General features: G+C 74.0%; 53 protein-coding genes, 1 tRNA gene and 1 other RNA gene (1 of these 55 running past the window's edge). 33 read left to right on the top strand and 22 right to left on the bottom strand.

Going from position 1 to position 56,534, the window contains the following annotated elements; translation table 11 throughout:
• The 3 genes from prfB to ftsX form a co-directional block, all read left to right on the top strand.
• Positions 1–985, top strand: the 3' portion of a protein-coding gene (gene prfB / locus GCU67_RS09735) for a peptide chain release factor 2 (protein WP_163611025.1). Its footprint begins 140 nt before the window's first position; the window shows 985 of its 1,125 coding nt (coding positions 141–1,125); its start codon lies off the left edge, out of view; its stop codon occupies positions 983–985.
• Positions 986–1,078: 93 nt separating this feature from the next.
• Positions 1,079–1,768, top strand: coding sequence for a cell division ATP-binding protein FtsE (ftsE, locus tag GCU67_RS09730; RefSeq protein ID WP_163611024.1), 690 nt, complete (start codon positions 1,079–1,081; stop codon positions 1,766–1,768).
• A gap of 50 nt (positions 1,769–1,818) precedes the next feature.
• Positions 1,819–2,703: a permease-like cell division protein FtsX gene (gene ftsX, locus GCU67_RS09725; protein WP_163611023.1), complete on the top strand. Its 885-nt coding sequence runs from the start codon at positions 1,819–1,821 to the stop codon at positions 2,701–2,703.
• Positions 2,704–2,947: 244 nt separating this feature from the next.
• Here ftsX and GCU67_RS22795 read toward each other — a convergent pair whose 3' ends face one another.
• Positions 2,948–3,751 carry a DUF559 domain-containing protein gene (locus GCU67_RS22795; RefSeq protein ID WP_163611022.1) on the bottom strand — a complete coding sequence of 268 codons (804 nt, stop codon included), beginning with the start codon at positions 3,749–3,751 and terminating at the stop codon, positions 2,948–2,950.
• Between the two features lie 228 nt (positions 3,752–3,979).
• On the opposite strand from GCU67_RS22795, the gene smpB reads away from it, so the two are divergent.
• From smpB to GCU67_RS09700, 4 genes are read left to right on the top strand one after another with little or no spacing between them, the layout of a single operon-like run.
• Positions 3,980–4,456 (top strand): SsrA-binding protein SmpB, encoded by a 477-nt coding sequence (gene smpB, locus GCU67_RS09715; protein WP_163611021.1) that lies wholly within the window; start codon positions 3,980–3,982, stop codon positions 4,454–4,456.
• Between the two features lie 4 nt (positions 4,457–4,460).
• Positions 4,461–5,384 carry an NADP-dependent oxidoreductase gene (locus GCU67_RS09710; RefSeq protein WP_163611020.1) on the top strand — a complete coding sequence of 308 codons (924 nt, stop codon included), beginning with the start codon at positions 4,461–4,463 and terminating at the stop codon, positions 5,382–5,384.
• Positions 5,385–5,399: 15 nt separating this feature from the next.
• Complete coding sequence (locus tag GCU67_RS09705) at positions 5,400–5,777, top strand: VOC family protein (RefSeq protein WP_163611019.1); 378 nt, start codon at positions 5,400–5,402, stop codon at positions 5,775–5,777.
• A 21-nt stretch (positions 5,778–5,798) separates the two neighbouring features.
• Entirely contained in the window at positions 5,799–6,782 is a 984-nt protein-coding gene (locus GCU67_RS09700; protein ID WP_163611018.1) for a GNAT family N-acetyltransferase, read from the top strand.
• A gap of 60 nt (positions 6,783–6,842) precedes the next feature.
• On the opposite strand, the gene GCU67_RS09695 is transcribed toward GCU67_RS09700, so the two are convergent.
• A complete protein-coding gene (locus GCU67_RS09695; RefSeq protein ID WP_163611017.1) occupies positions 6,843–8,354 on the bottom strand; it encodes an MFS transporter in 1,512 nt (503 codons plus the stop codon).
• A gap of 113 nt (positions 8,355–8,467) precedes the next feature.
• Entirely contained in the window at positions 8,468–9,115 is a 648-nt protein-coding gene (locus GCU67_RS09690) for a TetR/AcrR family transcriptional regulator (protein ID WP_163611016.1), read from the bottom strand.
• Positions 9,116–9,463: 348 nt separating this feature from the next.
• Between GCU67_RS09690 and GCU67_RS09685 the strand changes: the two genes are divergently transcribed.
• The gene (locus GCU67_RS09685) at positions 9,464–10,615 is read left to right on the top strand and encodes a CorA family divalent cation transporter (protein ID WP_163611015.1); all 1,152 of its coding nucleotides are present in this window, start codon (positions 9,464–9,466) and stop codon (positions 10,613–10,615) included.
• A 132-nt stretch (positions 10,616–10,747) separates the two neighbouring features.
• Positions 10,748–11,125: a transfer-messenger RNA gene (gene ssrA, locus GCU67_RS09680) on the top strand.
• Positions 11,126–11,212: 87 nt separating this feature from the next.
• Here ssrA and GCU67_RS09675 read toward each other — a convergent pair.
• The 5 genes from GCU67_RS09675 to GCU67_RS09655 all read right to left on the bottom strand — a co-directional run bounded on the left by GCU67_RS09675 (position 11,213) and on the right by GCU67_RS09655 (position 16,795).
• Complete coding sequence (locus tag GCU67_RS09675) at positions 11,213–12,142, bottom strand: DUF808 domain-containing protein (protein WP_338104904.1); 930 nt, start codon at positions 12,140–12,142, stop codon at positions 11,213–11,215.
• 117 nt (positions 12,143–12,259) lie between these two features.
• Positions 12,260–13,294: a uroporphyrinogen decarboxylase family protein gene (locus GCU67_RS09670; RefSeq protein ID WP_163611013.1), complete on the bottom strand. Its 1,035-nt coding sequence runs from the start codon at positions 13,292–13,294 to the stop codon at positions 12,260–12,262.
• 34 nt (positions 13,295–13,328) lie between these two features.
• Positions 13,329–15,854 (bottom strand): FtsX-like permease family protein, encoded by a 2,526-nt coding sequence (locus tag GCU67_RS09665; RefSeq protein WP_163611012.1) that lies wholly within the window; start codon positions 15,852–15,854, stop codon positions 13,329–13,331.
• Between the two features lie 3 nt (positions 15,855–15,857).
• Positions 15,858–16,610: an ABC transporter ATP-binding protein gene (locus GCU67_RS09660; RefSeq protein WP_163611011.1), complete on the bottom strand. Its 753-nt coding sequence runs from the start codon at positions 16,608–16,610 to the stop codon at positions 15,858–15,860.
• Positions 16,607–16,795, bottom strand: a complete 189-nt coding sequence (locus GCU67_RS09655; protein WP_163611010.1) for a hypothetical protein — start codon at positions 16,793–16,795, stop codon at positions 16,607–16,609. Before GCU67_RS09655 ends, GCU67_RS09660 begins: the two co-directional genes overlap by 4 nt.
• A 159-nt stretch (positions 16,796–16,954) precedes the next feature.
• On the opposite strand from GCU67_RS09655, the gene GCU67_RS09650 reads away from it, so the two are divergent.
• Both GCU67_RS09650 and GCU67_RS09645 read left to right on the top strand, forming a co-directional pair.
• Positions 16,955–18,208 carry a sensor histidine kinase gene (locus tag GCU67_RS09650; RefSeq protein WP_211661096.1) on the top strand — a complete coding sequence of 418 codons (1,254 nt, stop codon included), beginning with the start codon at positions 16,955–16,957 and terminating at the stop codon, positions 18,206–18,208.
• Positions 18,196–18,855, top strand: a complete 660-nt coding sequence (locus GCU67_RS09645) for a response regulator (protein ID WP_163611009.1) — start codon at positions 18,196–18,198, stop codon at positions 18,853–18,855. The genes GCU67_RS09650 and GCU67_RS09645 overlap by 13 nt, the downstream gene beginning before the upstream one ends.
• A gap of 66 nt (positions 18,856–18,921) precedes the next feature.
• Here GCU67_RS09645 and GCU67_RS09640 read toward each other — a convergent pair whose 3' ends face one another.
• Positions 18,922–19,614 carry a fasciclin domain-containing protein gene (locus tag GCU67_RS09640; protein ID WP_338104903.1) on the bottom strand — a complete coding sequence of 231 codons (693 nt, stop codon included), beginning with the start codon at positions 19,612–19,614 and terminating at the stop codon, positions 18,922–18,924.
• Positions 19,615–19,790: 176 nt separating this feature from the next.
• Complete coding sequence (locus GCU67_RS22790) at positions 19,791–21,494, bottom strand: molybdopterin-dependent oxidoreductase (RefSeq protein ID WP_163611008.1); 1,704 nt, start codon at positions 21,492–21,494, stop codon at positions 19,791–19,793.
• A 123-nt stretch (positions 21,495–21,617) separates the two neighbouring features.
• Here GCU67_RS22790 and GCU67_RS09630 point away from each other — a divergent pair, with 123 nt between their 5' ends.
• Entirely contained in the window at positions 21,618–22,622 is a 1,005-nt protein-coding gene (locus GCU67_RS09630; RefSeq protein ID WP_163611007.1) for an aldo/keto reductase family protein, read from the top strand.
• 87 nt (positions 22,623–22,709) lie between these two features.
• On the opposite strand, the gene ggh is transcribed toward GCU67_RS09630, so the two are convergent.
• From ggh to GCU67_RS09615, 3 genes are all read right to left on the bottom strand, one after another.
• A complete protein-coding gene (gene ggh / locus GCU67_RS09625) occupies positions 22,710–24,203 on the bottom strand; it encodes a glucosylglycerate hydrolase (protein ID WP_163611006.1) in 1,494 nt (497 codons plus the stop codon).
• Positions 24,204–24,325: 122 nt separating this feature from the next.
• Positions 24,326–25,684 carry an amino acid permease gene (locus tag GCU67_RS09620; protein WP_163611005.1) on the bottom strand — a complete coding sequence of 453 codons (1,359 nt, stop codon included), beginning with the start codon at positions 25,682–25,684 and terminating at the stop codon, positions 24,326–24,328.
• 83 nt (positions 25,685–25,767) lie between these two features.
• Positions 25,768–26,796, bottom strand: a complete 1,029-nt coding sequence (locus tag GCU67_RS09615) for an NAD-binding protein (RefSeq protein ID WP_163611004.1) — start codon at positions 26,794–26,796, stop codon at positions 25,768–25,770.
• 138 nt (positions 26,797–26,934) lie between these two features.
• On the opposite strand from GCU67_RS09615, the gene GCU67_RS09610 reads away from it, so the two are divergent.
• Together GCU67_RS09610 and GCU67_RS09605 are read left to right on the top strand one after the other, a co-directional pair.
• Positions 26,935–27,786, top strand: a complete 852-nt coding sequence (locus GCU67_RS09610) for a patatin-like phospholipase family protein (protein ID WP_163611003.1) — start codon at positions 26,935–26,937, stop codon at positions 27,784–27,786.
• Between the two features lie 137 nt (positions 27,787–27,923).
• Entirely contained in the window at positions 27,924–29,069 is a 1,146-nt protein-coding gene (locus GCU67_RS09605; RefSeq protein ID WP_163611002.1) for a glycerophosphodiester phosphodiesterase, read from the top strand.
• A gap of 49 nt (positions 29,070–29,118) precedes the next feature.
• Here GCU67_RS09605 and GCU67_RS09600 read toward each other — a convergent pair whose 3' ends face one another.
• Entirely contained in the window at positions 29,119–29,628 is a 510-nt protein-coding gene (locus tag GCU67_RS09600; RefSeq protein WP_338104902.1) for a MarR family winged helix-turn-helix transcriptional regulator, read from the bottom strand.
• A gap of 88 nt (positions 29,629–29,716) precedes the next feature.
• Here GCU67_RS09600 and GCU67_RS09595 point away from each other — a divergent pair, with 88 nt between their 5' ends.
• From GCU67_RS09595 to GCU67_RS09575, 5 genes are all read left to right on the top strand, one after another.
• Positions 29,717–30,274 carry a YceI family protein gene (locus tag GCU67_RS09595; protein WP_163611001.1) on the top strand — a complete coding sequence of 186 codons (558 nt, stop codon included), beginning with the start codon at positions 29,717–29,719 and terminating at the stop codon, positions 30,272–30,274.
• Positions 30,275–30,434: 160 nt separating this feature from the next.
• The gene (locus tag GCU67_RS22400; protein WP_163611000.1) at positions 30,435–31,712 is read left to right on the top strand and encodes a DUF4232 domain-containing protein; all 1,278 of its coding nucleotides are present in this window, start codon (positions 30,435–30,437) and stop codon (positions 31,710–31,712) included.
• 26 nt (positions 31,713–31,738) lie between these two features.
• Complete coding sequence (locus tag GCU67_RS09585) at positions 31,739–32,077, top strand: hypothetical protein (RefSeq protein WP_163610999.1); 339 nt, start codon at positions 31,739–31,741, stop codon at positions 32,075–32,077.
• A 176-nt stretch (positions 32,078–32,253) separates the two neighbouring features.
• The gene (gene typA / locus GCU67_RS09580; RefSeq protein ID WP_163610998.1) at positions 32,254–34,143 is read left to right on the top strand and encodes a translational GTPase TypA; all 1,890 of its coding nucleotides are present in this window, start codon (positions 32,254–32,256) and stop codon (positions 34,141–34,143) included.
• 298 nt (positions 34,144–34,441) lie between these two features.
• Positions 34,442–34,930, top strand: a complete 489-nt coding sequence (locus tag GCU67_RS09575) for a DUF5994 family protein (protein WP_163610997.1) — start codon at positions 34,442–34,444, stop codon at positions 34,928–34,930.
• 85 nt (positions 34,931–35,015) lie between these two features.
• Here the strand turns inward: GCU67_RS09575 and GCU67_RS09570 are convergent, their stop codons facing one another.
• The 4 genes from GCU67_RS09570 to GCU67_RS09555 all read right to left on the bottom strand — a co-directional run bounded on the left by GCU67_RS09570 (position 35,016) and on the right by GCU67_RS09555 (position 39,648).
• Positions 35,016–35,657 carry a class I SAM-dependent methyltransferase gene (locus GCU67_RS09570; RefSeq protein ID WP_163610996.1) on the bottom strand — a complete coding sequence of 214 codons (642 nt, stop codon included), beginning with the start codon at positions 35,655–35,657 and terminating at the stop codon, positions 35,016–35,018.
• 10 nt (positions 35,658–35,667) lie between these two features.
• Positions 35,668–36,687: an NAD(P)/FAD-dependent oxidoreductase gene (locus GCU67_RS09565; RefSeq protein ID WP_163610995.1), complete on the bottom strand. Its 1,020-nt coding sequence runs from the start codon at positions 36,685–36,687 to the stop codon at positions 35,668–35,670.
• A 218-nt stretch (positions 36,688–36,905) separates the two neighbouring features.
• Positions 36,906–37,904, bottom strand: coding sequence for a TSUP family transporter (locus GCU67_RS09560; protein WP_163610994.1), 999 nt, complete (start codon positions 37,902–37,904; stop codon positions 36,906–36,908).
• Between the two features lie 313 nt (positions 37,905–38,217).
• Entirely contained in the window at positions 38,218–39,648 is a 1,431-nt protein-coding gene (locus GCU67_RS09555; RefSeq protein WP_338104901.1) for an MFS transporter, read from the bottom strand.
• 178 nt (positions 39,649–39,826) lie between these two features.
• Here GCU67_RS09555 and GCU67_RS09550 point away from each other — a divergent pair, with 178 nt between their 5' ends.
• From GCU67_RS09550 to GCU67_RS22785, 7 genes are all read left to right on the top strand, one after another.
• A complete protein-coding gene (locus GCU67_RS09550; RefSeq protein ID WP_163610993.1) occupies positions 39,827–41,656 on the top strand; it encodes a FixH family protein in 1,830 nt (609 codons plus the stop codon).
• A 22-nt stretch (positions 41,657–41,678) separates the two neighbouring features.
• Positions 41,679–42,395 carry a YcnI family copper-binding membrane protein gene (locus GCU67_RS09545; protein WP_246214885.1) on the top strand — a complete coding sequence of 239 codons (717 nt, stop codon included), beginning with the start codon at positions 41,679–41,681 and terminating at the stop codon, positions 42,393–42,395.
• Entirely contained in the window at positions 42,392–43,066 is a 675-nt protein-coding gene (locus tag GCU67_RS09540) for an SCO family protein (RefSeq protein ID WP_163610992.1), read from the top strand. The genes GCU67_RS09545 and GCU67_RS09540 overlap by 4 nt, the downstream gene beginning before the upstream one ends.
• Positions 43,063–43,371 (top strand): hypothetical protein, encoded by a 309-nt coding sequence (locus GCU67_RS21780; protein WP_246214884.1) that lies wholly within the window; start codon positions 43,063–43,065, stop codon positions 43,369–43,371. The genes GCU67_RS09540 and GCU67_RS21780 overlap by 4 nt, the downstream gene beginning before the upstream one ends.
• A gap of 86 nt (positions 43,372–43,457) precedes the next feature.
• Positions 43,458–43,997 carry a hypothetical protein gene (locus GCU67_RS21775; protein ID WP_246214883.1) on the top strand — a complete coding sequence of 180 codons (540 nt, stop codon included), beginning with the start codon at positions 43,458–43,460 and terminating at the stop codon, positions 43,995–43,997.
• A complete protein-coding gene (locus GCU67_RS21770) occupies positions 43,958–44,146 on the top strand; it encodes a hypothetical protein (RefSeq protein ID WP_246214882.1) in 189 nt (62 codons plus the stop codon). Before GCU67_RS21775 ends, GCU67_RS21770 begins: the two co-directional genes overlap by 40 nt.
• A 205-nt stretch (positions 44,147–44,351) precedes the next feature.
• The gene (locus GCU67_RS22785) at positions 44,352–45,155 is read left to right on the top strand and encodes a peptidoglycan DD-metalloendopeptidase family protein (RefSeq protein WP_163610991.1); all 804 of its coding nucleotides are present in this window, start codon (positions 44,352–44,354) and stop codon (positions 45,153–45,155) included.
• 75 nt (positions 45,156–45,230) lie between these two features.
• Here GCU67_RS22785 and GCU67_RS22780 read toward each other — a convergent pair whose 3' ends face one another.
• A complete protein-coding gene (locus tag GCU67_RS22780; protein WP_163610990.1) occupies positions 45,231–45,905 on the bottom strand; it encodes a response regulator in 675 nt (224 codons plus the stop codon).
• Positions 45,902–48,424: a sensor histidine kinase gene (locus GCU67_RS09520; protein WP_163610989.1), complete on the bottom strand. Its 2,523-nt coding sequence runs from the start codon at positions 48,422–48,424 to the stop codon at positions 45,902–45,904. The genes GCU67_RS22780 and GCU67_RS09520 overlap by 4 nt, the downstream gene beginning before the upstream one ends.
• A 405-nt stretch (positions 48,425–48,829) precedes the next feature.
• On the opposite strand from GCU67_RS09520, the gene GCU67_RS09515 reads away from it, so the two are divergent.
• Together GCU67_RS09515 and GCU67_RS09510 are read left to right on the top strand one after the other, a co-directional pair.
• Positions 48,830–49,261 carry a helix-turn-helix domain-containing protein gene (locus GCU67_RS09515; RefSeq protein ID WP_338104900.1) on the top strand — a complete coding sequence of 144 codons (432 nt, stop codon included), beginning with the start codon at positions 48,830–48,832 and terminating at the stop codon, positions 49,259–49,261.
• A 10-nt stretch (positions 49,262–49,271) separates the two neighbouring features.
• The gene (locus tag GCU67_RS09510; protein ID WP_163610988.1) at positions 49,272–49,694 is read left to right on the top strand and encodes a VOC family protein; all 423 of its coding nucleotides are present in this window, start codon (positions 49,272–49,274) and stop codon (positions 49,692–49,694) included.
• Between the two features lie 29 nt (positions 49,695–49,723).
• Here the strand turns inward: GCU67_RS09510 and GCU67_RS09505 are convergent, their stop codons facing one another.
• Positions 49,724–50,350, bottom strand: coding sequence for a DedA family protein (locus tag GCU67_RS09505; RefSeq protein ID WP_163610987.1), 627 nt, complete (start codon positions 50,348–50,350; stop codon positions 49,724–49,726).
• Between the two features lie 305 nt (positions 50,351–50,655).
• Between GCU67_RS09505 and kdpF the strand changes: the two genes are divergently transcribed.
• From kdpF to GCU67_RS09480, 5 genes are all read left to right on the top strand, one after another.
• Positions 50,656–50,736 carry a K(+)-transporting ATPase subunit F gene (gene kdpF / locus GCU67_RS23005; RefSeq protein ID WP_163611040.1) on the top strand — a complete coding sequence of 27 codons (81 nt, stop codon included), beginning with the start codon at positions 50,656–50,658 and terminating at the stop codon, positions 50,734–50,736.
• Complete coding sequence (gene kdpA / locus GCU67_RS09495; RefSeq protein WP_163610986.1) at positions 50,736–52,397, top strand: potassium-transporting ATPase subunit KdpA; 1,662 nt, start codon at positions 50,736–50,738, stop codon at positions 52,395–52,397. Before kdpF ends, kdpA begins: the two co-directional genes overlap by 1 nt.
• A gap of 31 nt (positions 52,398–52,428) precedes the next feature.
• Positions 52,429–54,459 carry a potassium-transporting ATPase subunit KdpB gene (gene kdpB, locus GCU67_RS09490; RefSeq protein ID WP_163610985.1) on the top strand — a complete coding sequence of 677 codons (2,031 nt, stop codon included), beginning with the start codon at positions 52,429–52,431 and terminating at the stop codon, positions 54,457–54,459.
• Positions 54,459–55,067, top strand: a complete 609-nt coding sequence (gene kdpC, locus GCU67_RS09485; RefSeq protein ID WP_163610984.1) for a potassium-transporting ATPase subunit KdpC — start codon at positions 54,459–54,461, stop codon at positions 55,065–55,067. The genes kdpB and kdpC overlap by 1 nt, the downstream gene beginning before the upstream one ends.
• A gap of 94 nt (positions 55,068–55,161) precedes the next feature.
• Positions 55,162–55,234 (top strand) — tRNA-Ala (locus tag GCU67_RS09480).
• A 77-nt stretch (positions 55,235–55,311) separates the two neighbouring features.
• Here the strand turns inward: GCU67_RS09480 and GCU67_RS09475 are convergent.
• Complete coding sequence (locus GCU67_RS09475) at positions 55,312–56,223, bottom strand: hypothetical protein (RefSeq protein ID WP_163610983.1); 912 nt, start codon at positions 56,221–56,223, stop codon at positions 55,312–55,314.
• Positions 56,224–56,534 lie beyond the last annotated feature (311 nt).

Below are 56,534 nucleotides of genomic sequence, written 5' to 3'. Positions count from 1 at the left end.
CGTGGAGGCCGCCCAGGCGCTCACCTCGCGGCTGTCCTACCTGCAGGGCGACCTGCGCCGGGTCGAGGAGCTGCGCAGCCGGATCGACGACGTCGGGCTGATGCACGAGATGGCCGCCGACGAGGGCGACGAGGCCACCCTGGCCGAGACCGAGCGCGAGCTGGTCGGCATCCGCACCGTGCTCGAGGAGCTCGAGGTGCGCACCCTGCTGTCGGGGGAGTACGACGCCCGCGAGGCGCTGGTGACCATCCGCTCGGAGGCCGGCGGCATCGACGCCGCCGACTTCGCCGAGATGCTCATGCGCATGTACCTGCGCTGGGCCGAGCGGCACAAGTACACGACCGAGGTCTACGACGTCTCCTACGCCGAGGAGGCCGGGATCAAGTCGGCCACCTTCGCCGTCAAGCACCCCTACGCCTACGGCACGCTGTCGGTCGAGCAGGGCACCCACCGGCTGGTGCGCATCTCGCCCTTCGACAACCAGGGACGCCGCCAGACCTCCTTCGCCGGGGTCGAGGTGCTGCCCGTGGTGGAGACCACCGACCACGTGGAGATCCCGGAGAACGAGATCCGGGTCGACGTCTTCCGCTCGTCGGGCCCCGGGGGGCAGAGCGTGAACACCACCGACTCCGCCGTCCGGATGACCCACATCCCGACCGGCATCGTCGTCTCCTGCCAGAACGAGAAGTCCCAGATCCAGAACCGCGCCGCAGCGCTGAAGGTGCTGCAGGCCCGCCTGCTGGTCGTCCGGCAGAAGGAGGAGCGCGCCGAGATGGACGCGCTCAAGGGGGAGGGCAGCAGCTGGGGCAACCAGATGCGCTCCTACGTGCTGCACCCGTACCAGATGGTCAAGGACCTGCGGACCGAGGTGGAGAGCGGCAACCCCTCCGACGTCCTCGACGGCGGCCTGGACAGCTTCATCGAGGCCGGCATCCGCTGGCGGCGTCAGCAGGAGCAGGAGCAGGCGGACGGCAACGCCCTCTGACGGCGGCACCCGCGTCGCGTCGTTGCACACAGATTCGGGGCGCGCCGGGCGAACCGGTCTTGATGCGGTCCGGGACAGGTACCGTCGTCCCTCGTGATCGAATTGCAACACGTCACCAAGATCTATCCGACCAGCCCCCGGCCGGCCCTGGATGACGTCTCCATGCAGATCGACAAGGGGGAGTTCGTCTTCCTCATCGGTTCCTCGGGCTCGGGCAAGTCGACCTTCCTCCGGATGCTGCTGAAGGAGGAGAACCCCACCACGGGTGTCATCAAGGTCAACGACAAGAACCTGGGCACGATGAGCAAGTGGCAGGTGCCGAAGCTGCGCCGCACCATGGGCTGTGTCTTCCAGGACTTCCGGCTGCTGCGCAACAAGACGGTCGCCGAGAACGTCGCCTTCGCCCTCGAGGTGATCAACAAGCCCTCGCGCACGATCAAGCGCGTCGTCCCCGAGGTGCTGGAGATGGTCGGCCTCGACGGCAAGGAGAACCGGCTGCCCGGCGAGCTCTCCGGTGGTGAGCAGCAGCGGGTCGCGATCGCCCGCGCGTTCGTCAACCGGCCGCTGGTGCTGCTGGCCGACGAGCCCACCGGCAACCTCGACCCCGAGACGAGCCAGGACATCATGCTGCTGCTGGAGCGGATCAACCGCACCGGCACCACCGTCGTCATGGCCACGCACGACTACCACATCGTCGACTCGATGCGGCGTCGCGTGATCGAGCTCAACGACGGGATCCTCAGCCGCGACCAGAGCCGCGGCGTCTACGGCCTCGGGCGCTGAGCGATGGCCGCTGAGACGACCCGCCTGCCGCACCAGATGACAGGGAACTGATGCGCGTCAACTTCGTCCTCTCCGAGGTGGCCGCCGGGCTGCGTCGGAACCTGACCATGACCGTGGCGATGATCCTGACCACCGGGATCTCGCTCGGGCTCATGGGCACGGGTCTGCTGATCGCCAACATGATCGGCGACATGCGGGAGATCTACTACGACAAGATCCAGGTCTCGATCTACCTCGCCGACGGGATCACCGATCCGCAGCGGGACTCGATCGCGGCCCAGCTGGACTCCTCGCCGGAGGTCAAGGACTACGTCTACGAGTCCAAGGCCGACGCCTACCAGCGGTTCACCCAGCAGTTCCAGGAGCAGCCGGCGCTGATCGCCAACACCCCGGAGGACGCGCTCCCGGAGAGCTTCCGGGTCGAGCTGGTCAACCCGCAGCGCTACCCGGTGATCGCCGAGCAGTTCCCGAACGGGCAGAACGGCGTGGACGAGGTCCGCGATGAGGGCGACTTCCTCGACCGGTTGTTCAGCCTGCTCAACGGCGCGCGCAACGGCACCATCGCGGTGGCCCTCGTGCAAGCACTGGCCGCGTTGCTGCTGATCTCGAACACGATCCAGCTCGCGGCCTTCAACAGACGCAACGAGACCAACATCATGAGACTCGTCGGCGCCTCCCGCTGGTACACCCAGCTGCCGTTCATCCTCGAGGCCGCGCTCGCCGGGCTCATCGGGGCGCTGCTGGCGATCGGTGGGCTGGTGCTGACCAAGGTCCTGTTCGTGGACAAGACGCTGGCCGGGCCGATCAAGGCGGGCATCATCCCGCCGGTCGACTGGTCGGCGATCATCGCGATCTCACCGGTGATCGCCGCTGCCGGCGTCGGGCTGGCCGCCGTCGCCGCCTACGTCACGCTGCGGCTCTACGTCCGCCTGTAGTCCGCTCCGACGACGGCCCCGCGACCACCGGTCGCGGGGCCGTCGTCGTCTGTGCCGGTGAGTTCTGCGAACTCGTTGCCTCCGGGGCCGGGAAGCCACGAGATCGCAGAACTCAGCGCGGGACGGCGATGCGCAGCCGCGTTTGCGCCGGACGCCGCTCGCGGGTCCTGTGACGCAGGCGGACGTACCGGTTGGTTCTGCGTTCTCGTGGCCTCCGGGGCCGGGTGACCCGAGAGCGCAGATGTCACCGGTGGAGGGCGCGGGCCACGGTCGTCACCACGTCCTGTGGGCGGCCGAGGACGTCGGCGGAGGTGAACCGCAGGACGGTCCAGCCCTCCAGCACCAGCCGGTTCTGCCGGCGGAGGTCGTTCACGAACACCCGGCGCTCCCGGTGGACCTCGCCGTCGAACTCCACGACCACCTTCTGGTCCGGCCAGGCCAGGTCGCCGACCCCGATGAGCCGCCCGCGGTCGTCGACGACCCGGTGCTGCAGCGCGGGACGGGGCAGCCGCGCCTCGTGCAGCAGCCACCGCAGCACCGACTCCATCGGGGAGCCGGCCTGCCGGTCCGCGACGCCCAGCACGTCGAGAGCCCGGGCGGCTCCCCGTCCCGTGGGCCGCGCGGCGAGGGCACGGGACAGGTCGTCGGGCGTGCACAGGACGTCGAGCAGCTGGTCGGTGACCGCCCGCAGCCCCGGCGGTGGCAGTACGGCGGCCAGGTCACGCCAGGTCCGCTCGGGTGTGGTGACTGGCAGCCACCAGCGCCGCGTCACGTCCTCGGGGAGCAACGGTGCCCGGTGCAGGCGCCGGTCCTGCCGGTTGCGAGCCCGGGAGCCGGCGGGGACGGTCAGGTCGACGGGCTGCCCGGCCGCGACGAGCGGCACCTCGACCTGCGTGCGCAGGTCGGCGGCGTCGCGGGGGAGGTACGTGTCCCGGGACAGCCGGACGACGTCCGGGTGGCGGAGCTGCCAGTCGCCGACGCCCGCCGTCCGCGCGAGGGCCCGGGTGCTCGGGCCGGTGAGCGCGGACGGCGAGGGACGGCGGGGCACCGGCAGAGCGTGGCGGCTGGGCCGCCGGTCGCGCTGGCGTCATCCACAGGCGGGTCTGAGGTCTGCGATCTCGTGGCTTCCCGGCCTCGATGGCCACGAGAGCGCAGATCTCGACCGGACGACGGCCGGGGTGACCACGAGAGCACACATCTCGGGGCGCCAGCGCCGCACCGGTGGGCTGTGTGGAACCCGGTCGGCGGGGTGGCGGCGGCTCCGTAGACTGGGGGGATGCCGCGGGAACAGGGGCGCAAGTTCATCGCCCAGAACAAGAAGGCGCGGCACGACTACTCGATCCTCGACACCTACGAGGTGGGCCTGGTGCTCACCGGCACCGAGGTCAAGAGCCTGCGGATGGGTCGTGCCTCGCTCGTCGACGGGTTCGCCACGGTCGACCAGGGCGAGGTGTGGCTGCAGCACGTCCACATCCCGGAGTACACCGAGGGCACGTGGACGAACCACACCCCGCGACGCAAGCGCAAAGTGCTGATGCACCGGTACGAGATCGAGAAGCTGATCGGCAAGACCAAGGAGGGCGGGTTCACGCTCGTCCCGCTCGACCTGTACTTCAAGGACGGCAAGGTCAAGGCCACGCTCGCGCTGGCCAAGGGCAAGAAGAGCTACGACAAGCGCCAGGACCTGGCCGAGCGCGACTCCCGCCGGGAGATGGAACGCGCCTTCGGCCGCTACGTGAAGGGACGGCGCTGACCTCATGCGCGGCATCGCCTACGACTCGTTCGGCGACGCGTCGGTGCTCCGGCTCCGCGACGACCTGCCCGAGCCGCCCGTCGGGCCGGACGTCGTGCTCGTGCGGGTGCACGCGGCCGGCGTCAACCCGGTCGACATCGGCATCCGCGAGGGCCACCTGGCCGGGGCCTTCCCGCACCACTTCCCGATCGTCCCGGGCTGGGACGTCTCCGGCACCGTCGAGCGGGTGGGCCCGGCGGTGGTCGACTTCGCCCCGGGCGACGAGGTGTTCGGCTACGTCCGCCGGGACGACGTCCAGCACGGGACGACGGCCGAGCTGGTCGCCGCCCCGCAGCGCTGCCTGGCCCGCAAGCCCGAGTCGCTGAACTTCGCCGAGGCTGCGGCGCTCCCGCTGGCCGGGCTGACCGCCTACCAGGCGCTCACCGAGGCGCTCGACGTCGGCGAGGGCGACCGCGTGCTGGTGCACCGGGCCGCCGGCGGCGTGGGGTTCTTCGCCGTGCAGATCGCCGCCGCCCTGGGCGCACACGTCATCGGCACCGCGAGCCCGCGCAACCACGGCTTCGTCACCAACGCCGGCGCGGCCGAGGTGCTCGACTACAACGCCGGCCCGATCAGCGAGCAGCTCACGAAGAAGGTCGACGCAGTGCTGGACCTGGTCGGCGGTGCCGCCCTGGGTGACGCCCCGGACCAGGTCGAGGACCCGTCCCGGATCGCCAGCATCGTCGACCCGGTGGTGCGCGACCTCGGCGGGCGGTACGTCTTCGTCCGGCCCGAGTGGCACGACCTGGAGGAGCTGGGCCGGATGTCCGACGCCGGGCAGCTCCGGGTGGCCATCGCCAAGGCGTTCCCGCTGGAGCAGACCGCGGCCGCCCAGGCACTGGTCGCGGAGGGCCACGTCCGCGGCAAGGTCGTCGTCACGCTCGTCTGAACCCGGAGGTCCGCCGTGCCCCGCGTCGTCCTCACCGCAACCGTCCTCGGGACGCCGGACCCGCGCGGGCTGGCGCGGTTCTACCAGCGGCTGCTGGGCTGGCCGCTGCGGGACGACGCGCCGGAGTGGGCGACGCTGCGCCCGACCGACGGCAGTACTGGGCTGTCCTTCCAGCTCGAGGCCGACCACGTGCCGCCGGTCTGGCCGCCGGCGCCGGGCGCCCAGCAGATGCAGCAGCACCTCGACCTCGAGGTCGACGACCTGGACGCCGCCTGCGCGCTGGCCGAGGAGGCCGGGGCCCGGCCGCTGGGCGGGCACGAGGAGGACGGCGAGGTCGTGCGGGTCTACGCCGACCCGGCCGGCCACCCGTTCTGCCTCTTCACCCGTGCCTGACCGCTCGCTACGGTGCCGACCGTGCCCGAACCCCTGCTGCCCGACGGCCTGACCAGCACCCCGATCACCGCCGCGGACCTGCCCGCCGTGGCCGCCCTGCTCGCGGCCGCCGAGGAGGTGGACCGCACCGGCGAGCACTACGGAGCCGACGACCTGGCCGAGGAGTGGGTCAACGAGCTGGTGGACCTGCCGCGGGACAGCCGGCTGCTGCGCGCCGGGGACGACGTCGTCGGCTTCGGCACCGTGGTCGCACCACCCACGTTCCGGGACGCGGTGTCGGTGTACCTCGACGGCCGGGTGCACCCGGGGTGGCGGGGCCGCGGCGTCGGCCGGGCGCTGCTGGCGTGGCAGCTCGAGCGCGGCGGGCAGGTGCACGCCGAACGTCATCCCGCGGCGCCGGCCCGGCTGACCGCCTCGGTGCCCATGACCATGCCCGACGCGGAGGCGCTGGTCCGCCGGGCCGGCCTGACCGCCACCCGGTGGTTCCACACCATGCACCGGCCGCTGACCGACCTGCCCACCCCGCGGACGGTCGCCGGTGTCGAGCTGGTCGCCTTCGACCCGGCCCGGGACGACGAGGTGCGTCGGGCCCACAACCGGGCCTTCACCGAGCACTACGGCTCCAGCGAACGCGACGAGACGTCCTGGCAGACGACGTTCACCGGGTCGGCGTCCTTCCGGCCGGACCTGTCGGTGCTGGCCCTGGTCGACGGCGCGGTGGCGGCCTACGCGTTGGCCTACGTCTGGGAGTCCGACACCGCCGCGACCGGCCGGCGGGAGGCCCACTACGGCCAGATCGGCGTGGTGCCCGAGCACCGCGGCCGGGGGCTGTCGAAGGCGGTGATCGCCGAGGCGCTGCACCGGGCGGCCGTGCGCGACTGCCGGCTGGCCGGTCTCGACGTCGACAGCGAGAACGGCAGCGGGGCGCTCGGGCTCTACGAGGGGCTGGGCTTCACGACGGTGCGCACCCGCACCTCCTGGGTGCGGGAGCTGCCCGGGTCCTGAACGCAGACCGCCCCGCCGCGACCAGGTCCCGGCGGGGCGGTGTGTGCGGTGCGGGTGCGGTCAGACCGCGAGGGCGCCCTCGGTGGGGAGGTCGTCCTTCTTGGCCGAGATGAACACCAGGGCCGCGACCAGGGCGATGCCCAGCAGCACGGCGCCACCGATGAAGGCGACGTGGTAGCCCTGCACGAACGCCGAGCCCTGCGAGGTGCCCGGGTTGTCGACCAGGTATCCGGTGACGGCCGAGGCGTAGAACGTGTTCAGCAGGGCCAGGCCCAGCGAGCCACCCACCTGCTGCGAGGTGTTCAGCACCGCCGAGGCGATGCCGGCGTCGTGCTCCTCCACGCCCACCAGCGCGGTGCTGGAGGTCGGGACGAACACCGCGGCCATGCCGACGCTGATCACGATCAGGGCGGGCAGCACCTCGGTGACGTAGGAGCTGGTCTCACCGATGCCGGTCAGCCACAGCATGCCGGCCACGGCCATGGCCAGGCCGACGATCATCAGCGGCTTCGGGCCGACGCGGGGGAGCAGCTGGGAGACGATCCCGGCACCCACGATGATCCCGCCGCTGAAGGGCAGGAACGCGAACCCGGACTCCAGCGGCGAGTACCCGAGGGTCTGCTGGAAGTAGAAGGTCAGGAACAGGAAGATCGCGAAGATCCCGGCGCCCACCAGCAGGAAGATCAGGTACGAGCCACCGCGGTTGCGGTCGAGGACCACGCGCAGCGGCAGCAGCGGGTGGCTGGCGCGGCGCTCGTAGAGCACGAACGACACGAGCAGGACGGCGGCGGCGGCGAGCAGGGTCAGGGTGACCGGGTCGGACCAGCCCACGCCCTCCTCGGCGGCCTTGCTGAAGCCGTAGACCAGGGCGACCAGGCCCAGGGCGGAGAGCAGGACGCCCGGGACGTCGTAACGGCGGTCACCGGTGGCCCGGCTCTCCTTCACCAGCGAGACGGCGAAGATCATCGTGACGATCGCGATCGGCACGTTGACGCCCAGCGTCCAGCGCCAGGAGGCGTACTCGGTGAGGACGCCACCGAGGATCAGGCCGATGGCAGCGCCACCGCCGGAGATGGCACCGAAGACACCGAAGGCCTTGGCGCGCTCCTTCGGGTCGGTGAACGTGACGGCCAGCAGCGACAGCGCGGCCGGGGCGAGCAGCGCGGCGAAGGCACCCTGCAGGCCGCGGGCGGCGAACAGCAGCTCCTGGTTGGGGGCGATGCCACCGAGCGCGGAGGCGAAGGCGAAGCCGGCCAGGCCGATGAGGAAGGCGCGCTTGCGGCCGATGAAGTCCGCGATGCGGCCGCCGAGCAGCAGCAGCCCGCCGAAGGCCAGCGTGTAGGCGGTGACGACCCACTGGATGTTCGCCTGGCTGATGCCCAGGTCGATGGCGGCCTCGGGGATCGCGATGTTCACGATGGAGGCGTCGAGCACGACCATCAGCTGGGCGATGGCGATGACCGCGAGGGCCAGCCAGCGCTTGGGGTCGGGTCCGTCGCCGGCCGGGTGGCCGGTGGTCGACGCCGCGGAGACCGGGGTCCCCGACGACGTGGTGAGACTGTCTGAGGCCATGACGAGGCCGTCCTTCCTGCGCCGGGCGCAGTGGTGAGGGGTGTGGGCGAGCGGGGACGCGCGACCGGCGGCGCTGCGCGGTCGAGCGGGGTGAGCGGGCCTGACGGGCGGTGTCAGGCGGTGGAGGAGGTGCGCTCCCAGGCGGCGAGACCGGTGCCGACCCGGTGCAGGCAGTCGCGGATGGAGTCCAGGAGGACGTCGAGGGGGTCGGTGGGGTCCCAGACCTCGAGGGCGGTGATGTAGCCGGCCATGGCCGTGTTGAGCACCAGGCTGGTCTGCAGGCGGTCGCCGCCGGGGGTGCGTCGGCTGATCCACCGGTACAGGTCGGGCGCGAAGCTGTCACAGGTGGCCCGTGCGGACTGGGTGAGCCCGGGGTGCTGCTGCAGCACCCGCTTCTGGACGGGCAGCCACTCCGCGATCACGGTGGCCATGTCGACGAACAGGTCGGTCAGCGCCGGCCACAGCGGCTGGTCGTCCGTGTCGTCGGCGACGCGGGTGCGCCACTCGGCCAGCGCCTGGGGGTCCAGGTCGAAGGCGACGGCTTCCTTGGTGGGGAAGTAGCTGAAGAACGTCGTCCGGGAGACACCGGCCTCAGCGGCGATGTCCTCCACGCTCACTGCGTCGAACCCGCGCTCGCTGATCAGGCGCAGCGCGGTCGAGCGGATGGTGCGCCAGGCCTCGAGCTTCTTGCGCTCGCGCAGGCCCATGACGGCGGAGATGGAGCAGCGCGGGGTGCCCGCTGTGTGCCCTGTCCTCGCCATGAGGGAGAAGGTAGACCCAAACCTGAACGCAGTACAACTTCTTACTGCGTTCGCCTTTCGGTGTTCACCTGGACGTGGCCCCCGGCACCGCCTCCGGCCCGGCTCACCGGCTGTCCACCCGCCGGAGCTGCCGATGTCCTGCCGGGCGTGTCACGATGGTCGACGGCCCGCGGAGTGCACGCCGGCCGTCGAGGACGTCGGGAGGTGACCGGGCAGGTGCGCACCGAACCCCCCAGTCACAGTCCCGAGGTCCCCACCAGCTGACGCGCCCGGTCGACGTTCGACCCGGGACGGCGCACGGTGGGGACCGACCCGGCGTCCCCACCCCCGCGTCCTCCGGAGCCCCCCGTGACCGAACGCCGTCCTGCGCGCATCGCCCCCCGCGCCGCCCTCTCCACCCTCACCCGCCGGCCACGGCCGGTCATCGACGCACCGCGCCAGCCGGAGAGCCCGGTGGTGCAGGCCCCGGCCACCCTGCAGTCGCGGATGGTCGACAACGGCGTCTACGCCGCCGGCCGCCGGATCGCCACGCCGGCCTCGGCGGCGGAGAGCCACGGGTGGCTGACCGACGGGTTCGGCGACCGGATGGTGTGGCTGGGGCTCTACCGCCCGGAGCCGGCGCAGCTCGGTGAGCTCGCCGAGCAGTACGGGCTGCCCGACCTGGCCGTGGAGGACGCCATCCAGGCCCACCAGCGGCCGAAGTTCGAGCGCTACGGCGACACGCTGTTCGTCGTCCTCAAGGCCGCCCGGTACCTCGACGCGACCGAGGAGGTGGAGTTCGGCGAGCTGCACCTGTTCCTCGGCAAGGACTTCGCCATCACCGTGCGGCACAGCGAGTCCCCGGACCTCTCCCGGGTTCGCCGCCGGCTGGAGAGCTCGCCGGACCTGCTGGCCCGGGGGAGCGAGGCGGTGCTCTACGCGATCTTGGACGCCGTCGTCGACGGGTACGTGCCGGTCGTCAACGGGCTCGAGAACGACATCGACGAGATCGAGGTGCAGGTCTTCCGCGGTGACCCGCACGTCTCCCGGCGCATCTACGAGCTGTCCCAGGAGGTCGTGGACTTCCAGCGGGCCGCGCAGCCGCTGAACGGCATCCTCGCTGCCATCACCGCCGGCTTCGAGAAGTACGGCGTCGACGAGGAGCTGCGCTCCTACCTGCGGGACGTCGCCGACCACGTCACCGGCATCACCGAGCGGGTGGAGGGGTTCCGGCTGCAGTTGCGCGAGATCCTCACCGTCAACGCCACGCTGGTCGCCCAGCGGCAGAACGACGAGATCCGCGAGCTGACCGAGACCAGCATCGCCCAGGGCGAGGAGGTCAAGAAGATCTCCGCCTGGGCCGCCATCCTCTTCGCCCCCTCGCTGGTGGGCGGGGTCTACGGGATGAACCTGCAGATGCCCGAGGAGGACTGGCACCTCGGCTACCCGTTCGCGCTCATGCTGATGGTGCTGGTCAGCGCCACGCTGTACGTCATCTTCAAGCGCCGCGACTGGATATAGCGGAAGGACCCCCTTGCCCCCCACGCCTCACAGGCTCGACGCGGGCCCCTGCAAGGGGGCCGACGAGCGTCCCGGGGTCCCGGGGGAACACGACGGGGGTGCGAGCCGTTAGTCTCAACGCATAACTGCACAGGGGGTGATTGGTCTCGACTTCGGTCGTGAGGCCAGGGGAAGCGAGCCGAGGAAGGCAACGATGAGCTCGTTAACCATGCGTTGCACAACACACAAGCGCCGACTCCAGTCAGCGCGACTTCGCTCTCGCTGCCTAACAGCAGCTAGGCGAGTCTGTCAGCCCGGGCTCTGCCATCGGTCCGGATCCTGGCATCAGCTAGATGGCTTCACCGTGCGGATCGGTCGCGGATCTGCACGGGACACCCCACAGCGACTGGGCTCGTCACACCGACTTGTCAGCGGGATCGGTGGAGCCAAGCAGAGACAGAGTTGACTGCGCTCGGAGAAGCCCTGGCGTTGCGTCGGAGGACGCGGGTTCGATTCCCGCCACCTCCACATCGGTGTCCCGCGAGAGCGGGGATCCGGCGTGACGGCACCCCGCACCACCACGAAGGGCCCGGTCTGGAGACCGGGCCCTTCGCGCGTTCAGTGTGCGGCGGCGTGGCCCTTGCGGCGGTGCACCGTCAGCGTCATGACGACGACGATGAGCCCGCCGACGACCAGGCCGATCAGGGCGCTGGCCAGCGTGTTCACCAGCCAACCGGCGACACCGCCGACGGCGCCGAGGGCGTCGTGCGCGCCCTCCTCGAGGTGGTGCACCAGCGCGTAGGGGCCGTGCCAGCCGAGCTCGTCGGTTCCCACCAGCAGGATGTGCCCACCGACCCACAGCATCGCGGCGGTGCCCACGACCGTGAGCACGGTGAGCAGCTTGGGCATCGCGGTCACCAGACCACGGCCGAGCTTGGCCACGGCGGCACCCGGCCGCTGGGCCAGCGCCAGACCGACGTCGTCCATCTTCACGATCACGCCGACGAACCCGTACACGACGACGGTGATCAGCACAGCGACCACGGCCAGGATGACGGCCCGGGCGACGAAGGCCTGGTCGATCACCTCGTTCAGCGAGATCACCATGATCTCCGCGGACAGGATGAAGTCCGTGCGGACGGCGCCGGAGACGATGGTGTCCTCGTCCGGGGGCTCCTCGGACTCGGTGCCGTGCCCGGCCGAGTGGCCGCTGATCCGCCCCCACACCTTCTCCGCGCCCTCGTAGGCCAGGTAGCACCCGCCGAGCATGAGGATCGGGGTGAGCAGGAAGTCGGCGAACTGGCTGAGCAGCAGCACCGCCGGCAGCAGGATCAGCAGCTTGTTGCGCAGCGACCCGATCGCGATGCGCCGGATGATCGGCAGCTCGCGCTTGGCGGCCAGGCCGCGGACGTACTGCGGCGTGACCGCGGCGTCGTCGACGACGACACCGGCGGCCTTGACGCTCGCCCGTCCGGCGGCGACGCCGATGTCGTCGACGGAGGCCGCGGCCGCGCGCGCGAGCACGGCCACGTCGTCGAGCAGGGCCACGAGTCCACCAGCCACGGGAGGGCCTCCGGTCGGTCGGCAGTCAGGACCGGTCGATCATCGCCTGCCACGCCGTTCCGCGCTGGGACGTTGCCCCACGCACCCGTTCCGGCAGGCCGGTCAGAGCTCGCTGCGCAGCACCACCGCCGCCTCGGCGAGCGCGCGCATCTTGCCCGCCGCGGACGCCCGGGACAGGTACTTCAGCCCGCAGTCGCTGGACAGCACGAGCTTCTCGACGTCGACGTGGTCCAGCGCCCGCCGCACCCGCTCGGCGATGACCTCCGGCGTCTCGACCTCCTCGGTCGACAGGTCCAGCACGCCGAGCGCGACGCCCTTGCCGCGCAGCGGCCGCAGGGTCGCCGGGTCCAGGTGCGACTGCGCCGTCTCCACCGAGATCGCGGCGGCCGGCACCTCGGCGAGCTCGGGCAGCACCGAGTAGCCCTCCGGGCGGTCGGCGACCATGGCCGCGTAGCCGAAGCAGACGTGCACGTGCACCGGCCCGGGGGCGCCGGCCAGCGCGGCCGTCAGCACCTCGACGCCGTAGCGCCGCGCCACCTCCGGCCGGGCCTGCAGCCACGGCTCGTCGAGCTGCACGATGTCGGCGCCGGCGGCGAACAGGTCGGCGATCTCGGCCCGGACGACCTCGGCGTAGGCCAGCGCCAGGGCCCGGTCGTCGTTGTAGTGGTCGTCCTGCGCCTGCTGCGCCATGGTGAACGGGCCCGGGACGGTCATCTTGACCGCGCGGTCGGTCGCCGCCCGCAGGAACCGCACGTCCTCGACCTGCACCGCCACGGGCCGCCGGATCTCCCCGACGACGCGGGGGGCCGGGATGTCGATGCCCGACCGGTTGCGCACGCTCCCGGGGTGGTCGAGGTCCAGCCCCTCCAGCGCGGTCGCGAAGTGGTTGGAGTAGGACTCCCGGCGGATCTCCCCGTCGCCGACGATGTCCAGCCCGGCCACCTCCTGCGCCCGGACGGTGGCCAGCGTGGCGTCGTCCTGCGCCTCCTGCAGCAGCTCCGGCGGGACCCGCCACAGCTCCCGCGCCCGGACCCGGGGCGGGAACTGGTGGCCGAGCCGGTCGCGGTCGATGAGCCAGTCGGGCTGCGGCAGGCTGCCGACGACGGTGGTGGGCAGCGGCGGGAGCGGGCGGGCCATCAGGTCCTCCTGGGGTGGGCGGGTGCCTGATCCTCTACCCCGCGTGCGACAGCGCCGACGCGGGCTCGGCCCTCAGCTCCCGCCGGGTGGGCAGCTCCGTGGTCAGGAACGCCACGGCCACCACGGTGAGCACCACCGCCGGCAGCAACCAGACCGGCCCGGCGGCCCACGGCCGGCCCAGGAAGCCCACGCCGAGGGCCACCAGCGGGACGACGGACAGCAGCAGACCGCTGCCCAGCGCCACGACCGCGACCACCGCCGCCTCGCGCCGCATCATCGACCGGACCTGCTGCGGCGTCGTCCCGGTCAGCCGGAGGACGGCGAGCTCACCGCGCCGCTGCGCCGTCCCGGCCACCAGCTCGTTGGTGATGCTGAGCAGCAGGTAGCCCAGCAGCACGGTGATCGTGGCCAGGTTCAGCCACACCTCGGCCGGGGCGTCGGCCAGCGTGGTGCCCGGGGGCGTGGCCGCGGTGAGCGCCAGCCCCGGCCGGTCGGCCACCAGCGCGGCCAGTGCGCCGTCGGCCGCGGGGCTGCCGTCGGTGCGCACCAGCAGCTGCTGGGCGAGGCCGGAGGTGGTGTGCCCGGCGGCCAGGTCGGCCGAGAGCACGACCGGGCCGAAGCCGAGGGCCCGGTCGTAGACGGCGACCACCCGCGCGCTCACCGGCGTCCCGTCGCCGAGCACGAGGTCGACGTTCCGGCCGACGTCGGCGTCCCGGGACCGGGCGACGTCGGCACCGACGGCCACGGTGGCGCCGGTCAGGTCGGCGAGGTCGCCGGCCCGCACACCGAGGTCCAGCACGCCGGCCGCGCTCGGGTCCAGCACCGTGGCGGTGGCGGACTCGACGGTCGGCTCGCCGAGCTCCGTGTACGGCCAGAGCACCGTCGTGCCGGCCGTCGGGGCCGCGGCCAGCACCCCCGGCACCGCCTGGACGTCGGCGCGGAGGTCCCCGGGCACGCCGCCCAGCGCCCCGGCGGTGACCCGGTGCTGTGCGAGCGTGCCGGCCTGCACGTCCCGGGAGCCGGCGGTCAGCAGGGTGGTGGTGCTCAGCGTGTAGGTCAGCGCGAACACCACGACCATGGCCAGGCTCGCGACGATCCCGGCCATCCGCAGCGTGGCGCCGCGCAGGTTGGCCACCGCCAGCCAGCTCGTCGGCGACAGTCGCGCCGGCAGCCGGTGGGCCAGGGCGTCCCCGGCCGTCTGCAACAGGGCCGGGGCGGCGAGGGCGAAGCCGATCGCGCCGAGCAGCCCGGCCAGCGGCACGACCCCCGCGCCCAGCTCGTTGCGCACCCACAGCGGCGTGACCGCCAGGACGGTGGCGGCGACGACCAGCAGGCCCCCGGCCGACGTCCGCAGCCGCGACGGCGTCCTCGGTTCGGTGCGCGACTCGGTCACCGCTTCGGTGGCCGGCAGCCGGGAGGTGCGCCAGGCGGCGGCGCGGGCCGACAGCGACACGACGGCGGCCATCAGCAGCACCGCGGCGAGGGCGGGCAGCGGGCTCACGCTCAGCGGCAGCGCCGCCGGGAGCATCCCGCCGTCGACCAGCAGCCGGCGCAGCCGCCCGGCGAGCAGGAGGCCCAGAGCCACCCCGGGCACGGTCGCGACCGCGGCGACCGCGAGGGCCTGGCGGTCGACCAGCCGGCGGACCTGGCGGGGCGTGGCGCCGACCGCGCGCAGCAGCGCGAGCTCGCGGCGCTGCCCGGCGATCGCGACGCCGAGCGCCCCGGCCACCGCGAAGCCGACGACCAGCAGCACGATCCCCGACAGCGACCCGGACAGCACCAGCAGCAGCGGCCGGGCCGCGGCGGCGCCCGGCTCCTCGACGTCCCCGCGGTCGTCCCCGGTGGCCACGGTGAGGCCGGTGGGCAGCAGGTCGCGGGCGGCGGTCGCGACGGCGTCGGCGATGCCGGACTCGGTGCGCAGGCCGATCAGGTCGACGGTCCCGGCACCCGCGCCACCGGCGACCGCAGCCAGCCCGGCGGCGGTGCTGTCGACGAAGTACAGACCGGGGGCGTCGACCACGGCCGCGACCCGGTAGGTCGCCGCCTGCCCCGCGGCCACCACCTCGACGGAGTCCCCGGTGCCGATGCCGGCGGCGGCCGCGACGGCCGAGCCGACACCGACCTCGTCGTCCCCGGCCGGTGCGGCTCCGGAGACCGCGCCCTCCGAGAGCTGTGCCGAGGACCAGCCGTGCCCGGCCGCCTGCGGGTCGGGGGTGGCGGCGACCTGCCCGTCGCCGGTCACCAGGGCGGCCGGGAAGCTCAGGTCCCCGACGGCGGCGGTCACGCCGGGCAGGCGGGCCAGGTCGTCCAGCAGGGCGGCCGGGACGCGCGCCCGCTCGGGCAGGGCGGCGTCCAGGTCCTCCTCGACCTGCTTCACCCCGGCGGCTGCGACGAGGACGTCGGCGCCGGCGAGCCGGCCGGGGGCCACGTGCGAGCGCAGCCCGGACTCGGCGAGGACGCCGGTGGCGGTGACCAGCGCGGCGCCACCGAACACCGCGAAGGCCACGGCCAGCAGCGCCAGGACCCGGGAGCGGGCCAGCTTCAGGGCGAGGTCCAGCACGGCTCAGCCCTGCCCGAGGGCGATGAGGCGGCGGGCGAGCTCGGCGGACGAGGGCGAGTCGACGACGTCGACGACCCGGCCGTCGGCCATCACCACGGCCCGGTCGGCGTGCGCGGCGGCGGCCGGGTCGTGGGTCACCATCACCACGGTCTGGCCGAGCTCGTCGACGGACTCGCGCAGCAGCGTGAGCACCTCGCGGGTGCTGGTCAGGTCGAGTGCACCGGTCGGCTCGTCGGCGAAGACGACCGCGGGGCGGGCGACGAGCGCCCGGGCGACGGCGGCCCGCTGCTGCTGCCCTCCGGACAGCTCCGCCGGGCGGTGCTCCAGCCGGCCGGCCAGGCCGACCCGCTCGACGAGCTCGGTCAGCCATGCGGGGTCCGCGCTCTCCCCGGCCAGCCGCAGCGGCAGGGTGATGTTGTCGGCGATGCTCAGGGAGGGCACCAGGCCGTAGGCCTGGAACACGAAGCCGATCCGGCGGCGGCGCAGCTCGGTGCGCCGGGTCTCGTCCAGCCCGGTGATCTCCGCGCCGTCGATGCGGATGCTCCCCGAGGTGGGGACGTCGAGGCCGGCGGCGACGTGCATGAGCGTGCTCTTGCCCGACCCGGAGGGACCCATGACGGCCAGGAACGCCCCGGCTCCGACGGTCAGCGAGACGTCGTCCAGCGCCCGGACGCCGCCGGGGTGGACCTTGCTGACGCCGCTCAGCGCGATCGCCGGTGCGGTCGTCACGGTCGTCGGGGCGGCGGAGACGCTCATCGCCGGGCCCGCAGGTGGAAGGCGGTCAGGGCGGCGATGCAGGCGGCGGTGAGCCCGCCGAGCACGAGATAGACCACGAGCGGGGCGCCGGCGACGGAGGCCACGGTGTTGGCCATGACGCACGCGACCAGGACGGTCCAGGTGAGCACGGGCAGGGCACGGGAGGGGGCAGGGGGGTGGGTCATGGGGCGCTCCTGAGGGTCGAGCTGGTTCGGTCGGGCTCCAGCCTCGCCGCGCCGGGAGCGCCCGCCGAGCCCCTGACCTGCCCAGTCGGGGTACAGCAGGCACCACTCCTCACCCGGTTCGCTGTCCCTGGGCGGCGCAGCGACCTAGCGTGGGCACCCGTGGAGGAGGCGTCGCAGCAGCACTCGGACCGGGCGCACCGCTCCCGGGGTCTCGCGGTGCTGGTCGCCCTCGAGCAGCTGCCCGGCGCTCTCGGCACGGCGCTGCTGGCGCTCGGCGTGCTGCTGTTCGGCCTGCTCAGCGCCGTGCTGTGCGTCGTCGGCGTCGGGCTCCTCTTCGTCCCGGCCGCCGTGGGTGGGCTGCACGCCGTCGCCGACCGCGAGCGCTCCCGGCTGGGCCGGTGGGGGACGGAGGTCCTCCCGCCCGGTCCGCTCCCGGTGCGGCCGCGCGCTGCCGCCGCGGACCCGGCCACCCGGCGGGAGCTCCGCTGGCTGACCGGGCACGCGACCGGCGGCCTGCTGCTCAGCACGATCGCCGTCCTGCTGCCGGTCTACGCCGTCCGCGACCTGAGCTTCCCGCTGTGGTGGTGGGCCGTGCCGCCGGGGCTGGCCACCGACTCGCTCACCCTCTGGGAGGTCCGGGACTGGCCGGGGGTGCTCCTGGTGGTGGGCCTCGGGCTGGCCTGGACCGCGTTGAGCCTGCTGGTGACCCGGCCGATCGCCGCGCTGTTGGCCTGGCGCGGCCGTCAGCTCCTGGACGCCGCTGCCGGCACCGACCTGTCGCTGCGGGTCGCCCAGCTGACCGCCACCCGGGCCGGCGCGCTGGACGCCCACGCCGCCGAGCTGCGCCGGATCGAGCGGGCGCTGCACGACGGCACGCAGAACCGGCTGGTCGCGGTCACCGTCCTGCTCGGTGCGGCCCGCCGCGCGGCGGTGCGGGACCCGGCGGCGGCCGAGGAGATCCTCGAGCGGGCGCAGTCGGCGGCGGAGCAGGCGCTGGCCGAGCTGCGCACCGTGGCCCGCGGCATCCTGCCGCCGGTGCTGGCCGACCGCGGGCTGGCCGGTGCGCTCACCGGCCTGGCCGTCACCTCCGCGGTGCCCTGCACGGTCGACGTCGACGTCCCGGTGCGCTGTGCGGCCTCGGTGGAGGCCACCGCCTACTTCCTGGTCGCCGAGGCGCTGACCAACGCCTCCCGGCACAGCGGCGCCGGCCGGGTCGCGGTCTCCGTGCACACCCGCGACGGGCGGCTGTGCGTCAGCGTCACCGACGACGGGTCCGGCGGCGCCACCGAGGGCGGCGGCTCCGGGCTGGTGGGCATCCGCCGCCGGGTGGCCGCACACGACGGCACCATGACCCTGTCCAGCCCACCCGGTGGCCCGACCACCCTGACCGCGGAGCTGCCGTGCGGATCGTGATCGCCGAGGACGACGCCCTGCTGCGCGAGGGCCTGGCCCTGCTGCTGCGCGCCGAGGGCCTGGACGTCGTGGCCACCGCCGCGGCCCCGGCGGAGTTCCTCACCGCCCTGGACGACCACCGCCCCGACGTGGCCATCGTCGACGTCCGGATGCCGCCGACGCACACCGACGAGGGCATCGTCGCCGCCGTCGAGGCACGGCGCCGGCAGCCCGGCCTGGCGGTGCTGGTGCTGTCGGCCTACGTCGAGCAGTCCTTCGCCACCGAGCTGCTGGCCGGGGGCGCAGCCCGGCTGGGCTACCTGCTCAAGGAGCGGGTCGGCCGGGTGGAGGAGTTCCTCGGCGCGCTGCACCGGGTCGCCGGTGGTGGGACGGCGATCGACCCGGAGGTGGTCGCCCAGCTGTTCGCCCGCACCCGGCTCGACGAGCGGCTGGACCGGCTCAGCCCCCGCGAGCGCGAGGTGCTGGCGCTGATGGCCGAGGGGCTGGGCAACACCGCGATCGGCGCGCGGCTGGTGGTCACCGACGGGGCGGTGCACAAGCACATCCGCAGCATCTTCGCCAAGCTCGACCTGCCCCCTGACGACAGCGCCGACCGCCGCGTCACCGCCGTCCTCCGCTACCTCGACGACGTCCGCCTGCGCGCATGAGGGAGGACCCGGGACGTGCGAGAGCCCGGCAGGTCGGTGACCTGCCGGGCTCTCGTGGACCGAGGATCAGGCGGTGGGGGCGAGCACCTGGTCGATGATGTAGACGGTCGCGTTGGCGGTCTGCACGTTGCCGCAGATCACGCTGGCGTCGGCGGCCTTGAGGACGGTGCCGGTGCCGGCGATGGTGAAGTCCTCACCGGAGCCCTCGATGGTGACCTCGTCACCGGCGAGCGTGGTGTGCGTGCCGGCCAGCTGCTCGGGGGTCAGGCGACCCTCGATGACGTGGTGGGTGAGCACCGTGGTCAGCTGGGCCTTGTCGGCCAGCAGGGCCTGCAGGGCGTCGGCCGGGACGGCCTCGAACGCCGGGTTGGCCGGGGCCAGCACGGTGATGTCCTGCGCGGAGTTCAGGGTGTCGCCGAGCTCGGCGGCCGTGACGGCCTGGACCAGGGTCGACAGCACCGGGTTGTTGCTGGCGGCGGTGGCGACCGGGTCGGCGGTCATGCCGGAGAAGCTGCCTGCACCGTCGGCGGGGACCAGGGCGCAACCGGGACCGAAGGGCTCGGCGTCAGCGGCGGCGGAGGTCATCGGGGCGCTGCTGCTGGACGACGGGGACTCGCTGGTCATCCCGCTCATGCCGCTGCTGGCAGCTGCACCCGCGTTGCTGGCTGCCTCCTCGGCACCGCCACAGGCGCTCAGGGTCAGGGCCAGTCCGGAGACGGCGGCGATGAGGGTGCCGCGGGTGAGCAGGTTGGTCTTCACGATGTGGTGCTCCTCGTCAGTCGTGCGACGGCGGGGCAGGGCCGTCGGCGGGGTGGTGCGTCTGGCCGCAGGGAGCGGCCAGGTACGTCCTCGGCGGGTGTCGGGGACGTGGTCCGTGGGGTGGGTCGTCAACCGGTGACAGGAGGTGTTCGTCTCCCGGTGACGATCCGGATGCATCAGCTGGCGACGACCACGATCTGGTGCCAACCGCTGGCGCCGTTGGGGAAGGGGGCGGTGCGGGCGTCGGTCTGCATTTCGCCGTCGGAGCTGGTGGCGCGGACGGTGACCGAGTGCGAGCCGGGGGTGAAGTCGAAGGACAGCACCCACTGGCGCCACAGGTCGGCGTCGACCTCGGGGGAGAGCTCGGCGGGCATCCAGTCGCTGTCGTCGACCTGCACCTCGACCAGGCCGATGCCGCGGGTCTGGGCCCAGGCGACGCCGGCGATGGCGCGGCGGCCGGCGGGGAAGCGGCGCAGCGGGGCGGGGGTGTCGATACGCGAGGCGACCTTGATCGGCCCCTGGGCCGCCCAGTCGCGCTCGGTCCAGTAGGCGTCGAAGGCGTCGTAGGTGGTGGCCTCGATGCCGGTGATCCACTTGCAGGCCGAGACGTAGCCGTACAGGCCCGGGATCAGCATCCGCACCGGGAAGCCGTGCTCGACCGGCAGCGGCTCGCCGTTCATGGCCACGGCCAGCATCGCGTCGGGGACGTCGAGGGCCGAGCGGGTCGGGGCGCCGATCGTCATGCCGTCGACCGAGCGGCAGACCAGCTGGTCGCTGCTGTCGCGGACGCCGTTCTCCCGGAGGAAGGCACCCAGCGGGACGCCGAGCCAGCGGGCGGTGCCGGCGAGCCCGCCACCGACCTCGTTGGAGACGCAGGTGAGCGTGATGTCGCGCTCGATGAGGTCGCTGCGGCCCAGCAGGTCGTCGAGGGAGAAGGTGCGCGGGGTGTCGAACATCCCGGTCAGCTCCAGCGAGTACTCGGCCGGCCGGATCTGGGGCACCGTGATGGCGGTGTCCACGCGGTAGAACTCGCGGTTGTCGGTGAACAGCGGGGTGAGGCCCTCGACGCTCGCCGACATGTCGGCGCCGGCCGGCAGCGCGGGGGCCGCGGAGGCCGGGGTGGGCAGGGCCAGCTCGGACCGGGCGCCGGCGACGTCGAAGCGGCGCTGCAGCAGACGGCCACCGCCACCGGCGACCGCGGTCACGCCGACCGCGACGCCGCTGGTGAGCAGGAACCCGCGACGGTCCAGGCCGGTGCCCTTGCGGTCACCGGAGCCGAGGACGTCGCGCAGCCGGCCGAGCATCCCGTCCTGGGTCTGGGTGGTCGCGGTGGCACCGCCGGGGGTGGTCGTGGACGTGACCTCGGGGTGGCGGTCGCCGACCGACGGGAGGGTGAGCGGGCGCAGCAGGGCCAGCAGCGCCAGGCTGCCGGCGACGGCGCCGACCAGGGAGGGGACCGCGTCGAACAGGCCACCCGCGGGGCGGGTGAGGGCGGCGACGACGCCGACCAGGCCGAAGACGGCGATGCCGGCGACGCCGAGGCGGCGGCTGCGCAGCCCGACCAGCCCGATGACCAGGGCGTAGACGGCGATGATGAGCAGCGTCCCGACGACCAGGGCGATCTTGTCGTCCTCGCCGAAGGTGCGGATGGCGAACTGCTTCACCGACTCGGGGGTCAGCGTGATCGCGGCGTTGCCGACGGCGATGACCGGCGAGGACGCCGCACCGATGAAGCCGGCGAACAACTCGGCGATCCCGAGGGCGACCCCGGCAGCGAGCAGCCCGGCGAGCGCGCCGAGCAGACGGCGGACGCCCCGGCCGGCCGTCGGGGCGGCGTGCTGCCCTCCGGCGGGGGCCGTGGACTGCTCGGTTGTGGTCACGCAGAGTCTTCGGAGCGTGACGGCCGTTCGGTTCACGTCGCTTCGACAGTTCTCTGAGAGCCGCGTCACGGCGGGCTCCGCTCTCCGTTCGTGGGGAACGCCGGGCGGCGGTAGACAGGGGCCATGGAGTTCCGACACCTGGGCCACAGCGGCCTCAAGATCAGCGAGATCACCTACGGCAACTGGATCACCCACGGCGGGCAGGTCGAGGCCGACGCCGCGACCGCCTGCGTGCGCGCGGCGCTCGACGCCGGCATCACCACCTTCGACACCGCCGACGTCTACGCCGAGGGCCGCGCCGAGACGGTGCTGGGCCAGGCGCTGGCCGGCGAGCGCCGCAGCGGCATCGAGATCTTCAGCAAGGTGTACTGGCCGACCGGCCCGGGCGTGAACGACCGCGGCCTGTCGCGCAAGCACATCATGGAGTCCATCGACGGCTCGCTGCAGCGGCTGGGCACCGACTACCTCGACCTCTACCAGGCCCACCGGTACGACTACGAGACGCCGCTGGAGGAGACGATGCTCGCCTTCGCCGACGTCGTCCGCAGCGGCAAGGCGCTCTACATCGGTGTCTCCGAGTGGCGCGCGGAGGAGATCCGGGCCGGCAAGGAGCTGGCCGACGAGATGGGCTTCCCGCTGGTGTCCAACCAGCCGCAGTACTCCGCGCTGCACCGGGTCATCGAGGCCGAGGTCATCCCGACCAGCCGCGAGCTGGGCATCAGCCAGATCGTGTTCTCGCCGATCGCCCAGGGCATCCTGACCGGCAAGTACCTGCCGGGCCAGCCCGCGCCGGCGGGCTCGCGGGCCACCGACGAGAAGGGCGGCGGCGCCAACTTCATCGCCCGCTGGGCAGGTGACGACGACGTGCTGACCCGCGTGCAGGAGCTCAAGCCGATCGCCGAGGACCTCGGCCTGTCGATGGCCGCGCTGGCCGTCGCCTGGGTGCTGACCGAGGAGAACGTCGCCGCGGCGATCATCGGCGCCAGCCGGCCCGAGCAGGTCGTCGACAACGTCGAGGCCGCCGGCGTGACGCTCGACGCCGACGTCAAGGCCCGCATCGACGAGGTCCTCGCCCCGGTCGCCGCGACCGACCCGGCGCTGACCGTCAGCCCGCCGAAGCGCCCCTGACTGACCCGGGCACAGGAACCAACACCTGCGCTGAGGGGCTGTTGACGCAGGTGTTGGTTCCTATGCCTACTGACCAGGCTCGCGCCCTCAGGGGATGCGGGGCATCTCCGGGGTCGTCGCGGGGCCGCGGGTGCGCGGCGGACGGGCGGCGAGGTCGGCGGCCCGCTGGGTCGGGGTGATCCGCGGCAGCTCGCTGGTCAGCCAGCGCACCGGACGGCGCTGGGCCGGGCGCCGCGCGGCGAGGAAGTCCAGCGCGATCGCCGCCGTCCACGACTGGTCGCGGCTGCCCAGGGTCTCCCCGGTCACCGGCTGGTAGTACTCGGCGAAGTCGCAGTCGACGAGCTGGCTCAGCCCGGCCAGCCGCAGCTGGTTGGCCGCCTCCTGCTCACCGGAGCGGTTGAGCGCCCAGGCCATGAGCCAGTTGAGCACCGGCCACTGCGGGCCGCGCCAGTAGGTCTGCTCGCGGAAGGCCGGCGAGGCGGGGGAGACCGAGGGCACCACCGGCCAGCGCAGCCGCGAGTGCCCGCACCAGCGTGGGCCCAGCAGCAGGTCGCGCTGCCGGCGGGTGAGCGCGTCGTCGCCCCCGCACAGCAGCGGGGCGAACCCGGCGGCGCTCTCGACGTCCAGCCAGGTCCCGGTGCGCAGGTCCAGGTCGCGGGCCAGCCCGGTCTCGGGGTTCACCGAGCGCAGCACGCCGGTGCGGAACCGCCGGGCGATCGCCCGGGACTGCTCCACCCCGCCCGAGGCCCCGCCGCCGATGCCGAGCTCCTCGCCCATGTCGGCGAGCAGGTCGCTGGCGGCGGCGAGCAGCGCGGAGACCAGGACGTCGCCCATGACGAAGTCGCCGGTCGCCCGGTAGACCGCGTCGTCGTAGCGGGCATGGACCTTCTGCTCCAGCAGCCACAGGTACGTCGCGTACTCGGCGTCGGTGGGCCGCTGGGAGGGGTCGGCGACGTGCGCAAGGTCGGCCCGGACGAACGGCGGCATGTCCCCGACCCGCACGTTGGCGTAGGCGGCGTCCCAGCGCGGGGAGTCGTCCATGCCGGACTCCCAGCCGTGGTGGATCTCGACAAGGCCGTAGGAGTACGGGTCGCGCGCGGTGGCCAGGTAGGAGTGCCAGGCCAGCCACGAGTCGAAGGTCTCCCGCACGAACTCCTCGGCCAGCTCCTGGTCGGCGCCGCCCTTGCGCCGGGCGTCGTGCAGGATCCGGGACAGCGCGATCACGTGGATCGGTGGCTGGCAGATGCCCGAGGTGAGGACGCCGGCCGGGCGGGCCGCGGCCACCTGGGTGCGCCACCGCTCCGGTCCGGGGAAGTAGTCACTGGGGGAGTGGAACAGGATGTGCGGGATCATCCCGGTGGCCCACTGCCCCGACAGCAGGCTGCGCAGCTCGTTGAGCGCCCGCGGCACCGACACCGTGGCGATGCCCAGGGCCACGAAGCCGGCGTCCCAGCTCCACATGTGCGGGTACAGCGTGGGCGAGGCGACGGTGAAGGCACCCCGGTCGTTGGCCCGCAGCACGTAGCCCGCGCGTCCGGCCATCAACCCGATCTCGACCGCGCTGGGCTGGGCGACCGTCATCTGCGGGTCCGTCCTCTCGCCGGTGGTCTGCATCCTCACCCCGTCGGGCGCGGGGGCGCACCTGCGGCCCGTCAGTTCACGAGGTGTTCACAGGAGAGCTGTTGACCGTCCCGGGACCAGTCTCAGTCCGCCCGCACGGACCCGCTCTCCCGGGACCGGTCGCCGCGCCACCAGGGCGCCTGCGCGAGCAGGTACAGCACCACACCGGCGGCCAGCAGCACCGCCGACCACAGCCAGGTCGTGGCCTCCTGCTCCCACAGCAGCAGCAGGCAGGAGCCGATCGCCAGCACCGGCAGGACCGCGGGGGCGGTGAAGTGCTCGTGCTCGACCCGGTCGCGTCGCAGCACCAGCACCGAGAGGTTGGTGCTCACGAAGACCAGCAGGAGCAGCAGGACGACGATGTTGGCCAGCGCGCCGAGGTCGCCGATCAGGGTCAGCGCCATGGCCACGACGGTGGTGACCACGATCGCCACCCACGGGGTGCGCCGGCCCGGCAGTACGGCGCCGAGGACCGGGGGCAGCAGCCGCTGCTCGGCCAGGCCGAACACCATCCGGCTGGCCATGATCATCGTCAGCAGGGCGCCGTTGGCGACGGCGATCAGCGCGATGGCGCTGAACAGCTGGTCGGGCACGCCGAGCCCGGTGGCCCGGACGACCTCCAGCAGCGGGCCGGTCGAGCCGGCGAGCTCCTCGGTGGGCAGCACGATCGAGGCGACCAGGCCGATGGCCACGTAGACGACGCCGGCGGTGAGCAGCGCCCCGAACAGCGCCCGCGGGTAGACCCGGCTGACGTCCCGGACCTCCTCGGCGACGTTGGCCGAGGTCTCGAACCCGACGAAGGAGTAGTAGGCCAGGATCGCCGCGGCCAGCACCGCCGACCCCGCGGAGACGCCCTCGGGGAACTGCACGACCCGGCCGACGTCGCCGTCGCCGCGGCCGAACACGATGGCGCCCAGCACGATCACCAGCACCAGCCCGGAGACCTCGATGACGGTCATCACCAGGTTGGCCCGCATGGACTCCTTGATGCCGCGGGCGTTGACCAGGGCGATGACGGCGAGGAAGACCACGGCCGCGGGCACGGCGGGCACGTCGAGGAAGACCGACAGGTAGTCGCCGGCGAAGGCCAGGGACAACCCGGCCGCGCTGACCACACCGGCGGCGAGCATGCAGTAGCCGACCAGGAACGAGACCACCGGACGCCCGAACGCCCGTTCGGCGAAGACGGCGGACCCGCCCGCGCGGGGGTACTTCGTGACCAGCTCGGCGTAGCTCGCGGCGGTGAGCAGCGCCAGCAGCAGGGCGACCAGCATCGGCACCCAGATCGCGCCGCCGACCTCGCCGGCGATCTCCCCGACCAGGGCGTAGATCCCGGCCCCGAGCACGTCGCCGAGGATGAAGACGTACAGCAGCTTGCCGCTGATGGCCCGCTCGAGGGCGGTGCCCTCGTTGGCTGTGGTGTCCCTGACCTGTTCGCTCACCCGGCGAGTGTTCGGTGGCGCGGGGGACCCGGCAACTCCAGTCGTGCGCGACCCGGTGGCGTGACGCCTTCCGGTACCGGCGGTCAGACGCCGGGGACGGGGCGCCCGTGGGCCTTGACGACCACGAGCACGTCCTCGCTCTGCAGCGTGCCGATGACCGGGTCGTCGAAGCGCAGCGTGCGCCCGCCGCGGGCCACGGAGAGGACCACGTCGGTCAGCTGCCGCGGGCCCAGGCCCACCTCGGACTGGGTGACCGCGCGCTGCTGCAGGTCCAGCCCGCGGCCGCTGGTGAGCAGGTCCTCCACCACCGAGACGACGCCGGGAGAGTCGGTCGCCAGGCCCAGCAGCCGGCCCGAGGTGGCCGAGGAGGTGATCACGGTGTCGGCACCGGACTGCCGCAGCAGGCTGGCGTTCTCCTCCTCGCGCACCGTCGCCGTGATCGGCACCGTGGGGTTGAGCTGGCGGACGGTGAGGGTGATCAGCACCGAGGCGTCGTCCCGGTCGGCGGCGACGACGACGGCCCGGGCCTTCTCCACCGACGTGCGGCGCAGCACCTCCCGTCGTCCGGCGTCGCCGAGGACGGCGGTCAGGCCGGCCGAGGTCGCCTCGTCGACCGCCCGCGGGTCCGGGTCGACCACGACGATGTGGTCGGCGTCCGTCCCGGTGCTGAGCAGGGCGCGGATGGCGCTGCGCCCCTTGGTGCCGTAGCCGCACACGACGACGTGCTGGCGCACGCGAGACCTCCAGCGTCGGACCCGGAACTCCTCCCGGGAGCGCGCGGTGAGCGCCTCCAGGGTGGTCCCGATGAGGATGAGCAGGAACAGCACGCGCAGGGGTGTGATCACCACGATGTTGATCAGCCGCGCGCTGGGGGAGACCGGCACAATGTCGCCGTAGCCGGTCGTGGAGAGGCTGACCGTGGCGTAGTACGTGGCGTCGAGCAGGCTGAGCTCGCCGCCGTTGTTGTCCCGGTAGCCGTCCCGGTCCACGTAGACGATGAGCACGGTCGCGATCAGGGTCAGCGAGGCGATGAGCACCCGGCGCCCCACCTGGCGGGCCGGGGACTCCTCACGGTGCGGCAGGGAGACGCCGCTGTGGTCGTCGCTCAGCACGGCGGCCGCTCACAGGTCACCGGGCGCACAGTAGTGACCCGGCGGCCGGGGAGGCCGCTCCCGCCCCGGAGCGGGGTGCGTGGCGGTCGCCGCGGGAGCTCGCCGGGGCCGACGCCGGGCGTGGACCAGGATGGGCTGATGAGCTCGCAGCGCACGGCCCTGGTCCTCGGCGGCGGCGGCATCACCGGCATCGCCTGGGAGGTCGGGGTGCTGGCCGGGCTGGCCGAGGCCGGCGTCGACCTGGGCACCGCCGACCTCGTCGTCGGCACCTCGGCCGGCTCGGTCGTCGGTGCCTCGCTGCGCAGCGGCACCCCGGTCGAGGAGCTGTACGCCGCCCAACTGGCGCCGCCGGAGGCCGCGCCGGTCGCCCGGCTCGGCCGCGGCACGCTGGCCCGGTACGGCCTGGCGATGCTGCTCGCCCGCCGGGACGACGTGGCCTTCCGGCGGCGGATCGGCCGGCTGGCCCGCGCCGCGGCCGACTCCGGCCGCACCCCGTCGCCCGAGGAGCGGCGCGCCGCGATCACCGCCGCCCTGCCCTCGGCGCAGTGGCCCGACCGGCCGCTGGTGGTCACCGCCGTCGACGCCGAGAGCGGGGAGTTCACCACCTTCACCCGGTCCTCCGGGGTCGAGCTGGTCGCGGCCGTCGGCGCCAGCTGCGCCGTCCCCGGCGTCTACCCGCCGGTGGGCATCGACGGGCACCGGTACATGGACGGCGGGATGCGCTCCCCGGCCAACGCCGACCTCGCCGCCCGGTACGACCGGATCGTCGTCATCGCCCCGCTGCCCCGCGGGGCCGGGCCGATGACCAGCGTCGACGCCCAGGTGACCGGGCTGGTGAGCCGGGTCGCGGTGGTCTCCCCGGACCGGGCGAGCCTGTCGGCGATCGGGAACAACGTGCTCGACCCCGCCGCGCGCGAGCCCTCCGCCCGGGCCGGCCGGGCCCAGGCCGCGACGGTGGCCGAGCGCGTCCGGCGGGTCTGGCAGGACTGAGACCGGGCGACACGCGGGCCGACGCGCCGGGTCGCGCCGGGCTTCACGCGCTGTTCGCCCCAGGGGCGCTGAGTGCGTGCTGTGGTGGAGCGGAGGGCCGTCGGCGAGGGTCGCCGTCCGAGCCCGGAGGAGAAGGCATGTCCTGCTCCCGCAGGCTGACCGTGGCCGGTGTCGCCGTCGCCCTGGCCCTGCCGCTGTCCTTCGCCGTCCCGGCGTCCGCCCTCGCCGACCGTCGCGGCGGCGGTGACCTCGCCGACGAGCTGCTCGTCATCGGCCACCGCGGCGCGTCGGGCTACCGGCCCGAGCACACGCTGGCCTCCTACGAGCTCGCCGCGCGGATGGGTGCCGACGTGATCGAGGCCGACGTCGTCAGCACCGCCGACGGCGTGCTGGTCTCCCGGCACGAGAACGAGATCTCCGGGACCACCGACGTCGCCGAGCGCCCCGAGTTCGCCGACCGCCGCACCACCAAGACCGTGGACGGCGTCGCGCTCACCGGCTGGTTCACCGAGGACTTCACCCTCGCCGAGCTGCGCACGCTGCGCGCGGTCGAGCGGCTGCCGGAGGTCCGCGAGGAGAACACCGTCTACGACGGGCTCTACCCGGTGCCGACGCTGGACGAGGTGCTGGACCTGCGGAAGCGGCTGAGCAAGGAGCTGGACCGCGAGATCGGGGTCTACATCGAGACCAAGCACCCCACCTACTTCGACGCCGAGGGCCTGTCGCTGGAGGAGCCGCTGCTGGCCGACCTGCGCGAGGCACGGATGGACCGGCGCAGTTCCCCGGTGTTCCTGCAGTCGTTCGAGACGACGAACCTGCGCGAGCTGCACGACCTGCGGGTGCGGGTGCCGCTGGTGCAGCTGCTGTCGGCCACCGGTGCACCGGCCGACCTCGTCGCCGCCGGCGACCCGCGCACATACGCCGACCTCTCCAGCGCCGCGGGGCTGGCCGAGGTGGCCGAGTACGCCGACGGGGTGGGGCCGGACAAGAACCAGGTCATCGCCCGCAACGCCGACGGCAGCCTGGGGGAGGCGACGTCCTTCGTGGCGGATGCGCACCGGGTCGACCTGATCGTGCACCCGTACACGCTGCGCAACGAGAACACCTTCCTGCCCACCGACCTGCGCGAGGGCACCGCGCCCGACGACTACGGCCTGGCGCTGCAGGAGCAGTTGCGCTTCTGGGAGGCCGGGGTCGACGGGATCTTCACCGACAACCCCGACACCGGTGTCGAGTCACGCCGGCTGTTCCTGGCCGGCGAGACGCTGGACGCCGCCGCCTGACCCAGCCGCGCCGGCCGGTGTGCCGGCCGGCGCCGCTGGCGGGGGTCCGTCAGCGGGGGTCGAGGTGGCGCAGCAGCGTCTCGCCGATGTCCCGCATCGCCGCGATCTGGGCGGGCGAGAGCTGGTCGAACAGGTGCTCGCGCACGCTGGTGACGTGCACCGGCGCCGCCTCCTCCAGTGCGGCCATGCCGACGTCGGTGAGGACGGCGAGCTGACCGCGGCCGTCCTCGACGCACACCTCCCGGGCGACCCAGCCGCGCTCCTCGAGCCGGGACACCGCGTGCGAGAGCCGGCTGCGGGAGGCCAGGCAGCGGTCGGCCAACTGGCTCATGCGCATCCGCCGGTCCGGCGCCTCCGACAGCTGCACGAGGATCTCGTAGTAGGCGTTGGAGATCCCGGTGGAGTGGGTGAGGTCCCGCTCCAGCCGGTCCTGGAGCAGCGTCGTGCTGTACAGCCACGCCCGCCAGGCCTTCTGCTCCTCGGCGTCCAGCCAGCGCGGCGGCGCGGGAGCGGCCGACGCCGGCTGGTGTTCCGGGCCCGGCGACACGTGGGAAGTCACCCCCTCAGGGTACTGGCGGAATAGTCAAGGATTCAACTACGCTTCCGGACGACGCAAGCAGTTCAACGCTCAACCACCGGAGGTCACCATGACCAGCACCACCCAGATCCCTGGCTACGTCGTCGGCACGTGGGACATCGACGCCTCCCACTCCACCGTGGGCTTCTCCGTCCGCCACATGATGGTGAGCAAGGTCCGCGGCTACTTCCGCGAGTTCTCCGGTGAGATCGTCACCGCCGCCGACCCGTCGCAGTCGACCGTCCACGCCACCATCGACATGGACTCGATCGACACCCGGCAGGAGCAGCGCGACGCGCACATCAAGTCGGCCGACTTCTTCGACACCGGCAACCACACCGTCATGGAGTTCCGCTCCACCGGCATCCGCAACAAGGGCGAGGACTGGGTCGTCGAGGGCAACCTGACGATCAAGGGCATCACCAAGCCCGTCGTCCTGGACCTGGAGCTCAACGGCTTCGGCCCCGACGCCTACGGCGGCACGCGCGCCGGCTTCTCCGGCAAGACCGAGATCTCCCGCAAGGAGTTCGGCGTGGACATCGACATGCCCATGGACGGCGGCGGCGTCGTCGTCGGCGACAAGATCACCGTCGAGCTCGAGATCGAGGGCGTCCTCCGGGCCGCCTGACGAAGGACCCCCTCGCTCCTGCGAGGGGGCCGCACCGAAGGCCCTGGCGCACTGCGCCGGGGCCTTCGGCGCGTCCGGGGACGGTCGCCAGGCACCTCCCAGCCGCGTGCGGGGAGCTGACCTCCCACTCCGGAACGGATTCGTGCGGCATCCTGCGCCGGTGACCGCCGCGCGTGACGCCGTCGTGGGCACGGGCCTGCTCGGTGGGCTGGTCGCCTGCGGAGGGGTCCTGTCCACCGGCCGGTACCGGCCCGACCCCGGGGACTCCAACCCCCTGTGCCAGCTGATGGGGGAGTGCACGGCCGCCGACGTCGAGGCCGCCCTGCAGCGCGGCTGGTGGCTGGTCGGCGGGGGGCTGGCGGTCGTCGCGCTCGCGGCCGTGCTGCTCGCCTGGACGCTCCCCGGACGGCGGCCCGTTCCCGACGCGCCACCGTTGCCGGCGCCCCTGCAGGCCCTCGTCACCGGCCTGGTCGTCTTCTTCGCCGCCTTCCCGGCCGCCGTCCCGCTCTTCTTCGCCTCGCTCGGGGGGTGGCACGGGCTGGCCGTCGGGCTTACGGCGGCGTGGCTCGCCCAGGCCGTCGGCGTCCGGGCGGTGGGGCAGCTGTTCCGGGCCGGCCCGGCGGTGCCGGGGCACGAGTGGCTGGCCGCGCTGGCGGTCAGCGGCCTGGGTGCCGGGGCGGTGACGGCCACCTGGGCCGCCTCCGGCGACGGGGCTCTGACCGCGCTGCCCCTGGTCGACGCGGTCGCGGTGGCCCTCGCCCTGCTGGCCCAGCGGTCCCTGCATCAACTCGGCCGGCCGCCGGCCTGGCCGTCGGTGGCCGGTGGGGTGGGCCTGCTGGTCGTCGGTGCCCTCCTGCTGGCCGGGGTGTACCTCCCCGACCGACCGGACGGGGGGACCGCGTCGCCGGCTCCGCTGGCGAAGCCGCGCCCCACCCCGACCCCGACGCCCACCCCGACGCCCACGCCGACGCCCACCCCGACGCCAGAGCCGGTGGTGGCCGACGCCCCGTGTGCGCAGCAGGACCTCGCCTTCACCGTCCGCGGGTTCGACGCGGCGATGGGGCTGCGGGCAGCGGCGCTCGTCGCCACCAACACCGGTTCGGCGCCGTGCTGGCTGGAGGGCGTGCCGGTCGTCGTCCTGCTGCAAGGCGGGCGGCCGCTCGTCCTGCAGGTGGGCGAGGGAGAGACCCCCGAGGACGGTGCCCTGCAGTTCCAGCGGGTCGGGGTCGCGCCGGGCGGGACGGCGTCGGCGCTGCTCACCTGGCGCAGCTACGGCGGGTGGGCCGACCAGGAGACCCCGCAGGCGGTGACGGTGGCCCTGGACGCCTCGACGACGCTGGTGTCCGCCGCGGTGGAGGGCGGCGGAGGCGCCGCCCCCTTCGACATCGCCGACGGCGGTGCGTGGCAGATCGCACCCTGGGCGACGCCGACCACCTGAGGCGTCCGCGGGGGAGACTGGGGGTCATGACGACCTCCACCCTGACCCGGGTCCGCAGCCGCCTGCCCTCCGCCGTCCCGGCCGCGATCGGCCTCGCCGTCGGCTTCGGCGTCGCCCAGGCGACCGGGGTCCGGGCGCTCGGCGGGGTGGTCCTGGCCGCCGGCGGGCTGGTCGCCGGCTGGCTGTGGTGGTCCCGCCGCGGGGCGGCGGTCGCGGCTGCGCTGGCGGTCGCCTACCTCGCGGCCTTCGCCCTCGCGCACGTGCTCGCACTGGGCCTGGACTGGCCCGCCTGGCTGGCCGTCGGGCTGGTCACCGCAGCCGTCGCGGCGCTGTCCTGGGTGGTCGTGGACCGGCCGGCGACCTGAGTCCTCGGGCCCGACGCGGGGTCCGAGGTCCGTCAGGAGTGGCAGACCGGTCACAGCAGGTTCTTCGCGGGGCCGCCGTCGCCTACCATGGGAAGGTCTCTGCGCTCCGCGCCGTTACTCCTGTCGCGCGCCGTAGCGCGCAGACCCCCACTTGAACTCCTGAGGTGCCTCTCCGCATGCCCACACGCAACGACCTGCGAAACGTCGCGATCATCGCGCACGTCGACCACGGCAAGACCACCCTGGTCGACGCCCTGCTCCGCCAGGCCGGTGCCCTGGGCCGCTCGAAGGGCGAGGGCACCGACAACGACTCCACCCAGGACCGGGTCATGGACTCCGGTGAGCTCGAGCGCGAGCGCGGGATCACCATCCTGGCCAAGAACACCGCGATCCACCTGCACGACGACGAGGGCAACCCCGTCATCGTGAACATCGTCGACACCCCCGGTCACGCCGACTTCGGTGGCGAGGTCGAGCGCGCGCTGTCCATGGTCGACGGCGTCTGCCTGCTCGTCGACGCCTCCGAGGGCCCGCTGCCGCAGACCCGCTTCGTGCTGCGCAAGGCGCTGGCGAAGGGGATGCCGGTCATCCTCGCGGTCAACAAGACCGACCGTCAGGACGCCCGCATCGAAGAGGTCGTCGACGAGACCTACGAGCTGTTCATGGAGCTCCTCGAGGACGCCGGCCTGCCCGCCGAGACCCTCGAGTTCCCGATCGTCTACTGCAACGGCCGCACCGGCCAGGCGTCGCTGAACAAGCCGGAGAACGGCACCGTCCCCGACAGCCCGGACCTCGGCCCGCTGGTCAAGACGCTGCTGGACACCATCCCCGCGCCGGTCTACGACGCCGAGGAGCCGCTGCGCGCGCAGGTCACCAACCTCGACGCCTCCCCGTACCTGGGCCGCCTCGCTCTGCTGCGCATCCACTCCGGTGAGATGAAGAACGGCCAGCAGGTCGCCTGGTGCAAGGCCGACGGCACCATCGAGCGCGTCAAGATCACCGAGCTGCTCGTCACCGAGGGCCTGGACCGCACGACGGCCGCGAGCGCGGGCCCCGGCGACCTGGTCGCCGTCGCCGGCATCCCGGACATCGGCATCGGTGACACCCTCGCCGACCCGAACGACCCCCGCCCGCTGCCGGCGATCACCGTCGACGAGCCGTCGATCTCGATCACCATGGGCATCAACACCAGCCCGCTGTCGGGCAAGTCGGGCAAGAAGGTCACCGCCCGACTGATCAAGAACCGGCTCGACCAGGAGCTGATCGGCAACGTCTCGGTGCGCATGCTGCCCACCGAGCGTCCCGACACCTGGGAGATGCAGGGCCGTGGCGAGCTGGCGCTGGCCATCCTGGTCGAGCAGCTGCGCCGTGAGGACTTCGAGCTGACCGTCGGACGCCCGACGGTGGTCACCAAGGAGATCGACGGCAAGCTGCACGAGCCGGTCGAGCGGGTCACCATCGACACCCCCGGCGAGTACGTCGGCACGCTCACCCAGGCGCTGGCCAGCCGTCGCGGCCGGCTGGAGAACCTGGTCCACCACGACACCGGCTGGGCGCGGATGGAGTACATCTGCCCCTCGCGTGGCCTGATCGGGTTCCGCACCGAGTTCCTGACCGAGACCCGCGGCACCGGCGTGCTGAACCACACCCTCGAGGGCTACGAGCCGTGGCTGGGCGACATGCGCGCCCGCCCGACCGGCTCGCTGGTCGCCGACCGCAGTGGCGTGGCGACGACCTACTCGATGTTCTCTCTGCAGGAGCGCGGTCAGATGATGGTCGAGCCCGGCACCGAGGTCTACGAGGGCATGATCATCGGTGAGAACTCCCGTCCGGACGACATGGACGTGAACATCACCAAGGAGAAGAAGCTCACCAACATGCGCAAGGCGACCTCCGAGGAGCTGGAGCGGCTCGTGCCGCCGAAGATCCTGAACCTCGAGCAGGCGCTGGAGTTCTGCGCCGAGGACGAGTGCGTCGAGGTCACCCCGGGCACCGTCCGGATCCGCAAGGTGGAGCTGGACCAGACCGTCCGCGGTCGCACCCGCAACAAGAAGCCCAAGCTGTGATGTGACGCCCCGTCCGCGGGGCATCCCGAACGCCGTCGTCCCCTCGGGGCGGCGGCGTTCGTCGTTCCGGCACGCCGACGACTTCTGCCGAGATCGGTGGTGCCCGTGTGGCGACTGTTGTCGGTCGAACACGTACGGTGATGACCGGCCGGAGTGGCCGCCTGACGCGCGGCGGCTCCCTCGTGGCGCACCGGGGCGGCGGGCGCGTCGTCCTACGGTGCGGTCGGGAGGGGTGTGCGCGGCAGCAGTCGGCCGCACCACCTCAGGCGATGAGCACGAGAGGGTGGTCGGGCAACTGATGACGGTCCAGCGAGCAGCGGGTTTCCGGAACGGCATCGACGTGCGGGTGCGCCTTCGGCAGGCGGGGTCGGGGTCCGACGCGGCCTTCGACGGCGCCTGGTGGCCACGCAGCCACGACCTCGCCGCCGAGCTGCCCGAGCTGGTCGCTGCCCTGGACACCCTCGGTGTGCGCGTCGAGCGGTTCACCTACCCCGAGCAGGCCTGGACGCCGATCGAGCGCAAGGTCGCCGTCTCCGGGCGCACGGTGCGCACCGGGGCCTTCCGCAGCATGGACCCCGCGCTGGTCTCCCTCACCGTCGACGGTGACCGTCGGCTGGACCTGCTCGTGGTGCCGCCGGAGGCCGACGCGCTGACCGGCGTCCGCGCCCTGCGCCTGGCGGCCGGCCAGCGCGAGGAGTCCGGCACCCCGGAGCGGGTGCTGGCCACGGCCGGCTCCTGGTCGCGCCCCGAGGTCGTCGTCCCGATCACCGGCATCCGCGCCGGCTGACGCCGGGCCGGGTGTGGTGCCGCCGCCTCGGCGACCGTGCAACCGCCTCCCGACGCGGCTCCACGGTCGGCCAGGTGGCCTGACCTCAGCGGCGGCGGGCGCGCACCACCTCGTCGGCGACGTGGTGGCCGCTGCCCTCCGGTCGCGGCCGCTGGGCGGCGACGACGACCTCCCAGTCCGCCGGGTCGAGGTGGGCGGCCAGGTCGGTGGCGGCGGCGAAGCGATTGGCGCCCCACTGGGCCGCGGCCTCCTCCTGGACCGCGTGGCCGACCCACAGCAGCGTCCCGCCCGGCGCGACCGCAGTCGCGAGCCGGGCCAGCAGGGGCGACTGCTGGTCCGCCGTCGGGTGCAGGAAGTGCGCGGTCACCAGGTCGAAGCTCGCCACCGGTGGCTGCCACGACTCGACGTCGCCCTGCACCCACCGGACCCGGTCGGTGAGGCCGGCGACCGCTGCGTGCCCCGCAGCCCGCTCCAGGGCGACGGCGGACCAGTCCAGGCCGGTCACCTGCCAGCCCTGCCCGGCCAGCCAGAGGACGTCGCCGCCCTCGCCGCAGCCGACGTCCAGTGCCCGGCCGGGGGACAGGTCGGCGGTCTCAACGACCAGTGACGGGTTCACCCGCCCGCTCCACAGCGCCGGGGCGTCCCGGTAGCGGTCCTCCCACGACGCCTGGTCCAGGCCGGTGTTCGCGGGCTGCTCGTGCTCGTGCTCGTGCTGGTGGTCGGTCATGTCCGTCTCCTCAGATCCCGTGGCGCCGGTCGCCCAGCACCTGCTCGGACAGTCCCCGCTCCGACGCCGGGGAGAACGGTGTCCGTCGCCGCCGCTCCACCGCCAGTCGGGTGTCCTCGGTGATGAGGTCGGAGTTGATCATCGCGCCGGCCTTGAGGCCGGCGGCGGCCGCGCCGATCACCTGGGCGCCCAGGTCGGTGACGTTGCCGGCCACCCAGACCCCGGGGACGGCGGTGACCCCGTTCGGGTCGGCCGGGACGGCGCTGCCCATGGCGTGGGAGCCCATGAGCACCGGCTGCGCGTCCAGGCCGAGGGAGGTCAGGGCGGCGGACCGGGCGTTGAACCGCGGGGCCACCACGACGGCGTCCCGGGAGAGCACGTGCCCGTCGGCCAGCCGCACCCCGGAGAGCCGGTCGCCGGTGGTCTCCAGCTCGACGACCTCACCGGCCACCACGCTGACGTCCCGGGCGGCGAGCTCCTCCCACTGCTCGTCGGTGGGCTGGGGCCCGGTGTGCAGGAAGAGGGTCACGTCGGCGCTCCACTGCCGCCACATCAGCGCCTGGTGCACGCCCATGGCGCTGGTGGCCAGGACCCCGATCGCCCGGTCGCGCACCTCCCAGCCGTGGCAGTACGGGCAGTGCAGGACGTCGGAGCCCCACAGCTCGCGCACCCCGGGCACCGCGGGCAGCTCGTCGACGAGCCCGGTCGTGACCAGCAGCCGCCGGGCGCGCACCGGCCCGCCGCCGGCCAGCCGCAGCACGAACCCGTCCGGGACGACGTCGGCGCCCAGCACCTCGCCGGTCCGGAACGCGCCGCCGTAGGAGGCCACCTCGGCCCGGCCGGTCGCCAGCAGCTCACCGGGGGGCGTGCCCTCGCGGCCCAGGTAGTTGTGCACCTGCCCGGCCGGGGCGTTGCGCGGTGCACCGCTGTCGACCACCAGCACCGAGCGTCGTGCCCGGCTCAGCGCGAGCGCGCCGCTCAGCCCCGCGGGTCCACCGCCGACGACCACCACGTCGTACTGCTCGTCCATGCTCGCGCTCCTCTGCTCGGCCGGCGGCCGACCGTCCGGCCGCCGGTCCCGAGCATGCGACCGGTGGTGCCAGGAGCACAAACATCCTTGCCGCTATGGCAAGAAGTCGGACCGGACGCACGAGGGCCCCGTCCGGCACGCGCCGAACGGGGCCCTCACGGCCTCCCTGCAGGGGCCCACCGCGAGCGTGCGAGTGGTGGGGGCGGGGAGGTCCTTCCTCAGTTCTGCGGAGCGCTCGGCCGCCCGGCGGGGACGGTCTCGTCCACCGTGGCGACCTCGTTCGGCGAGGCGAGCCGCTCGGCCTCGGCGCGGCGCTCGGCCGCTGCGGTGACCGCCGCGGCCGACTCCTGCGCGCGGTCCTTGCGGTACTCGCGGAACGACCAGACCAGGGCGGCGGCCCAGACCAGGTAGATGACCGCGTAGACGGCGTACCGGGTGCCGGTGTCGGCGTCGATCCAGTCGCTCTTGAGCAGGCTGCGGGCGTTGGTCAGGATGATGATCCCGCCGACGCTGGCGCCGAGCAGGCGCGGGGGGACGAACCGCACGAGCCACGCGGCGACGGGGGCGGCGATCAGGCCGCCGACGAGCAGGGCGGCCACCCACGCGACGTCGATGCCCTGGCTGCCGAGGGCGAACAGGAAGCCCAGGCTGGCGGCGAGGGAGACCAGCACCTCGGAGGTGTCGACCGAGCCGATGGTCTTGCGGGGCTCCATCCGGCCGCTGGCCAGGATCGCCGGGGTGCTCACCGGGCCCCAGCCGCCACCGCCGGTGGCGTCGACGAAGCCGGCGGCCAGGCCGAGCGGGGCCAGGAAGCGTGTGCGCATCGGCTTGCCGAGGTGGCGGCGGTCGATGCCGCGCAGCGTGAAGCGGACCAGCAGGTAGATGCCCAGCGCCAGCAGGATCAGCTGCATGACCGGGGCGGCGACCTCGGTGGAGAGGTTGGACAGCACCGTGGCGCCGGCGAAGGCGCCGATCGCGCCGGGGACGCCGATCCGGCCGACGACCTTCCAGTCGACGTTGCCGAAGCGCCAGTGCGAGATGCCGGAGGCGAGGTTGGTGCCGATCTCGGCGAGGTGGACGGTGGCCGAGGCGGCGGCCGGGTTGGTGCCCAGGGCGAGCAGCAGCGTCGTGGAGGTGACGCCGTAGCCCATGCCCAGGCTGCCGTCGACGAGCTGGGCGCCGAGGCCGGCGAGGGCGAGCACGATCAGGGTCTTCACGTGGGGGACTCCGGAGCTGGGGGCGCGGGCGCGCGTCAGTACGCGGGCACCGCAGGGCTGACAGGGAGGGCGCGCGAGGCGCGGGAGGTCAGCAGCCGGGACAGCAGGCGGTGCAGACGCGCAGCAGGTCGACGTGGATGCGGCTCACCAGGAACGATCCCGGGAGCAGGTGCGGAGGCACCGCGGACGTCGACACGGGTGCATTCCTACCATCTCGGTGAGGATTGTGTGGAAGCACCCCGGGTGGCCCCGGTCACGTACGCGGCGTGTCGCCCCCGGCGGGCCGACAGCGTGGGCGGGCGCCGGGGGTGAGTCAGACGCGGAGGGTGTCGCGCCGGACGGTGCGCCAGGCGACGAGACCGCCCAGCGCCATGACCACCGCGCAGACCACCATCGCGACCCGGAAGCCACCGGTGAGCGCGGTCGGGTCGGCGTAGTCGTCGCCGCTGAGCCCGACGGCGACCGGCAGCGCCGCGACCGCCAGCAGGTTCGCCGCGCGGGCGACGGCGTTGTTGACGCCGCTGGCCACGCCGGCCAGGTGGTCGGGTGCTGCGTCGAGGACGGTGGCGGTCAGCGGGGCGATGACCAGGGACATGCCCAGGCCGTTGAGCAGCGAGCCGGGCAGCACGTCGACCCAGTACGAGCTGCCCGGGCCGATCCGCGCGAACCACAGCACGCCGGCCGCGGCGACCAGCGGGCCGACGGCCATCGGCAGCCGGGCGCCGACCCGCGCCGCCAGCGCACCGCCGCGGGCCGACAGCAGGGTGATCACGATGATCGCCGGGAGCATCGCCGCGCCGGCCTGGGTCGCGCCGTAGCCCAGCACGGTCTGCAGCTGCAGCACCAGGAAGAACGAGTAGCCGCCGAGCCCGCCGTAGACCAGCAGCGTGCTCAGGTTGGCACCGGTGAACTCGCGGTCGGCGAAGACGCCGGGGGGCAGCATCGGCGCGGCGGCGGAGCGCTCGCGCAGCACGAACGCCGTCCCGGACGCGACGCCGACGGCGGCCGAGACCCAGACCTGCGGGGAGCCGGGGCCGTCCCCGGCGGCGATGAGGGCGTAGGTGACCCCGGCCAGGGCCAGCGCGCCGGTGACCGCCCCGAGGACGTCGAACCGGCCGGTGCTGCCGGTGTCCCGGCTCTCCGGCACGTGCCGGACGGCGACCAGCACGACGACCACCGCGACCGGGGCGTTGAGCAGGAACACCCAGCGCCAGCTGACCGCGTCGATGAGCGCGCCGGCCAGGAAGGGCCCGATCAGCCCGGAGATGCCGCCGAGGGCCGACCAGGCGCCGATCGCCCGCGGCCGGTCGGCGTGCGGGAACGCGGACTGGATGATCGCCAGGCTGCCGGGGGTGAGCAGTGCTCCGCCGACGCCCTGCAGCACCCGCGCGCCGACGAGCTGGCCGGTGGTCTGGGCCAGCCCGCAGGCCAGGGAGGTGACCGCGAACCACACGACCCCGACGAGGAACACCCGGCGCCGTCCGTACCGGTCGCCGAGCGCACCGCCGAGCAGGACCAGTGCGGCCAGGGCCAGCGTGTAGCCCGACAGCGTCCACTGCAGCCCGGCCAGCGAGGAGCCCAGCTCGGCGCCGATCGCAGGCAGGGCGACGGTGACGGCGGTGGCGTCGAGCATCGCCATCCCCGAGGCCAGCACGGTGGCCAGCAGCACCCAGCGGCCGGCGGGCGTGCCGAGCCGGACGGGGTCCGCGGCGACCGGGCCGGTGGGCTGTCCGGTCGCCGTCACGGCCGGACGTTATCCGACCGTGCCGGGCACCGGGCCGACGGCGGCCGTCCGGGGACGTCGGCCGCGTCACACCCCTTCCTGACCTGCGCGGGAACTGGACGGGCCCGGCCGGCGACTGTCTCCTCGTGCGACAGCTCCCCTCCCTGCGCCTCGCCGCGGCCCCGGTCCCGGTGGCCGCGTGAGGCGCTCGGCCGCCGTCCTCCTGCTGCTGTGCGCACTGGTCGGGATCGGCGTGGGCCTGGACGTGGTCACCGCCCGCGCGGCGTCGGCGCACGCGGCCCTGACGACCACCACGCCGGCCGACGGCGCCCGGGTCGAGACGGCGCCGGCCGAGGTGAGCCTGGACTTCAACGAGGGGGTCTCGCTGGGCGCCGGGTACGCCCGGGTGCTCGACGGCGCGGGGGAGCGGGTCGACAGCGGCGCGGCCGAGGTGCGCGACGGCACGCTCACCGTGCCGCTGCGCCCCGGCCTGCCCGACGCCGGGTACGTGGTCACCTGGCGGGTGGTCTCGGCCGACTCGCACCCCATCTCCGGTGCCTTCTTCTTCGTGGTCGGCGACGGTGAGCCGGTGGCCGCGAGCTCGGTGGGCAGCGGTGACGACGCCGACCCGCTCGTGGCCGTCGCGCTGCCGCTGACCCGCTCGGTCGGCTACCTCGGGCTGGTGCTCGGGCTGGGCGTGCCGCTGGCGCTGGCCACCGTGTGGCCCGGCGGCTGGTCGGTGCGGCTGATGCGCCGGCTGACGCTGGCCGGGCTGGCCACGGTCGCGGTCGCCGCCGGGCTGCTCGTCCTGCTGCAGGGCCCCTACGCCTCCGGCAGCGGGCTCGGGTCGCTCCTCGACGGCGCTCTCCTGGACAGCACGCTGGACTCCGATTACGGCAAGACCGTGCTGCTCCGTGCAGCGCTGGCGGTCGCCCTGGCGGTGGTGCTCACCCGCAGCTGGCGCGGCGACCGGGCGCCGGAGCGCTCGCTGCTGGCGGTGCCCGCCGTGGTGGCCGCGCTGCTCGTGGTCAGCGTCGCCGCGGTCGGTCACGCGGTCGCCGGCTCGCTGCCGCTGCTCGCGGTGGCCGCGACCGCCGTGCACGTCGCGGCGATGAGCGCGTGGCTGGGCGGGCTGGTGGCGCTGTTCGCCGGTGCGCTGCGTGCCGCGACCCCGGCCGGGGAGCTGGCCGCAGCGCTGCCGCGCTGGTCGCGGCTGGCGGCGGGCTACGTCGCCGCACTCGTGCTCACCGGCCTCTGGCAGTCCCTCCGCGAGGTCTCCTCGTTCACCGCGCTCACCTCCACCACCTACGGCTGGGTGCTGGTGGCCAAGCTCGCCCTGGTCGCGCTCGTGCTGGTCGCCGCCCTGGTCAGCCGGGACGTCGTCCAGCAGGGCAGCAGGCACCGGGGAGGCGGTCGGCAGGGTGGTGGCCGGCAAGGGAGTGGTCGGCGCCGCCCGCCGCGCCGGGTGGTCGCCCACGCCTTCGCTGCCACCCCGCCGCCGTCCGTGCACGGGACTGCCGACCACGAGCCCACCGACGGGCCCGCCGACGCCGAGCCGCCGATCGTGAGGATGGCCGCGCCGGGGGTGCTGCGCCGCTCGGTGCTGGTCGAGCTGGCCGGGGCGGTCGTCGTCCTGGCGCTGTCGGCCGTGCTGGTCGGCACCCCGCCGGCCAGTGCCGCCGTCGCCGGGTCCGTCGAGGTCACCGTCCCGCTGCAGTCGGCCGCCGCTGCGGACGGCAACGGCAGCGTCCAGGTGACCCTCGACCCGGCGAGCCCCGGGCCCGCCGTCCTGCACGTCTACCTGTTGGACGCCGCCGGTCAGCTGACCCAGCCCCGGCAGATCTCGGTGGGCCTCTCCGAGCCGGCCCGGCAGATCGGCCCGCTCGACGTCGACCTCGCCGCCGCCGGCCCCGGCCACTACATCGGCGCCCCGGTGCTGCCGACCGCAGGCACCTGGACGCTCACGGTGACCGTCCGCCTGGACGAGTTCACGGCGGTCACCGCCAGCACCGTCTTCCCGGTCCGCTGACCACCCCTCACGAGGAGAACCGTTGTCCCTGCACCTGCTCCGTCCTGCCCGCCGGCTGGCTGCGCTCACCGCCGTCTCGCTGGCCGGGCTGCTCGTCCTCGGCACCGGTGCCGCCTCCGCGCACGTCACCGTCGGCTCCGCCGACGCCGCCCCCGGGGGCTACGGCAAGACCACCTTCCGGGTGCCGAACGAGAGCGACGCCGCCAGCACCGTGGCGCTGCGGGTGCAGGTGCCCACCGACACCCCGCTGACGTCGCTGCGGGCACGGCCGGTGCCGGGCTGGACGATCACCCTGCCCCCGACCACGATCGACCCGCCGGTGGAGGTCCACGGCGAGACCGTCGACACCGCCGTCTCGGTCGTGGAGTTCCGGGCCGAGCCCGGCGGCGGCATCGCCCCGGGCGAGTTCCAGGAGTTCGCGCTCTCCGGCGGCCCCTTCCCGGACGCCGACTCCCTGACCTTCGCCGCCGTCCAGACCTACAGCGACGGGAGCGAGTCCGCCTGGATCGAGCCGATCGTCGAGGGGCAGGCCGAGCCGCAGTACCCGGCGCCGGTGCTGGCGCTCACCTCCACGGACGCAGCCCCGGTGTCCAGCGACGCCGGGACGCCGGCGGCGTCGGAGGAGGAGGGCAACGGCACGGCGGTGACCGCGCTGGTGCTCGCCGTGCTCGGGCTGCTCGCCGGCCTCGGCGGTCTCTTCCTCGGCCTGACCGCGCGCCGACGTACCGTGGCCTCGTGAGCTCCGCGAACCGCACCGGGCTGACCGCCCTCGCCCTCGCCGCCGGACTCCTGCTGGCCGGCTGCGGCGGGGACGCCGACGCCGACACCGCAGCGGCCTCGGGAGGGCACGACCACGGTGGCGCTGCGGCCCCGGCGACGGTGGCCGGCGGTGAGGACTCGCCCTACTCCGGCCTGTACCTGCAGGACCCGTACCAGAAGCCGGAGTTCACCCTCACCGACGGCGCGGGCGCCCCGTTCGACTTCGCCGAGCGCACCGCGGCCGGGCCGACGCTGCTGTTCTTCGGTTACACGAACTGCCCCGACGTCTGCCCGACGACGATGGCCGACGTGGCGCTGGCGCTGCGCACCACGGACCCGGCCGTGGTGGCGGCGACCAACGTCGTCTTCGTGACCACCGACCCGGCGCGGGACACCCCGGAGGTGCTCGACGAGTACCTGGGCCGGTTCGACGCCGACCTGGGCACGTCGTTCGTCGGGCTGACCGGGGACCAGGCGCAGATCGAGCAGGCCCAGCTGGCCGCCGGCGTGCCGCTGGCCGAGGACAACGGGGAGACCCACTCGGCGATGCTGCTGCTCTACGGCACCGACGGGGAGGCCGACGTGGCCTTCAACGGCGGGAACACCGCGACCGACATCGCGCACGACCTGGCCGTCGTCGCCGCGGAGTGAGCCGCGCGGTGCGGGCCGCCCGGGTGGCGGCCGGCCGGGCGCTGGTGGTGATGCTCGGCGTCCTGGCCGTGCTCGCGCTCGCCGGCCCGGCCTCGGCGCACGTCGGTGGAGGGGCGGCCGGCAGCGACTTCTCCGCCGAGCTGTGGTCGGTCACCCCGGCGCTGCCCGGGGTGACCGTGCGGGTCCTCCAGTTCGGCGACGAGCTCGAGGTCGTCAACACCAGCGGCACCGAGCTCGCCGTCCCGGCTACTCCGGTGAGCCCTACCTCCGGATCGGCCCGGATGGCGTCTGGCGCAACGCGCTGAGCCCGGCGACGTGGCTGAACCTCGACCGGTACGGGTGCACCCGGGTCCCGCAGAGCAGCATCACCGATCCGCCGCGGTGGGAGCAGGTGTCGACCAGCCCGCAGTACGTCTGGCACGACCACCGCACGCACTGGATGAGCACCGACCTGCTGCCGCCGGTGGTGGCCGCCGACCCCGGGCGGCCGCACACCGTGGCCGACTGGACGGTGCCGACGACGCAGGGCGGCACCGAGATCACCGTCGCCGGGCGGCTGAGCTGGACGCCGCCGCCACCGGCCGCCCTGGTCTGGCCGGTCTACCTGGTGCTCCTGGCCGCGACCGTGCTGGCCGGTTGGCGTGCCCGCGGGCCGCGGCCGCTCGCCGTCGCGCTGGCCGTCGGGGCGGTGGCCTCGCTCTACCACGCGGGAACCACGCCGGAACCGGCGTCGAGCGTCTCCTCCCACGCCGGGGCGCTGGTCGCCGCGCTGCTGCCGGCGCTGCTGGTCCTCCTGGTGGCCGCGGTCGGGCTGCGGGCCGCCCGGCGCCGGCGCACGGTGCTCACCGGGCTGATGGCGGTGTGGCCGGCTGGCTGCTGCTGGTGCAGGGTGTGCCCGACGTCGACGTGCTGTGGACCGCCCACGCGCTGAGCACCGGACCCGGCCTGCTGCCCCGGGGGGCGGTCGCGGTGCTGGTCGCCGGCGGCCTGGGGCTGGTGCTCGGCGGGGTGGGCGCCGCCCGCCGCCCTCGCGACGCCGGCCGTGCGGACGCCGACCCCGCGGTGCTCGCCGGACCCTGAGGCGGCCGCGCCGACTCGTCGGGTGGGCGGTCGGCAGCGGAGGGTGGTCGATCGGTGACCGGATCGACCAGATCGGGACGGCGACTCGGCGTGTCCCCGTGAACACGCCGAGTACCGAATTACAAGTCTGGGATTCGATGTTTCGATGGCTGCCGAACCGAGCCGGGCCAGCGGGGGTCACCGGACGTCATCGAGAGGCAGGCGCGTGGGCTCGAGGATCGCCGGTACGACCATCCGCAGCAGCGAGGTCGAGCCCCCGACCACCGGCACCACCGCCCGCCCCGCCCGCACCCCGCACGCCCAGGTCGCCCGGCGCCGTCCGGCCGCGCTGCTGGCCGCGCTCGTCGTCGGCGGCCTGGCCGCCGCCCTGTTCGGCACCCAGGGCGCCCCCCGCGCCGTCGCCGACGAGCCCATCCCGGTCGCGATGCTGCTCGGCTCGGACGCCGAGGGCATCTTCGACGTCGAGATGAACCCGCACGACGCCATCACCGAGGTCGAGGCCCGTGCCCGCCTGGAGGAGGTCGCGGCCAACCGTGCCGAGCGGGCCAAGCGGGCCGCCGACGAGCAAGCCGCCGCCGAGGCACGCGCCGCCGCCGAGGCGGAGGCCGCCCGGCCCAAGGCGGTGGCTCCGATCCAGAACGCCCGGATGACCACCTGCTTCTGCCAGCGCTGGGGCACCATGCACTGGGGCGTCGACCTGGCCGCCCCGATGATGACGCCGGAGTACTCGGCCGAGGACGGCGTCGTGCTGCGGGCCGGTGCGGCCAGTGGCTACGGCCAGGCCGTCTACATCCTGGGCGTCAGCGGCGACGTGACCGTCTACGGCCACATGGAGAAGATCCTGGTCTCGGCCGGTGACGTCGTGGAGGCCGGCGACAAGATCGCATTGGTGGGCAGCCGGGGCCAGTCGACCGGCCCGCACCTGCACTTCGAGGTGCAGAAGGGTGGCATGAACGGCAAGCGCGTCGACCCCGTGCAGTGGCTCGCCGCCCGCGGCGTCGACCTCTAGCGGCTCTCCTGCAGGGGCCCGCCGCGAGACCCTGCGAGGGGGCCGCGCAGGGCCATGTTGGCGAACATGGCCGCGTCAGGGCGTGAAGCGGTAGCCCATGCCGGGTTCGGTGTGCAGGTGGCGCGGGTGGGCGGGATCCGGCTCGAGCTTGCGGCGCAGCTGGGCGAGGTAGACCCGCAGGTAGTTGGTCTCCCGCTCGTAGGCCGGGCCCCAGACCGACTGCAGCAGCTGCTTCTGGCCCACGAGCCGGCCCGGTGAGCGCACCAGCTCCGACAGCAGGGCCCACTCCGTCGGCGTGAGCCGCACGGCCACGCCGTCCACGGTCACCTGCTTGGCCGCGAGGTCCACGGTGAAGTGGTCGGTGGTGATCACGGCCTCCCCGGGCTCGGCCGCCCCCCGGCGCACGGCCGCCCGCAGCCGGGCCAGCAGCTCGGCCATGTCGAAGGGCTTGGTCACGTAGTCGTCGGCGCCGGCGTCGAGAGCGGCCACCTTGTCCTGGCTGTCGGCGCGGGCGGAGAGCACGAGCACCGGCCCGGTGAACCACGGGCGCAGTCCGGCCAGCACCTCGGTGCCGTCCAGGTCGGGCAGCCCGAGGTCGAGCACGATCAGGTCGGGGTGCGCCGTGGCCGCCTCGCGGAGGGCGGTCGTGCCGTCCGGGGCGGTGACCACCTCGTACCCGGCCGCCCGCAGGCTGATCCGCAGTGCGCGCAGCAGCTGGACGTCGTCGTCGACGACGAGGACCCGGCTCACGAGGGCACCGCGACCGGTGCCGGTGCCGGTGCCGGCGCCTCGGCCAGGGCCAGGGAGACCACCATGGTGAGCCCGCCGCCGGGGGTGTCCTCGGCGGTCAGCGTGCCGCCCATGGCCTCGGTGAGCCCGCGGGCGACGGCCAGCCCGAGGCCCACGCCCTGGCCGGCCGGGGCGTCGCCGAGCCGCTGGAACGGGGCGAAGACCCGCTCTCGGTCGGCCGGACGGACGCCCGGGCCGCGGTCGACCACGCGCAGCTCGACCCGGCCGGCGGCGGCGCCGGCGCGGACGTCGACCGGTCCGGTGGCCGTGTGCCGGGTGGCGTTGTCGGCGAGGTTGGCGACCACCCGCTCCAGCAGACCGGGGTCGGCGAGGGCGGCGGGCAAGTCGTCGGGGGAGGTGACGCGGACCCGGGCGCGCTGCTCGTCGTCCAGCCAGGACAGCGCGGCGTGCACCACCGACGTCAGGTCGGCCGGGGCGCTCACCGGGGTGAGGGCCCCGGACTGCAGCCGGCTCATGTCCAGCAGGTTGTCGACCAGGCCGGTGAGCCGGTCGGCGGACTCGTCGACGGTGGCGATCAGCTCGGTGCGGTCGTCGTCGGTGAGCGCCAGGTCGGTCGAGCGCAACGCTGAGGAGGCGGCCTTGATGCCCGCCAGCGGGGTGCGCAGGTCGTGGCTGACCGCGGCGAGCAGTGCGGTCCGCATCGTGTTGCCGGCGGCGAGCCGGTCGACCTCGGCGGCCTGCGCGGCCAGCCGGCCCTGCTGCAGGGCGACGGCCGCCTGCTCGGCGAAGGCGACCAGCACCCGGCGCTCACTGGCCGGCAGGGTGCGCCCGCACAGCCGCAGGGTCAGCGCGTCGGTCACCGCGATCTCCTCGGGCTGCTCGCCGTCCGGGGCGCCGCAGGTGCCCACGGTGCGGTCGCCGTCGTCGGTCTGCTCGACCATGGTCACCGACCGCAGCCCGAACGCCTCGCGGACCTGCTCCAGCAGCGCAGGCAGCGCCCGGTCACCGGCGAGCACCGAGCGGGACAGCGAGGCCAGCAGTGCCGTCTCGGCGGCCGCGCGGGCGGCGGCGGTGGCCCGCCGGGCCGAGCGGTCGACGACGGTGGCCACCGCGACGGCCACGAGCAGGTAGCCGGCCAGCGCCACGACGTCGTCCACCCGGTCGACGGTGAACCGGCGGGTGGGCTGGGTGAAGAACCAGTTTTCCGCCAGCCCGCCGGCGACCGCGGCCAGCACGGCCGGCAGCAGGCCGCCGACCAAGGCGACCGCCACGACGAGCAGCAGGAACACCAGCAGCACGCTGGCGAGGGAGATCGCCGTGCCCGCGGCCAGGCAGGCGGCGGTCACGGCCGGGACGCCGACCAGCGCCAGCGCGACGCCGAGCCAGCGGCGGCGGGCGGTCAGCGCGCCGGTGAGCGGGGGCAGCCGCAGGCCGGGGGAGCCGGCGGCGGAGTGGGTGACGATGTGCACGTCGATCTCGCCGGAGGCGGCGATGACCTCGCCGCCGATGCCGCCGCGCAGCGCGCGGGCCCAGCGGGACCGCCGGCTGGTGCCGACCACGAGCTGGGTGGCGTCGACACCGCGGGCGAACTCCAGCAGCGTCGCCGCCACGTGGTCGCCGACGACCTGGTGGTAGGTGCCGCCGAGGCTCTCCACCAGCGCGCGCTGGTGCTGCAGCGCCTCCGGTGAGGCGCCGGCCAGGCCGTCGGAGCTGAGCACGTGGACGGCGAACAGCGCGCCGGTGCCGGAGCGGCGGGCGACCCGGGCGGCGCGGCGGACCAGCGTCTCGCCCTCGGGGCCGCCGGTCAGCGCGACGACGACGCGCTCGCGGGCCTCCCAGACGTGGTCGATGTCGTGCTCGGTGCGGTACCGCCGCAACCCCTCGTCGACCCGGTCGGCCAGCCACAGCAGGGCCAGCTCGCGCAGCGCGGTCAGGTTGCCGACCCGGAAGTAGTTGCCCATCGCCGCGTCGACCCGCTCGGCGGGGTAGACGTTGCCGTGCGCCATCCGGCGGCGCAGCGACTCCGGGGACATGTCCACCAGCTCGACCTGGTCGGCCCGGCGCACGACCTCGTCGGGCACGGTCTCCTGCTGGGCGACGCCGGTGATCTGGGCGACGACGTCGGTGAGGCTCTCCAGGTGCTGCACGTTGACCGTGGTCAGCACGCTGATGCCGGCGGCGAGCAGCTCCTCGACGTCCTGCCAGCGCTTGGCGTTGCGGGAGCCGGGCGCGTTGGTGTGGGCGAGCTCGTCGATGACGACGACGTCGGGGCGGCGGGCGCGCACGCCGTCGACGTCCAGCTCGGTCAGCGTCACCCCGCGGTGGGTGACCTGCGCGCGGGGGAGCACCTCCAGGCCCTGCAGCTGCTGCAGCGTGCGGGGCCGGCCGTGGGTCTCGACCAGCCCGACGACGACGTCGGCGCCCCGGTCGGCGCGGCGCTGGGCCTCACCGAGGACGGCGAAGGTCTTCCCGACGCCGGGAGCGGCGCCCAGGTAGATGCGCAACGAGCCGCGGGCCATGGCCCCATGATCGTCCCGGCCGGCGGGCAGGGGGCGCCGCCGGGCGTCAGGAACGCGTCAAGACCACCCGGACGAGCTCCCCGAGGTGAGGGCGGTGCGGTCGGGCGGGTGCGGGCGAGCGGGTGCGGGCCAGCGTGGCGGCGCTGGACGGGGCGGCGGTCGTGGTCACCCGTCCAGCTTCACGCTGCCGGCGAGCGGGTCCGCGGCCCCGACGCGGCCCTGTCACACCCCGCCGCCGTCCTCGATCCCGCGGCTGCACGGGGGTCCCGCGACGGCTTGTGCTCTGCTCCCTCCGGGGGAGCAGAGCACGAGCGGTCGCGGAGTACGTGTCTGCGTCGCTCGTGCTCTGCTCACGACGGTGAGCAGAGCACGAGCGGCGGCCGGGGGAACTGTCATGATCCGGCGGTGAGCCGGGCGAGCGAGGACTCCAACCGGCGGATGCTCCGGGCCCGGGACGCGATGGACCGCAGCTACGCCGAGCCGCTCGACGTGCCCGCGCTGGCCGCCATCGCCTGCGTCTCCCCGGCGCACTTCAGCCGCACCTTCAAGGCGACCTTCGGTGAGACGCCGCACCGCTACCTGCAGCGCCGCCGGGTGGAGCGGGCGATGTGGCTGCTGCGTTGCACCGACACCAGCGTGACCGACGTCTGCATGGCCGTCGGGTTCTCCAGCCTGGGCACGTTCAGCCGGGTGTTCAGCGCGATCGTCGGGGAGCCGCCGAGCGTGCACCGCCGGCGCGGGCCGCTCGCGCCGGTGCCCAGCTGCTTCGGCATGCGCTGGCTGCGGCCGGCAGAGACCGCAGTTCCGGAGAAGCCAGCGGTGCCCACCCACCCCTAGCGTCGTCGGCATGTTGAACACCATCTCGATCACCTCCCTGTACGTGCTCGACCAGGACGAGGCCCTCGACTTCTACGTCGGCAAGCTCGGCTTCGAGGTCCAGACCGACCAGCAGTTCGGGCCGATGCGCTTCCTCACCGTGGCGCTGCCCACCGACCCCGGGCACGCCGTCCTGCTGGAGCTGCCCGCGCCGCCGTCGGTGAGCCCCGAGGTCGCCGAGCAGGTGCGCGACTCCGTCACCAAGGGCGCCGGTGGCGGCAACCTCTTCTTCACCACCGACGACGCGCACAAGACGCACGCCGAGCTGAGGGAGCGCGGCGTCGACCTCCCCGAGGAGCCGGTCGTGCAGCCCTACGGCATCGACTTCGGCTTCCGCGACCCGTTCGGCAACTCGGTGCGGGTCGCCCAGATGGCCCCTCCGCCGTCCGCCTGACCGCACCGCCGGCGCACGGCGGGGCCGCCTCACCCGCCGTGCGCCGCCGAGGAGTGGTGGGCCCGGGCGGACCGCACGACCAGCACCACGAGCAGGACGGCAAGGACGACGGCCGGCACCCACCCGGCGTCCCGGGCCACCCGCTCCCCGAGCGCCCGGGACAGCAGGACGACGGTGGCCGCCCAGGCCGTGCCGCTGACCGCGAGGACCGGCCCGGCCAGCCGCAGCGGCACGTGCGCACCGCCGGCGACCCGCGGGACCAGCGTGCGGGTGACCGCCACCCAGTGCCCGCCGGCCAGCACCGCGGCCGTGCCCACCGGGCCGAGCCGTCCCAGCCAGCTGCGGGCGGTGCGGACGGCCGGGTCGACCCGGGCGCGCAGCCTGCGGTGGCTGCCGGGGTCGAGCGCCCGCCGTCCGTGCCCGCGGCGCCAGCCGGTCAGTGCCCCGGTCACGCTGGCGACGGCGGCCACCGCGACCGGCCACACGGGGTGGGTCCCCGACGCCGCCGACCACAGGCCCAGGACCACCAGCGTCGTGGTGCCGGGCAGCAGCATCCCGACCAGGAAGCCGCTCTCCACGGCCAGCACGACCGCCGCGACGCCGAGCACCAGGACGGCCGGCCAGTCGCCGATCCGGTCCAGGAGGGCACTGAGCACGTCCTGACCGTGCCCTGATCGCGGCCGGTGAACCAGGCCCTGCTGGTCCTGTGAGCGGCCGCACACGGTCCCGGCTCGGCGTCAGGGCGGCGTCAAGGACGTCGTCCGTCGGCGTCAGGAAACCGTCAAGGCCGGGTGCGTCCGGCGCGACCGCTCCTAGCGTCGCGACTCGCGAGGTGGACGACGACGGGTCGTCCGCGCGAGACGGATGAAGGTGCTCTCGACGTGACCGACGTGGTCTACGTGCTCCTCACGCTGGCGGTCTTCGGGCTCCTGGCGCTGGCTGCTCGCGGGGTGGAGAGGCTGTGACCTGGGTGGCGCTCGCCGTGGCCGCGGCCCTGGTGCTCTACCTGCTGGCGTCGCTGCTGTTCCCGGAGCGGTTCTGATGAGCGCCGGGGCAGCCGGCTGGCTGCAGGCCGGGCTGCTGGTCGTGGCGCTGGTCGCCGTCCACCGGCCGCTGGGCGACTGGATGGCCCGGGTGTTCACCAGCCCCCGGCACGGTCGGGTGGAGAAGCTGGTCTACCGGGCGGTCGGCGTGGACGCCGACGCCGAACAGCGCTGGCCCACCTACCTGCGCAGCGTGCTGGCGTTCTCCCTGGTCTCGGTGCTCTTCCTCTACCTGCTCCAGCGGCTGCAGTCGCTGCTGCCGTGGAGCAACGGGATGCCGGCGGTCGAGTCCGGCTCGGCCTGGAACACCGCGGTCAGCTTCGTGACCAACACGAACTGGCAGGGCTATGCCGGTGAGTCGACGATGGGCCACCTGGTCCAGATGGCCGGCCTGGCGGTGCAGAACTTCCTCTCCGCGGCGGTCGGGCTGGCGGTGGCGGTCGCGTTGGTGCGCGGCTTCGCCCGCACCCGCACCGACCGGCTGGGCAACGCCTGGGTCGACATCACCCGCGCGGTCACCCGCGTCCTGCTGCCGCTGTCGGTGTTGGCCGCCGTCGTCCTCGTGCTCGGTGGCGTGGTGCAGAACCTGTCCGCCGGGACCGACGCGACCACGCTGGGCGGCGCGAGCCAGTTCCTGCCCGGCGGGCCGGTGGCCTCCCAAGAGGCGATCAAGCAGCTGGGCACCAACGGCGGCGGCTTCTACAACGCCAACTCCGCGCATCCCTTCGAGGGCCCCAGCGCCTGGATCTCGCTGTTCCAGGTGTTCCTGATGCTCGTCATCCCGTTCTCCCTGCCGCGCACCTTCGGCCGGATGGTCGGCGACAAGCGGCAGGGCCTGGCGATCGTCGGCGTGATGGCGACCCTCGCGACGGCGTCCCTGGCGCTGAACAGCTGGGCGCAGGCGCGGGCCGGCGGTGCCGCGCTGCAGCTGGCGGGTGCGGCGACCGAGGGTCAGGAGGTGCGCTTCGGCGGACCGCTGTCGGCCCTGTTCGGGACGGCGACCACGCTGACCTCGACCGGTGCGACCAACTCCCTGCACGACAGCTACACGCCCACCGGCGGGCTGCTGACGATGGCCAACATGATGCTGGGCGAGGTCGCGCCCGGCGGGGTCGGCTCGGGCCTCTACGGGATGCTCGTGCTGGCCGTCATCGCCGTCTTCGTCGCCGGCCTCATGGTCGGGCGCACCCCGGAGTACCTGGGCAAGAAGCTCGGTGGCCGGGAGATGACGATGGCCTCCCTCTACGTGCTCACCACCCCGGCGATCGTGCTGATCGGCACCGCGGTCGCGATGGCCACCGCCGCCGGCCGCGGCTCGATGCTCAACACCGGGTCGCACGGCCTGTCCGAGGTGCTCTACGCATTCACCTCGGCCGGCAACAACAACGGCTCGGCGTTCGCCGGGCTGAGCGCGAACACGCCGTTCTACAACACCGCGCTGGGCCTGGCGATGGCCTTCGGCCGGTTCGTGCCGATCGTGCTGGTGCTCGCCCTGGCCGGCCGGCTGGCCCAGCAGGGGCGCACACCGGCCACCGCCGGGACCCTGCCCACCCACCAGGTCCTGTTCGTCGGGCTGCTGACGGCCGTCGTCCTGGTGGTCGTCGGGCTCACGTACTTCCCCGCACTCTCCCTGGGCCCGCTGGCGGAGGCCCTCTCGTGACCACCACACCCCTTCTCGCTGGAGACGTGTCATGACCGCGACGCTCGAACGACCTCCCGTCGAGTCGCGCCCGCAGCAACGTGCCGGCATCGAATGGGGCCCGGCCCTGGTCGGGGCGGTGCGCAAGCTCGACCCGCGCGGCCTGGTGCGCCAGCCCGTCGTCTTCGTGGTGTGGGTCGGCTCGGTGTTCTCCACCGTCCTGGCGCTCACCGACCCCTCGCTGTTCGGCTGGCTGATCGCGGTCTGGCTGTGGCTGACCGTGCTGTTCGCCAACATCGCCGAGGCCGTCGCCGAGGGCCGTGGCAAGGCGCAGGCGGCGAGCCTGCGCAACGCCCGCACCAGCACCGTCGCCGTCCTGGAGGACGGTTCGGAGGTGCCGGCGCCGGACCTGCGGCCCGGCATGCGGGTCGTGGTGGTGGCCGGGCAGGTGGTGCCCGGGGACGGCGACGTCGTGGAGGGCATCGCCAGCGTCGACGAGTCGGCGATCACAGGGGAGTCCGCGCCGGTGATCCGGGAGTCCGGCGGTGACCGCTCGGCGGTGACCGGCGGGACGACGGTGCTGTCCGACCGGATCGTCGTGCAGATCACCAGCAAGCCGGGGGAGACGTTCGTCGACCGGATGATCGCGCTGGTCGAGGGGGCGTCCCGGCAGCGGACGCCGAACGAGATCGCGCTGAACACCCTGCTCAGCTCGCTGACGATCGTCTTCCTGCTGGCGGTGGTGACGCTGCAGCCGCTGGCGATCTACTCCGGCGCCGAGCAGTCGATCACGGTGCTGATCGCGCTGGTGGTCTGCCTGATCCCGACGACGATCGGCGCGCTGCTGTCGGCCATCGGCATCGCCGGGATGGACCGGCTGGTGCAGCGCAACGTGCTGGCGATGAGCGGCCGCGCCGTCGAGGCGGCCGGTGACGTGAACACCCTGCTGCTGGACAAGACCGGCACGATCACCCTCGGCAACCGGCAGGCGGCGTCGTTCGTGCCGGTCGGTGACGCGACGCTGGCCGAGGTCACCGACGCAGCACACCTGGCCTCGCTGTCCGACGAGACGCCCGAGGGCCGCAGCATCGTCACGCTGGCCGGGCTGGGGGAGCGGGACCTGGGCGGCGCGGAGTTCGTGCCGTTCACCGCGCAGACCCGGATGAGCGGGGTCGACCTGCCCGACGGCCGGCAGCTGCGCAAGGGCGCGGCCGGGTCGGTGCAGACGTGGGTGCGCTCGCTGGGCGGCGCCGTCCCGCCGGACGTCGCCGGTGCGGTCGACACCATCGCTGCCTCCGGCGGGACGCCGCTGCTGCTGGCGGTCGCCTCGGGTGGGTCGGCGCGCGTGCTGGGCGTCATCCACCTCAAGGACGTCGTCAAGCCCGGCATGCGGGAGCGCTTCGAGGAGCTGCGCCGGATGGGCATCCGCACGGTGATGATCACCGGCGACAACGAGCGGACGGCGCGGGCGATCGCCGCGGAGGCCGGCATCGACGACGTCCTGGCCGAGGCGACGCCGGAGGACAAGCTGGCGCTGATCGTCAAGGAGCAGGACGGCGGCCGGCTGGTCGCGATGACCGGTGACGGGACCAACGACGCCCCGGCGCTGGCGCAGGCCGACGTCGGGGTGGCGATGAACACCGGCACGTCGGCAGCGAAGGAGGCCGGCAACATGGTCGACCTCGACTCCGACCCGACGAAGCTGATCGAGATCGTGGAGATCGGCAAGCAGCTGCTCATCACCCGCGGGTCGCTGACCACGTTCTCCATCGCCAACGACCTGGCCAAGTACTTCGCGATCCTGCCGGCCATGTTCGCCGGCGTCTTCCCGGGGCTGGACCGGCTCAACATCATGCGGCTGGCCTCGCCGGAGTCGGCCATCTTGTCGGCGGTCGTCTTCAACGCGCTGATCATCGTGGCCCTGGTGCCGCTGGCCCTGCGCGGTGTCCGATACCGGCCGTCCTCGGCATCGGCGATGTTGCGCCGCAACTTGCTGGTCTACGGCGTCGGCGGCGTGGTGCTGCCCTTCGTCGGGATCAAGCTCATCGACCTGCTCGTCTCTCTGATCCCCGGGATCGCGTGATGCCCACTCTGCGTTCTGGCCGCCAGCTGGTGGCCGCTGTCCGTGCCGTCCTCCTCGCCACCGTGGTGCTGGGGCTGGTCTACCCGCTGGTGATGCTCGGCATCGCCCAGGTCATCCGCCCCGGCGGTGCCGACGGGTCGCTCGTGACCCGCGACGGCGCCGTGGTCGGGTCGACGCTGATCGGGCAGGCGTTCGTGTCCGCCTCCGGGGACGCACTGCCGCAGTACTTCCAGTCCCGACCGTCGGCGTCGGACTACGACGGTGCGGCGTCGGGTGGGTCGAACCTGGGGCCGAACTCCAGCGAGCTGGTCGACGCGATCGACGAGCGGAAGCAGCAGGTGGCGGCGTTGGACGACGTCCCGCTGGCTGACGTGCCGGCCGACGCGGTGACAGCGTCGGCGTCCGGGCTCGACCCGGGTATCTCGCCGGCCTATGCCGCGATCCAGGTGCAGCGGGTGGCCTCTGCGCGTGGGGCGTCCGCCGCTGACGTCGCCGCGCTGGTCGACGGGGCCACGCACGGGCGGGACCTGGGCTTCATCGGTGCACCGTACGTCAACGTGCTGGAGCTCAACCTGGCGCTGGACGAGCGGTTCGGCACCGCAGGCTGACGACACGGCGTCCGGCGGGGGACCCCTCCGTCGGGCGCCGTTCACCCTGTTGTACTGTTCTCCACGGCTCGGACACACCAGACCGGGTCGGCAAGGGGCTGTGGCGCAGCTGGTAGCGCACCACACTGGCAGTGTGGGGGTCAGGGGTTCGAGTCCCCTCAGCTCCACCCCGTTGATCAGGCCGTCCACCCGCTGGGGTGGGCGGCCTGACTCGTTCCCGCGTGGTCCGTGCCGACCGACGGGGCTAGCGGCGGATGAGCGCCGATGCCAGGCCCTGCGCGATCAGGTTGAAGATGATGAGCGCCAGCACTCCGGCGAAGAGGAAGTTGCCGATCCCGCTGAGGACGCCGCCCGTGACGACGTTGATGACGCCGAACGTCACGCCCACGAGGACCGCGAGGAAGGTGGCCACCCGGAAGAAGGGCGCCTGGCGCGCCTCCCGCGCCCGCGCGGCGCGCGCACGTTCCGCCTGGGCTCGACGCTCACGGTCCTCGCGCTCCGCCAGTTCTGCCTGTCGGGCGGCGTCGGCGGCAGCCTCGGCGGCACGGCGCGCTGCCCGTTCCTGCACCTCGGCGTCCCGCCGGGCCTGCTCGGTCTTGCACTCAGCACGCTCCGCCTCGCGGCGCGGGGCCTCAGCCTGCCACCGGGCCATCTCGGCCCCGTGCCGCTCGTGCTCGACCGCGCGCTCGACCTCCTCCTCGACGTCCAGCGCCTCCACCTCGGTGAGCGTGCGGCCCTCGGACGCCGCAGCGTCGCGTGCCTCGGCCAGTGCGCGGCGCTTCCGCCGGGCCAGCGCCTGCCCCTCGGCAGCGGCCTGCTCCATGTCCTCCTGGCGGGCGCGCTCGGCGGCCTGCCGCTCCCACTCCGCCTCGCGGGTCATCTCGCGGTCCACCTCGGCAGCCGCCTCGGCGCCGCGGCGGTCCCACTCCCGCTGCCTCTCCGCAGCGGCGGCCTCACGACGGCGCTCCGACGCTGCCTCCGCCTCGTGCCGCTCCCGGTCCTCCTGGCGGGCGCGGTCCGCGCGGGCACGCTCCGCCGCCTCCCGGACCGCCGAGGTCTGCCGCTCCACGGCCTCCGTGGTGGCTCGCTCCGCGTTGACGATGTCGCAGGTCCGGCACGCCCCGTGGTGTCCGTGGACGCAGGCGAACAGCCCCATGCTGATGCTCCTGTAGGTAGGTGGTCCCCGTTCACGTCGACCAGTGGGGGGACCACCTGGATCGCCCGTTCGGGCTACTCGGGGGAGCCGCCGTCGTCCTCCCCGGGCGTGGTGTCGGGCAGCGCCTGACCCCAGCAGTGGGGTCCGGCCGTCCCGCGAGTGCCCCGGGCGCGGACGCGCGAACGCCCCGGTCCGCACGAGGCGGACCGGGGCGTCGCAGGTGGGTCAGCGCAGGTCGAAGCGGTCCAGCTCCATGACCTTCACCCAGGCGTCGGCGAAGTCCCGGGCGAACTTCTCCTGCATGTCGTCGC

This window comes from Modestobacter muralis (assembly GCF_010682105.1).
Classification (GTDB): domain Bacteria; phylum Actinomycetota; class Actinomycetes; order Mycobacteriales; family Geodermatophilaceae; genus Modestobacter; species Modestobacter muralis.
This window is presented reverse-complemented; position numbering and strand designations above follow the sequence as displayed.

What these genes read in the sequence shown, in the direction of transcription:
- ftsX (WP_163611023.1), top strand. Translation starts at nt 1,819, where the DNA reads ATGCGCGTCAACTTCGTCCTCTCCGAGGTGGCCGCCGGGCTGCGTCGG.
- smpB (WP_163611021.1), top strand. Translation starts at nt 3,980, where the DNA reads ATGCCGCGGGAACAGGGGCGCAAGTTCATCGCCCAGAACAAGAAGGCG.
- GCU67_RS09710 (WP_163611020.1), top strand. Translation starts at nt 4,461, where the DNA reads ATGCGCGGCATCGCCTACGACTCGTTCGGCGACGCGTCGGTGCTCCGG.
- GCU67_RS09695 (WP_163611017.1), bottom strand. Translation starts at nt 8,354, where the DNA reads ATGGCCTCAGACAGTCTCACCACGTCGTCGGGGACCCCGGTCTCCGCG.
- GCU67_RS09690 (WP_163611016.1), bottom strand. Translation starts at nt 9,115, where the DNA reads ATGGCGAGGACAGGGCACACAGCGGGCACCCCGCGCTGCTCCATCTCC.
- GCU67_RS09670 (WP_163611013.1), bottom strand. Translation starts at nt 13,294, where the DNA reads ATGGCCCGCCCGCTCCCGCCGCTGCCCACCACCGTCGTCGGCAGCCTG.
- GCU67_RS09660 (WP_163611011.1), bottom strand. Translation starts at nt 16,610, where the DNA reads ATGAGCGTCTCCGCCGCCCCGACGACCGTGACGACCGCACCGGCGATC.
- GCU67_RS09655 (WP_163611010.1), bottom strand. Translation starts at nt 16,795, where the DNA reads ATGACCCACCCCCCTGCCCCCTCCCGTGCCCTGCCCGTGCTCACCTGG.
- GCU67_RS09630 (WP_163611007.1), top strand. Translation starts at nt 21,618, where the DNA reads ATGGAGTTCCGACACCTGGGCCACAGCGGCCTCAAGATCAGCGAGATC.
- ggh (WP_163611006.1), bottom strand. Translation starts at nt 24,203, where the DNA reads ATGACGGTCGCCCAGCCCAGCGCGGTCGAGATCGGGTTGATGGCCGGA.
- GCU67_RS09610 (WP_163611003.1), top strand. Translation starts at nt 26,935, where the DNA reads ATGAGCTCGCAGCGCACGGCCCTGGTCCTCGGCGGCGGCGGCATCACC.
- GCU67_RS09605 (WP_163611002.1), top strand. Translation starts at nt 27,924, where the DNA reads ATGTCCTGCTCCCGCAGGCTGACCGTGGCCGGTGTCGCCGTCGCCCTG.
- GCU67_RS09595 (WP_163611001.1), top strand. Translation starts at nt 29,717, where the DNA reads ATGACCAGCACCACCCAGATCCCTGGCTACGTCGTCGGCACGTGGGAC.
- GCU67_RS09585 (WP_163610999.1), top strand. Translation starts at nt 31,739, where the DNA reads ATGACGACCTCCACCCTGACCCGGGTCCGCAGCCGCCTGCCCTCCGCC.
- typA (WP_163610998.1), top strand. Translation starts at nt 32,254, where the DNA reads ATGCCCACACGCAACGACCTGCGAAACGTCGCGATCATCGCGCACGTC.
- GCU67_RS09575 (WP_163610997.1), top strand. Translation starts at nt 34,442, where the DNA reads ATGACGGTCCAGCGAGCAGCGGGTTTCCGGAACGGCATCGACGTGCGG.
- GCU67_RS09570 (WP_163610996.1), bottom strand. Translation starts at nt 35,657, where the DNA reads ATGACCGACCACCAGCACGAGCACGAGCACGAGCAGCCCGCGAACACC.
- GCU67_RS09565 (WP_163610995.1), bottom strand. Translation starts at nt 36,687, where the DNA reads ATGGACGAGCAGTACGACGTGGTGGTCGTCGGCGGTGGACCCGCGGGG.
- GCU67_RS09520 (WP_163610989.1), bottom strand. Translation starts at nt 48,424, where the DNA reads ATGGCCCGCGGCTCGTTGCGCATCTACCTGGGCGCCGCTCCCGGCGTC.
- GCU67_RS09510 (WP_163610988.1), top strand. Translation starts at nt 49,272, where the DNA reads ATGTTGAACACCATCTCGATCACCTCCCTGTACGTGCTCGACCAGGAC.
- kdpA (WP_163610986.1), top strand. Translation starts at nt 50,736, where the DNA reads ATGAGCGCCGGGGCAGCCGGCTGGCTGCAGGCCGGGCTGCTGGTCGTG.
- kdpB (WP_163610985.1), top strand. Translation starts at nt 52,429, where the DNA reads ATGACCGCGACGCTCGAACGACCTCCCGTCGAGTCGCGCCCGCAGCAA.
- kdpC (WP_163610984.1), top strand. Translation starts at nt 54,459, where the DNA reads ATGCCCACTCTGCGTTCTGGCCGCCAGCTGGTGGCCGCTGTCCGTGCC.
- GCU67_RS09475 (WP_163610983.1), bottom strand. Translation starts at nt 56,223, where the DNA reads ATGGGGCTGTTCGCCTGCGTCCACGGACACCACGGGGCGTGCCGGACC.